Below are 57671 nucleotides of genomic sequence, written 5' to 3' on the forward strand. Positions count from 1 at the left end.
TACCCACCTGGTTTCACCAGACGCTCCCCCTCACCCCGGCCCTCTCCCTCAAGGGAGAGGGGGAAAACCGTCCCCGAAACTCACCGCGCACCCGGACAGTTCCCTCTCCCCGGGGGAGAGGGTCAGGGAGAGGGCGTTCACAACGCCGGTGCTGTTAAAAACACCCCCTCAGCGTTCCAAACCCCCTCAGCCCTGCCCGACTGTTTTTAATTGGTCATCAATTTGCGATACCCTTTGGCAAAAAGCATAAGCAGGTATCGGGTCATGAAAAACGTCAAACGCCTTATCATCACGCTCATTGTGGTGGTCATTGTCCTTATCTCCGGCGGCTTTTACTGGCTGCATTCCGGCAATCCAAACGCGTTACGGCAAATCGTGCTTGAGCAGTGCGTCCCCGGTCAGCGTCAGCATAATGCGCCCGCGCCCTGTAAAGATGTCGATCTGCGCGGCGGCTACGTTCTGCTAAAAGACAAAAACGGTCCGCTGCAATATTTGCTGATGCCCACGATGCGCATCAACGGCATGGAAAGCCCGCTGCTGCTGCAACCCAGCCTGCCGAATTACTTCTGGCAGGCATGGCAAAAGCGCGACGTGCTTAGCGCGCAGCGCGGCTCCCCGGTGCCGGATGACGCGGTTTCGCTGACCATCAACTCGCGTAGCGGGCGCACGCAGAACCATCTGCATATTCACATCTCCTGCCTGCGCCGCGATGTGCGCGCCCAGCTTAACAACAATCTGACTCAAATCAGCGCCCGCTGGCTGCCGTTGCCGGGCGGACTGCGCGGGCATACGTGGCTGGCGCGACGGGTGACGGCGAACGAGCTGGCGCAGCGCAGCCCGTTTATCATGCTGGCGGAAGAGGTGCCGGACGCGCGCGAACATATGGGCCGCTATGCGCTGGCGCTGGTACGCCAGAGTGATAACGCCTTTGTGCTGCTGGCGACGCAGCGGGATCTGCTGGCGTTTAACCTGGCGTCGGCGGAAGAAATTCAGGATCACCAGTGTGAGATCCTGAAATAACCCCGGTGAATGGATTTACCAGGCGGCTGGCTCCGCCGGATGGCTGTCATTTTGCAGGTGCGGGGACTTCACAAACACCCCTTTCCACGGCACGTCGCTGTTATTGATGAGATAATGCGCTTCGCCAGGCTCGCACTGTAAAACATCACCCGCCCGAAGCGTGTGCGGCGTGCCTTCAAGATACAGGCACACTTCGCCGCTGAGGGTATAGAACACCTCGCAGGCCTGGTGATGCCGATGGTTGGGAAATGATTGTCCGGGCTGCAATACCACCACGCCCATATCACAGCCGGGCCCACGGATCAGATACTTGGGGCCATTGTCGCCGAAACGATATTCATGGCGGTCTTCGCTGGTTTTTTGCATGATGATCCTCCTGTTAAAGACCGGGCGCTTTCCACAGCGACGTCGTCAGACCGTCATCCACCAGCCCGCGCTGATCCAGATACACCGCCTGCCATTTTTGCCGCGCCAGTTGATAAACCTCATGGTTAGCGGGATCGGGCTTATGTTCGCGATCCCAGCGCACCAGGCTTTCGCCCGTTATCGCCAGCGATGGCCAGATATCTGCCCCCACGCCTGCGGCAATTGCGCAGCCTAAGGCCGTCGCCTCTTTAACCACCGGCACCCGCACCGTTAAACCGGTCACGTCGGCGAGGATCTGACTCCATAATTTGCCCTTCGCGCCGCCGCCAGCAAACACCAGCGAATCGGCCTGTACGCCGGAAAAGTCGGCGATCTGCTGCAAATTACACGCCGAGACGATAGCGGCATTTTCTTCCAGCGCGCGAAACAGCGTCGCTTTATTACACTTCTGCGGATCGATGGAGAGGTTGATAAAAGACGGCGCAGCGTGATACCAGCGTTTAAAGCGCATCACATCGGAGAAGATCGGCATCACTCCGTACGCGCCGGGCGGCACGCGGGCCGCCATCTCTTCAAGCAGGGTGTAGGCATCAATACCAAGCCGTTCTGCGATGAGCTTTTCTTCCGCACAAAAGGCGTCGCGAAACCAGCGCATGGTCAAGCCGGTAAAAAAACTGATCGATTCGGTCTGGACCATTCCCGGAATGACGTGCGGATTGATACGCACATTCATATTCGGATCGGTGACCGGCTGTGGAAGGTTAACCACCTGCTGCCAGAACGTCCCTCCCAGCACCGCCGTTTGCGCAGGCTGGACCACGCCCAGCCCCAGACAACCTAGCTGGACATCGCCACCGCCGACAATCACCGGCGTCCCGGCCAGCAGGCCGCTCTGTTCCGCCGCCGCGCGGGTGATTTTCCCCAGCGGCGTGCCGGTTTCTTTTACCGGCGACAAAATATCTGAGCGCAGGCCCGCCATTTGCAGCAGGCTGCGCTTCCAGTCGCGGGTCACTAAATCCAGTAACCCGGTCGTTCCGGCATTGGAAGGATCAACTGCCAGCTCGCCGCTGAGCATATAGGCCATCCAGTCGCTGATCATCGTGACCGTGGAGGCGCGGCGGTAAATATCCGGGCGGTGATGCGCCAGCCAGAGCAGCCGTGGTATGGCGCTAAGCGCCAGCGTTTGCCCGGAGCAGCGGTAGACATTTTCTTCGAAGGTATTGTCGTACAGCTCCTTTAGCTCGCTGACTTCATGTGCCGCGCGCGCATCGACATTGGCGCAGGCCCAGATCGGCTCGCCGTCACCATCATAAATCACGATGCCTTCACGCATAGAGCAGGCGGAAACGGCGACGATCGCGGCGGGAGAAATCGCCGCCTTGTGCAGGGCCTGGCGGATGCACTGACAGGCCAGCTGCCAGTTCCCCGTCAGATTAAACTCCATTGAACCCGGCACATCCGGTACGGCCAGATGCTGCCATTCAGCCTGGCCAACAGAGATTTGATTGCCTTGCAGATCGAAAATCACGGCTCTGACGCTGCCGGTACCGGCGTCAAGGGCCATCAGGTAGTGTCCTGATTCAACAGGGGTACAGAGTCGAGCCATTTTGTTGCCCTCGGCTATTTTTATGTTGTGATGTAAAAGCCCTTCACCTGATGCTCCATTTTGTAGGGGTAAGTGTTCTTTGGTTTATTATTTTTCAATGACTTGTAGCATTTTCGCGGCGGTGGCCTGATCGGTCACTAACGCATTAATGTATTTGCCGTTCATGGCGGCAATAATGGCTTCGGCTTTTTCTTCACCGCCAGCCACGCCGATCACGGTCGGAATTGTGGAGAGTGAATTTAAGCTTAAGCCAATTAATTCATGGTGAATTTTAATTTCCGGGATGATTTCCCCGTCGGCCTGAAAGAAGTAGCCGAGAATATCGCCCACTGCGCCTTTGCGGCCGATCATGAGCTGTTCCCCGGTGGTGATATAGCCTGAGCGTAAAATCGTTGCCTCTTCTTTCTGGCTTATCGCGCCGATGCCAACCACTGCGACGTCAGCGGCCTGGGCGGTCAGCATTACGTCTTTAACGCTGTTTTCATTACGCAATGTGCGGGCGATTTCCGCCGACGATGCGCGCAGCGGCGCGGGCATAATGCTCACGCTACAGGCGGCATCAAGCTGACCAATGCCGGTCATATACGGTCCCACTCCGCCGGAAAGGGTCACCAGCCGGATGCGCTGCGCGGAAATAAAACCGCTGAGTCGCTTAAGCGTGGTCATGGTCGCTTCGCCGAAGCCCACCGCCAGCAACTGCTGCGGCTGTAAGGACTCCATCAGCATATGCGCCGCCCCAATTCCCAGACGAGCCCCGGTGTTGGCGTCAGGCAGGGCGGGCAATACGCGTACATGACGTAGCGAAAAGCGGCTGCGCAGCGCATCTTCATACTCCAGACATCCTTCGAAGCGGGAGTTGATCTGGACGCGAATAATGCCCGACTGGTGCCCCTTCTCCAGCAAGCGTGAAACCTTCAGCCGCGTCAGCCCGAGACGCTCGCTGATTTCACTTTGCGTTAATCCATCGTGATAATAAAACCAGGCGATACGTGCCACCTGCTCCTCTTCACACATCCCATATTCCGACATCAGCGTCGTGTCATTCGTTGTCATAAATTTGCTTCGCTTTGAACATTTATAATTCATTAACACAATTGTTCAGCTATCGGCAACCAATAGCTGTGATCCGGGCCACAAAAGCCATCGATAAATGAACTTTTTATCATTATAGATTCATTTATTCACAAACTGTGATCGTGGTGAGGTTTTTAAGCGCATTTACCGTCTACTGTTTTGAACAATTCGATTTTCTAAAAACATTTGTTCATTCCAGTCACTCCTCGTGAACGAGCGGAGGCGAAATGCAAACCAGTCCCCTTTCTGCACCCCCCTTGCTTTGTGTGCAGAATATTCGCAAGCACTATTCCGGTGTCGATGTCCTTAAGGGCATCGACTTTACTCTCCGTGCGGGAGAAGTACACGCGCTGCTTGGCGGTAACGGTGCCGGAAAATCGACCCTGATGAAAATCATTGCCGGTATTGTGCCTCCTGACGGTGGAACCATTGATATCGCCGGTGAGCGCTGCGCTCATCTCTCTCCGCTCAAAGCGCACCAGCTGGGCATTTACCTGGTGCCGCAGGAGCCGCTGCTGTTTCCCAGCCTGTCAGTGCAGGAAAATATTCTGTTTGGCCTGCGCGGGCGTCATGCGTCGGTGGATAAAATGCGCCAGCTACTGGCTGCGCTGGGCTGCCAGCTCGATCTTACCAGCGCCGCAGGCACGCTTGATGTGGCTGACCGACAGCTGGTTGAAATTATGCGCGGGCTGATGCGCGATTCGCAGATATTGATCCTGGATGAACCGACGGCATCGCTGACGCCGGTCGAAACTGAGCGGCTGTTTCTGCGCCTGCGCGACCTGCTGAAAAAGGGCGTCGGAATTGTATTTATTTCGCATAAGCTGCCCGAAATTCGCCAGCTTGCGGACTGCGTGAGCGTGATGCGCGACGGCAAAATCGCGCTCGCCGGGAAAACGGCGGATCTGACCACCGACGCGATTATCCAGGCGATTACCCCCGTTTCGAACGGCGTTAACCTCTCTGCCAGCCAGAAACTGTGGCTGGAGCTGCCCGGCAGCCGTCCGCAGAACGCGCCGGGGGCAACGGTGCTGACCCTCGACGACCTGACCGGCGAAGGGTTTATGCATATCAGTCTGGAAGTGCGCGCCGGGGAAATTCTTGGCCTGGCGGGGCTGGTCGGCGCAGGACGCACGGAACTTGCCGAAACGCTGTACGGCATTCGCCCCGTTCGCGCCGGGCGGATAACCTTAAACGGTCGCGAAATCAGCGAGTTGTCTACGCGTGAGCGCCTGCAACATGGCCTGGTATACCTGCCAGAAGATCGCCAGTCATCCGGGCTGTATCTGGATGCGTCGCTGGCCTGGAACGTCTGTTCCCTGACCCACAACCAGCGCGGTCTGTGGGTGAACACCCGGCGCGATAACGCCACCCTTGAGCGCTACCACCGGGCGCTGAACATCAAACTTAATGATGCCGAACAGGCGGCCCGCACCCTGTCCGGCGGCAATCAGCAAAAAGTGCTGATCGCCAAATGCCTTGAAGCCTCTCCCCAGTTGCTGATCGTGGATGAACCCACCCGTGGCGTCGATGTTTCTGCCCGCAGCGACATTTATCAGCTTTTACGCAGCATCGCCGAGCAAAACGTCGCGGTGCTGTTTATTTCCTCTGACCTGGAAGAGATCGAACAGATGGCCGACCGCGTGTACGTGATGCATCAGGGAGAACTGGGCGGCCCGGCGCTGTGCGGTGACGATATTAACGTCGATACCATCATGCACGTTGCGTTTGGTGAGGAGGTCAGATGTTGAAATTCATTCAAAATAACCGCGAAGCCACCGCATTACTGGCCGTAGCCTGCCTGTTTATTTTCCCCGGCGCGCTGGATAGCCAGTACCTGAGTGCGCAAACGCTGACCATGATTTTCGGCAGCGCGCAAATCCTGATGCTGCTGGCGATTGGTGCCACGCTGGTCATGCTGACGCGTAACATTGACGTGTCGGTGGGATCGATAACCGGCATGTGCGCGGTGCTGCTTGGTCTGATGCTGAATGACGGTTACAGCCTGCCGGTGGCCTGCCTTGCGACGCTGCTTCTCGGCATGGTCGCCGGATTTTTTAACGGCGTGCTGGTGGCGTGGCTAAAAATTCCCGCCATCGTCGCCACTCTCGGCACGCTGGGGCTTTATCGCGGCATCATGCTGCTGTGGACCGGCGGCAAGTGGATCGAAGGCCTGCCCGCCAGCCTGAAACAACTCTCTGCCCCGGTTTTCCTCGGCATTTCGGCCATCGGTTGGTTCACCCTTGGGCTGGTTCTGGTGATGGCATGGCTGCTGGCGAAAACCGCCTTTGGCCGCAATTTCTATGCCACCGGCGATAACCTTCAGGGCGCGCGGCAGCTTGGCGTGCGTACTGAAATGGTCCGCATTATGGCGTTCTCGCTGAACGGCTGCATGGCGGCGCTGGCGGGCATTGTTTTCGCCTCGCAGATTGGTTTCATCCCTAACCAGACCGGAACCGGGCTGGAAATGAAAGCCATTGCCGCGTGCGTGCTGGGCGGGATCAGCTTACTCGGCGGCTCCGGCTCGGTCATCGGTGCCGTCCTCGGTGCCTATTTTCTCACGCAAATCGACAGCGTACTGGTGCTGCTGCGCATTCCGGCCTGGTGGAACGATTTCATCGCGGGCCTGGTGCTGCTGGGAGTGCTGGTTTTCGACGGCCGCCTGCGCCGCGCGCTGCAAAAAAACCTGCGTCGTCAGAAATACGCCCGGTTTATGCCGAACGCCGCGCCGCAGCAAAAACAGGCCCGTAAGCCTGCCCAACATAATAAGAAAAGGGAGGTGGCATAATGAACGCGTGGCAACGTTATAGCTGGGAGATGGCGCTGGCAGCGCTGTTAATTCTGGAGATCGTCGCTTTCGGCATCATTAATCCCAGCCTGCTGGATCTCAACGTGCTGCTCTTCAGCACCAGCGATTTTATCTGCATTGGTATTGTCGCGCTGCCGCTCACCCTGGTGATTGTCAGCGGCGGTATGGATATTTCGTTTGGCGCGACTATCGGGCTGTGCGCTATTGCGCTGGGCGTTTTATTCCAGGCGGGCGTGCCGTTTCCGCTGGCGATTATTCTCACGCTGCTGCTGGGCACGCTGTGCGGATTAATCAACGCCGGGCTGATCATCTATACCGGTATTAATCCGCTGGTGATCACCCTCGGCACGATGTACCTGTTCGGCGGCAGCGCGCTGCTGCTGTCGGGAATGTCCGGGGCAACCGGCTATGAAGGGATTGGCGGTTTCCCCGCCGCCTTCACCGATTTCGCCAATCTTGCGCCGCTCGGCATTCCGGTGCCTCTCATCTTCTTTCTGGTCTGCTGCCTGTTCTTCTGGCTGCTGATGCACCGCACGCACCTGGGACGCAATATTTTCCTGGTCGGGCAGAGCGCACGGGTGGCGCAGTACAGCGCGATCCCCTTAAACCGCACGCTGTACATCATTTACGCCCTGACCGGATGCGCTTCTGCCGTCGCGGCTATCCTGCTGGTGTCCTATTTTGGCTCGGCGCGATCGGATCTGGGCGCGTCTTTCCTGATGCCCGCGATTACGGCGGTTGTTCTTGGCGGAGCCAATATCTACGGCGGGTCCGGGTCAATCCTTGGCTCGGCAGTTGCCGTGTTGCTGGTGGGATTTTTGCAGCAGGGTTTGCAGATGGCTGGCGTACCGAATCAGATCTCCAGCGCGCTGTCCGGCGCTTTATTAATCGTTGTTGTCGTAGGACGTTCCGTCACTCTGCATCGTCATCAAATCATTGAGTGGATCTCACGCCGCCGCGCTGCACGGCAGGCATGAGATCTCAGGCTAATTCCCGGAGAAAAAAAATGACAAAACCAACTATCAGAACCCTTACCTTACTTATCACGCTTGGCCTTGCCTCCGCAGCGGCCGCCGTTCAGGCGGCGGATCGGATTGCTTTTATCCCTAAACTGGTCGGCGTCGGCTTTTTCACCAGCGGCGGTAATGGGGCGAAGGAGGCGGGTAAAGAGCTGGGCATTGACGTGACTTACGATGGCCCGACCGAGCCAAGCGTATCCGGCCAGGTACAACTGGTGAATAACTTCGTAAACCAGGGCTACAAGGCGATTATTGTTTCCGCCGTGTCGCCAGACGGGCTGTGTCCGGCGTTAAAACGCGCCATGCAGCGCGGCGTCAAAGTGCTGACGTGGGACTCAGATACCAAACCGGAATGCCGCTCTTATTACATCGATCAGGGAACGCCAAAACAGCTGGGCAGCCTGCTGGTGGATATGGCGTCCCGCCAGGTCAACAAAGATAAAGCGAAAGTCGCGTTCTTCTATTCCAGCCCTACCGTCACCGACCAGAACCAGTGGGTGCAGGAGGCAAAAGCGAAAATCGCCAAAGACCATCCGGGCTGGGAGATCGTCACCACCCAGTTTGGCTATAACGACGCCACTAAATCCCTGCAAACGGCAGAAGGGATTATCAAAGCCTACAGCGATCTGGACGCCATTATCGCCCCCGACGCCAATGCGTTACCCGCCGCCGCGCAGGCCGCTGAAAACCTGAAACGCAACAATATCGCCATCGTGGGCTTCAGCACACCGAACGTCATGCGGCCTTATGTCCAGCGCGGGACGGTAAAAGAATTCGGCCTGTGGGACGTGGTGCAGCAAGGGAAAATCGCCGTTCACGTCGCCGCTGCGCTGCTGAAAAACACGCCGATGAATATCGGCGACAAGCTGGATATTCCGGGCGTCGGCCAGGTGGAAGTTTCTCCTAACAGCGTCCAGGGCTACAGCTATGAAGCGAAAGGCAACGGTATCGTGCTCCTGCCTGAGCGCGTGGTGTTTAACAAAGACAATATCGATAAATACGATTTTTGATATCGCGACGGAGTAAATAATGGCTGACTTAGATGACATCAAAGACGGTAAAGATTTTCATGCCGATAAACCGCAAACCAATACCCTGTTTACCTTAAAAGGCTGTGGCGCGCTGGACTGGGGAATGCAATCGCGGCTGTCGCGCATTTTTAATCCCCGCAGCGGTAGAACCGTCATGCTGGCGTTCGACCACGGTTATTTTCAGGGGCCGACCACCGGGCTGGAGCGCATCGACATTAATATTGCGCCGCTCTTTGAACATACCGACGTCTTAATGTGTACCCGTGGAATATTACGCAGCGTGGTGCCGCCCGCGACCAATAAACCCGTGGTGTTACGCGCGTCAGGGGCGAATTCGATTTTAACCGAACTCAGTAATGAAGCCGTGGCCGTAGCGATGGATGATGCGGTCAGGCTGAACAGCTGTGCCGTTGCCGCCCAGGTGTATGTGGGTTCTGAATATGAACACCAGTCGATTAAAAACATTATTCAGTTAATCGATGCGGGCCTGCGCGTCGGAATGCCGACGATGGCCGTCACCGGTGTCGGCAAGGATATGGCCCGCGACCAGCGTTATTTCTCCCTGGCCACGCGCATTGCGGCGGAAATTGGCGCGCAAATTATCAAAACCTATTACGTCGATAAAGGCTTTGAGCGTATCGCGGCGGGCTGCCCGGTGCCGATTGTCATCGCCGGTGGTAAAAAACTGCCTGAGCGCGAGGCGCTGGAAATGTGCTATCAGGCCATCGATCAGGGTGCCAGCGGCGTGGATATGGGACGCAATATTTTCCAGTCGGAAGATCCGGTCGCCATGATCAAAGCCGTTCATGCCGTTGTCCATAACAACGAAACGGCGGAGCGGGCGTATGAACTGTTTTTGAGTGAGAAGGGCTGACGGCCCGGCGACAGCTAAACAGGAGGTGAATGATGCATGTCACGCTGGTTGAAATTAACGTTCATGATGACAAAGTCGAACAATTTATCGACGTTTTTCGCCAAAATCATCTTGGCTCGGTGCAGGAGGCGGGCAACCTGCGCTTTGATGTGTTGCAGGACCCGGACGCCCCGACGCGGTTTTATATTTATGAAGCCTATGAAGATGAACAGGCCGTCGCCTTCCATAAAACGACGCCGCACTATAAAGCCTGCGTGGAACAACTGGAGCCTTTAATGAGCAGCCCGCGTAAGAAAACCGTCTTTAAAGGGCTGATGCCTTAAGGAGCGGCGATGAATAACGCGTTTGCCGGGCTGAGCCGCGAGGCGTGCGTGGCGCGGCTGAAGTCTTATCCGCTTAGCGTCGGCATTCTTGCCGGGCAGTGGCTCTCGCTTGAGCGCCATTTGCAGCAACTGGCGGCGCTGGATGTGCCGCTGCTGCATCTGGATCTGATGGACGGGCAGTTTTGCCCGCAGTTCACCGTAGGCCCGTGGGCGGTGGGGCAACTGCCGCAGACGTTTCTCAAAGACGTTCACCTGATGGTGGCAGATCAATGGGCGACGGCGCAGGCCTGCGTGAAGGCGGGCGCGCACTGCATCACTCTTCAGGCGGAAGGCGATATTCACCTGCACCACACGCTAAGCTGGCTGGGCGAGCAAAAGGTGGCGGTGACCGGCGGCGACATGCCGGTCATTCGCGGCCTCAGCCTGTGCCCGGCGACGCCGCTGGAGGTGATTGTGCCCGTTATTAATGAGGTGGAAGTGATCCAACTGCTGGCGGTGAATCCGGGATACGGCAGTAAAGTCAGCCCGCAGGCATTACAGGCGCGGCTGGCGCAGCTCCTCGTGCTGCTGGGCGACAGGCGGGAGGGAAAAATAATTGCCGTTGATGGATCGCTGGCGCGTGAGCAGGTGCCGCCGCTGATTACGCGGGGGATCGACCGGGTGATTTCCGGCAGCGCCCTGTTCCGCGACGACAGCCTTGACGAAAACGTGCGTGGCTGGCTGGCGATGTTTACGGCGCTGCGCTGACAGACCTGCTAATTCTGGCGTTTACACCCGCCGCCTGTCTCCGTATGCTCGTTGAAAAAAACAACAGGAGACAGGCATGTCGCTCTGGCTTACTCACCCTCTGTTCCTTCCTTCGCTGGTGGTTGGCGTCACGATTTTGCTCTGGGCGACCTCGCTACTGCCGGAATTCCTCACCGCGCTGCTCTTTTTTGCTGTGGCAATGATGGCGAAAATTGCCCCGCCGGAGGTGATCTTCGGCGGCTTTGCCTCGTCGGCGTTCTGGCTGGTGTTCAGCGGATTTGTGCTTGGCGTGGCGATCCGTAAAACCGGGCTGGCGGACAGGGCGGCGCGGGCGCTGTCGGCGAAGCTCACCGACTCCTGGCTGCTGATGGTCGCAAGCGTGGTGCTGCTCAGCTATGCGCTGGCGTTTGTGATGCCGTCCAACATGGGACGTATCGCGCTGCTGATGCCGATTGTGGCGGCGATGGCGGCGCGCGCCGGAATTCAGGACGGCACCCGCGCCTGGTACGGGCTGGCGCTGGCGGTTGGCTTCGGGACTTTTCAGCTCTCGGCCACCATCCTGCCCGCCAACGTGCCGAATCTGGTGATGAGCGGGGCGGCGGAGGGCGCATACGGCATCCATCTTAATTATGTCCCGTATCTGCTGCTGCACACGCCGGTGCTGGGCATTCTCAAGGGGCTGATCCTGATTGGCCTGATTTGCTGGCTGTTTCCCGGTACGCCGCAGCCGCCGCGCGAAACCACGCCGTCCACGTCGATGAGCCGCAAAGAAAAACGCCTCGCCTGGCTGCTGGCGGTGGTGCTGATCATGTGGGTAACGGAAAGCTGGCACGGCGTCGGGCCTGCGTGGACCGGGCTGGCAGCGGCGTGCGTAACGCTCCTGCCGCGCATCGGTTTTATCAGCGGGGAAGAGTTCGCTTCCGGGGTAAATATGCGCACCTGCCTGTACGTCGGCGGCATCCTCGGCCTGGCGCTGACCGTCACCGAAACCGGGATTGGCGGCGCGGTGGGAGATGCGCTGCTACACGTTATGCCGCTCGACCCCGATCGGCCTTTCACCAGCTTTCTGGCCCTGACCGGCATTACCACCGCGCTGAACTTTATTATGACCGCGAACGGCGTTCCGGCGCTGTACACCACTCTGGCGCAGAGCTTTTCCGACGCCACGGGCTTCCCGCTGCTTAGCGTGATTATGATTCAGGTGGCAGGCTATTCGACGCCGCTTTTGCCGTATCAGGCGTCGCCCATTGTGGTGGCGATGGCGCTGGGAAAAGTTCCGGCACGTTCAGGAATGCTGCTGTGTCTGGCGCTGGCGCTGGTCACTTATCTGCTGCTGGTGCCGCTGGATTATGCGTGGTTCAGGGTGCTGGGAAGATTGTAAGGCGGGGGAATATCCCCTCTCGCCAGGAGAGGGGACGACAGACATTACGCCTGTTTAGCGGCTTCTGCTGCTTTCACGATGACCGCAAAGGCATCAGCTTTCAGTGAAGCACCGCCCACCAGCGCGCCGTCGATATCCGGCTGGGTGAACAGCTCTGCCGCGTTAGACGCGTTAACAGAACCGCCGTACTGAATGATCACCTGCTCAGCGACGTTGGCGTCGGCTTTAGCAATGTGGTCACGGATGAATTTGTGAACGGCCTGTGCCTGCGCCGGAGTGGCGGATTTGCCAGTACCGATTGCCCATACAGGTTCGTAGGCGATAACCGCGCCTTCGAATGCCGCTGCGCCCTGGGTTTTCAGAACGGCGTCAATCTGACGTGCGCAAACTTCTTCGGTTTTGCCCGCTTCGTTTTCTGCTTCGGTTTCACCGATACACAGAACCGGGATCAGACCCTGTTCTTTCAGCACGGCGAATTTTTTAGCGATCAGCTCGTCGGATTCTTTATGGTAAGTACGACGTTCTGAGTGACCGATGATGATGTATTTTGCGCCGATATCTTTCAGCATTTCGGCAGAGGTTTCGCCAGTGAATGCGCCAGACAGGTTAAGATCAACGTTCTGCGCGCCCAGGTGAATGTGGCCACCCGCTGCGGCCTGTTTCGCCAGATCGAGGTACATTTCCGGCGGCGCAATGGCCACGCCGCAACCGGTCACGCCAGCCAGCTCTTTACGCAGGTTCGCTACCAGTTCGTTTACCATGTGGCGGCTGCCGTTCAGTTTCCAGTTACCCATCACAAGAGGATGTCGCATTTTAATTCTCCACGCTGTAAGCGAGTTAGGGAATATTGCCGCCCCTCAGGGCAGCATGGTCTGTGAGTCAGTATAGAGATTGATGACCCTAAAGGCTTTGCTTTTTATCATTTATTGTCGCCTTCGTTGTCATCAGATAGCGCCAGCTTAATCGGTTCAACAGCGAAGGTCAGCCCCTTTTCGCCGTTGTCCGCCACCACATAGCGGATCGCGCCTTCGGTTTCAGCGTGATAGCGCTGACCTTTCCCGGCGGCGAGCAATTTTTGCAGCTTCTGCTGGCTTTGCGCTTTGGTCAGCGTGGGGATCAGCACGCGCAGCACCGCGCTCATGTAGCCGTGCGCTTTCGCTTTTGCCGCTTTTTGCCCCGGCCCCTGAATCGGCAGCCAGGTGATCTGCATGGATTTGATTTTCAGCGTGCCGCGTTCAAGCGCGGTCGAAGCGTACAGATTCTCGTTAATTTTGCTGGCGGCGCGGGTCAGATTGGCGCGATCCGGCATACCGGAAATAGAGCGAAACTCATTCAGCGGCAGGTCAGGGTTATCGGCATTAAACCTCTCCCGGAACTGGCTGATGGTCTGATCGAACGTCGGGGAACCCGCCAGTAAATAAGGCGCGGTGACGCCGGACGTCTCTTCCGCCAGCACCGGAGCGCCAGCGGTAGCCACCGTCAGCAACAATAACATCAGCCTTCCCCAACTCTTCATTACGTTCGTCCTTTGCTAAATCTGCTCACGATTAAAGCGATAACCGCCGAACTTGTCAAAAACTGCCGACTTCAGGGTAAACTACGCGCAATAACATCATCAGGAAAAATGCATGACCCTACAGCAGTGGTTATTTTCAATTAAAGGGCGGATTGGCCGCCGTGATTTCTGGATCTGGGTCGCCATCTGGCTGGTGGCGATGTTTTGTCTGTTTACGCTCGCGGGCAGTAATCTCATCGACATGCAGATTGCCGCGTTTGCGCTGGTCTGTCTGCAATGGCCGACGGCGACCGTGGTGATCAAGCGCTTACACGATCGCGGTAAATCCGGTCTTTGGGCGCTGCTGCTGATTCTGGCGTGGATGCTGCTGGCGGGAAACTGGGCGATCCTGCCGGGGGTCTGGCAGTGGACGGTAGGGCGTTTTATTCCGACGCTCATTATGGTGATGCTGTTGCTCGATCTGGGCGCGTTTATCGGCACCCAGGGCGAGAATAAATACGGCAAAGAGACGCAGGACGTGAAATTTCGCTGATCACCAGTAGTGTTCAGCGGTCATATGGCCCGGACGACGGCGCAGGTGTTTGGTCATCTGCCGGGTATCTTTCAGCAACTGCTGGGTATCGCGCACCATCTGCGGATTACCGCACAGCATTACATGACTGGTTTCAGTGTTCATCGCAAGCCCGGTAGCCTCTTCCAGCGCGCCGCTCTCAATCAGCGCTGGCACGCGCCCGGTCAGTGAACCGGCGACTGTTTCGCGGCTGACCACCGTCTGAATACGCAGTTTCCCTTCGTAGCGTCTTTGCAGTTCCAGCATCAGCGGCAGATAGCTTAAATCCGCCGCGTAGCGCACGGCATGAACCAGCACCAGATCCTCAAACCGTTCCAAATCTTTCCCTTCCTGAAGAATAGAAAGATACGGGCCAAGCGCCGTGCCCGTTGCCAGCATCCACAGCGTTTTGCAGTCGGGGACTTCTTCCAGAACAAAGAATCCTGCCGCCTCGCTAACGACCTGCACTTCGTCGCCCGGCTTAAGCGCCGCCAGACGCGGGCTGAGTTTCCCTTCCGGCACGGTGACAAGGTAAAACTCCAGATCCGGGCTGTGCGGGGCGTTTACATAGGAATAAGCACGCTGAACGCGTTCGCCGTCAATTTCCATACCGAGCTTGGTAAACTGCCCGGCGGTAAAGGGTTGAACGGGGGCGTGAACGGTGAGGCTAAATAGCGCATCGGTCCAGTATTCTACTTTCGTGACTTTTCCTGTTACCCACTCCGCCATGATCGCCTCCTCTGAAATTCGTTAGCTTATCTTCGTTGCTTGCCGTTAACATTTCCAGCCCCTGCGGGCCGGAAAGCTCTTCAGGACAAATGATTTTAGAGAATATGCTGCTGAATGTCGGGATCTTTGCGGTCCAGATAGTGAATGGACTGAATGCGGCGGATGGTGCGCGATTTCCCGCGAACCAGCAGCGTTTCGGTGGTCGCGATATTGCCCTTGCGGCTGATCCCCTCCAGCAAATCGCCTTTGGTGATGCCGGTGGCGGAGAAAATCACGTTGTCGTTACGCGCCATATCATCCAGGCGCAGCACTTTTCCGGCTTCGATGCCCATTGCCTGGCAGCGGGACAGCTCGCTTTCACCAATGCGGCGGTTTTCTTCGCTGTCGCCTTTAACATGGTGACGCGCCAGCAGGCGTCCGTGCATATCGCCATCCAGCGCGCGGATCACCGCCGCTGAAACCACGCCTTCCGGCGCGCCACCGATGCCGTACAGAACGTCAACTTCGCTGTCCGGCATACAGGTCAGAATTGAGGCCGCCACGTCACCGTCGGGGATAGCAAATACCCGCACGCCGATCTGCTGCATTTCGGCGATAACCTCATCATGACGCGGCTTGGCGAGGATCGTCACCGTCAGCTCGCTGAGCGGTTTACCGAGCGCCGCCGCGATATTACGCAGGTTATCCGCCAGCGGCAGAGTAAGGTCGATAGCGCCTTTCGCGCCCGGCCCGACGATCAGCTTTTCCATGTACATATCCGGCGCGTTCAGGAAACTGCCTTTGTCACCGACTGCCAGCACCGCCAGCGCGTTGGCCTGGCCCATGGCGGTCATGCGGGTTCCTTCAATAGGATCGACCGCAATATCCACCGCGTCGCCCTGACCGGTGCCGACACGTTCCCCGATATAGAGCATCGGCGCTTCGTCGATTTCGCCTTCACCAATCACAATCGTACCGTCGATATTGACCTGGTTAAGCATAATACGCATGGCGTTGACCGCCGCGCCGTCGGCGGTGTTTTTATCGCCCCGGCCTAACCACTTATAGCCCGCCAGCGCCGCCGCTTCGGTCACGCGCGAAAATTCGATAGCCAGTTCTCGTCTCATAACAAACTCGTTCAGGAGGAAAAATTGCGCGAAGTTTAGCACAACCTTGTAGCGGGAAGGGTTATCTACGCGTTTGAATAGCGTTCCGTTTCCGGCATCCAGCGCTCAATCAGCGCGGCGGCCTGCTGCGGATAACGTTCGTGAATATGACGGGCAATGCGCTGAACTTCGGGGATCATCGCCTGATCGCGCAGTAAATCCGCGACCCGGAACTCTGCGTTGCCGGTCTGACGCGTGCCGAGCAGCTCGCCCGGCCCGCGAATTTCGAGGTCTTTTTGGGCAATGATAAAACCATCGGTGCTGTCGCGCAGCACCTGCAAACGCTTCTGCGCGGTTTTTGACAGCGGGGATTTATAGAGCAGCACGCAGTGGGAAGCCACCGCCCCGCGCCCGACGCGACCGCGAAGCTGGTGAAGCTGGGCCAGACCCAGACGCTCCGGGTTTTCGATAATCATCAGGCTGGCGTTCGGCACGTCCACCCCGACTTCAATCACCGTGGTGGCGATCAGCAGATGCAGGTCGCCCTGCTTGAAGGATTGCATCACCGCCTGCTTTTCAGCGGGTTTCATGCGCCCGTGTACCAGCCCGACGTTCAGTTCCGGCAGGGCGAGCTTTAATTCTTCCCACGTGGCTTCAGCGGCCTGCGCTTCCAGCAGATCAGATTCTTCAATCAGGGTACAGACCCAGTAAGCCTGGCGGCCTTCGCCGGTACAGGCGTTACGCACCCGATCAATAATCTCGCTGCGCCGGGTATCGGGGATAGCGACGGTCGTTACCGGCGTGCGGCCCGGCGGCAGTTCATCAATCACCGAGGTGTCGAGATCGGCATAGGCGGTCATTGCCAGCGTGCGCGGGATCGGCGTGGCGGTCATGATCAACTGATGCGGATGAAAGCCCTGCTGCTGGCCTTTCTCCCACAGCGCCAGCCGCTGATGCACGCCGAAGCGATGCTGTTCGTCGATAATCACCAGCGCGAGGCCGTTAAACTGCACATGCTCCTGGAAAATAGCGTGGGTGCCGACGATCATCTGGACCTGACCGCTGGCAATCGCCTCCTGCTGCGCAAGGCGGGCTTTACCTTTCTGCTTACCCGCCAGCCAGCCGACCTCAATACCAAGCGGCGCAAACCAGCTGCGGAAGTTGTTGGCATGCTGCTCGGCAAGGAGTTCGGTCGGGGCCATCAACGCCACCTGTTTGCCGTGGGCGATGGCGCGCAGCGCCGCAAGGGCGGCGACCAGCGTTTTACCGGAACCAACATCACCCTGCACCAGCCGCATCATCGGGAAGTCGAGCGCCATATCGTGCTCAATTTCCGCCACGACCCGCGTCTGTGCGCCGGTCGGTTTGAAGGGCAGGGAGGTGAGAAAACGGTTTTTTAAATCATCCTGTTTACCCAGCGACTGCGCGTGGTAGCGCTGCGCGCCCGCCCGCAGCGCCAGCATACTGAGATTGTGCGCCAGTAACTCTTCAAGAATAAGACGCCGCTGTGCCGGGTGCTGTCCGGCTTCCAGATCCGCCAGCTGCAAAGATGGCGGTGGACGGTGAAGAGTGCGCAGCGCTTCCGGCAGGGTCATCATTCCCTGCGCCAGCTCAGGCGGCAGCAGTTCGGTAATGGCGCAGGTATCCAGCAGATCCAGCGCCTGATCGGTCAGCTTACGCAGCGTCGCTTGCTTCACCCCTTCGGTAGTTGGATACACCGGCGTCAGCGTTTCCTGAAGCTCCGGCGTGCTGAGATCGCCCTGTACGCGGTATTCAGGGTGGATCATTTCCGCGCCGTACTTGCCGCGCTTTGCCTCACCGTAGGCCAGCACGCGCCGCCCGGTGGCGAGGCTGTTTTTCATCGCCGCGTTAAAGTTGAAAAAGCGCATGGTGAGAATGCCGGAACCGTCGCTAATCTGACAGGTCATCATCCGGCGACCGCCGAAGGTGATATTGCTGTTCAGCACTTCGCCTTCTACGGTGGCATAAATACCGGGGAGCAGATCGCCAATAGGATAAAGCTGGGTGCGGTCTTCATAACGCAGGGGAAGGTGCAGAAGCAGATCCTGCACGGTATGCAGGCCAATCTTCGCCAGTTTGCTGCTTTGCGCCGCGCCAACCCCGGTCAGGGCGTTAAGCGGGATGGCGTCGAGCAACCGGCCCTGCATGGTTTAGCCTGCGGCCTGCATGGTGGCCCACCATGCGGCGTCTGCATCAAGTTCGCCCTGCTCGTTGACGCGCGGATAGGGCAGGCCTTTACGTTTCGCCACCCGGGCCAGCACCGGATAACCGCCCTCAAACAGCAGGCGCTGCTGCTCTTCTTCCGGCAGGGTGCTGTTCTCACGCAGATACATACCGGCGTTCTGCCGCTGGCGCTGTGCTTCATAAAGAATGAGCGCCGAGGCGACGGAAACGTTGAGCGACTGCACCATGCCGACCATCGGGATGATGATATCGCGGTCGGCGAGATCCAGCGCTTCCTGGGTAATCCCGGTCTTTTCCTGACCCATCAGAATGCAGGTCGGAAGGGTGTAATCAATTTCCCGAAAATCGACGGCTTTGGCGGAAAGATGCGTCGCCAGCACCTGCATACCGCAGCCTTTCAGATGCGCAACGGCGTCGCCAATGGTGCGGTGCGTTTTGACCTCGACCCAGCTATTGCTGCCTGCGGCGGCGGAAGCCATTGTGCGCATCCGGTTGCCCGGCCACACGGCGTGAACTTCATGCACGCCGATGGCGTCGGCGGTACGGATAATCGCCGAGACGTTATGAGGCTTATGGACCTGCTCCATGCATACCGTCAGATCGGGCTGACGTCTGGCGAGCATTTCACGAATACGCGCATAACGTTGTGGATTCATAAACTAGTTTCGATTTCGGGTGACTTTAATGACGTCCGGCATCACGCGGATTTTGCGCATAATATTCGCCAGCTGCACGCGGTCGCGTGCGGTCAGGCGGATAAATGCGCTGTAGACGCGACCGTCTTTCTCTTCGGTGTTCAGACTGTGAATATTCGACGAAGCGGTATTAATTGCCGCCGTCAGGTTCGCCAGCGCGCCCTGATGGTTGAACATATCCACTTTGATTTCAGTGATGAACTCCTGGGCGATTTCTTTATCCCACTCGACCGCCATAAACTTCTCTGGCTCTTTCTGGTAGCCACGGATGTTACGGCAGGACTCATGATGGATAACCAGACCTTTACCCGGACTGACGTGGGCAATGATCGGATCGCCGGGGATAGGACGGCAGCACTTGGCAAAGGTGATCAGCACGCCGTCAGCGCCTTTAATGGGCAGATGACCGCTAATTTGCTGTGGTACGGCGGCGGCATCGCCCTGCTGAAGATTTTTGGCGACCACCACGCTCATCGCGTTGCCGAGGCCAATTTCTGCCAGCAAATCATCTAACGTGGCGAGCTTCATCCGCTCAAGCTCACGCTGGATGCTTTCCGCCGGAATTTCCGTCAGCTTGCGGCTGCCACCCAACGCGTGGTTGAGCAGACGGCGACCCAGGCTAACGGAATCGTCACGCTTGAGGTTTTTCAGTAACTGGCGAATTTTGGCGCGCGCTTTCGAGCTGACGACAAAATTCAGCCACGCCGCGTTCGGACGTGCGCCCGGCGCGGTAATAATTTCCACCGTTTGCCCGCTGGTCAGTGGCTGCGACAGCGGATACGGCTGGCGATCGACGCGTGCGCCGACGCAGGCATGACCGATATCGGTATGCACCGCGTAAGCGAAATCGACCGGTGTCGCCCCGGCAGGCAGTTCGACAATGCGCCCTTCCGGGGTGAAAACGTAAATCTCATCGGGGAAGAGATCGGATTTAACGCTCTCGATAAATTCAAACGAGCTACCCGCGCTTTGCTGAAGTTCCAGCAGGCTTTGCATCCAGCGCTGGGCGCGGATTTGCGCGGTGGTGCTGGTTTCGCCGTGCTCTTTATAAGCCCAGTGTGCCGCCACCCCCATTTCCGCCATCTGATCCATATCTTCAGTGCGAATTTGCACCTCAACCGGCACGCCGTGCGGGCCGATCATCGAGGTATGCAGCGACTGATAGCCGTTCGCTTTCGGAATGGCGATGTAATCTTTCATCCGGCCTGGACGCGGCTTGTAAAGGCTATGCATCTGCCCCAGTACGCGATAACAGGTGTCGGCGTCATGAACGATTACCCGGAAGGCGTAGATGTCCATGATCGAGTGAAAACGCTGCTCTTTCAGCACCATTTTGCAGTAGATCGAGTAAAGATGCTTCTCGCGTCCGCTTACCCGGCATGGAATACCTGCTTCCTGTAAGCGCCCTTCGATTTCAGAGAGGATTTTCTGGATCATCTCTTTACGGTTGCCGCGCGCGGCTTTCACCACCTCTTTAATGACCCGATAGCGGTTTGGGTGCAGCGCTTCAAAGCCCAGCTCTTCCAGCTCGGTTTTGATGTGGTGGATACCTAAACGGTGCGCCAGGGGGCTGTAAATTTCGAGGGTTTCACGGGCGATGCGGCGACGTTTATCCGGGCGTAAAGCGCCCAGCGTGCGCATATTATGGGTACGGTCAGCAAGTTTGATGAGAATGACGCGGATATCCTGCACCATCGCCATAATCATCTTGCGAAAGTTTTCGGCCTGCGCCTCTTTCTTATCGCGAAAATTCAGTTTGTCGAGTTTAGACACCCCCTCCACCAGCTCGGCAACGCTTTTGCCAAACAGCTGTTCCATATCCTGGTAGGTGGCGGGAGTATCTTCAATCACGTCGTGCAGCAATGCGGCCATCAGCGTTTCATAGTCGAGTTTCATCTCGGCCAGAATGCAGGCCACCGCCACCGGGTGAGTGATATAGGGTTCGCCGCTTGAGCGTGTCTGTCCCTCGTGAGCGTCACGTGCAACGAGATACGCCTGCTGAAGACGTTTAATCTGGTCTTCCGGCAGATAGTTTTGAATCAGCTGATTCAGGCTTTCAAACAGATACAAGGGCGACCCGCAGTATTAATTAACGACGACCTTCAGCAATAGCGGTGACTGCCTGTAACTCTGCGGCTTCCTGCTCTTGCTGCTCCTGGCGCTCGCGCACGTCGAGGATCTGGTTGTTGATCAGACCTTCTTCAATTTCGCGCAGCGCGATAACGGTAGTTTTATCGTTTTCTTCCGGTACCAGCGGATCTTTACCGCCTACCTGCATCTGACGAGCGCGACGCGCGGCGACCAGTACCAGGTCAAAACGGTTACCAATTTTCTCTACAGCGTCCTGAACAGTTACGCGTGCCATACTTAAAATGCTCCACAGGTGAAGAAATGACTGGGCATAATACTGAAAGTGGATTCAGTCTGCCAACAGTTTGGTGATTAAAGCGTCATGTCGCTGTTTCTGGCGGCTCATACGCAGGCGTTCAGCACGAATGATGGTTTTAAGATCGCCAATGGCGGTGTCGAAATCATCATTCACGATCAGATAATCATATTCGGCGTAATGGCTCATTTCTGCAACTGCCTGGGCCATGCGTTTAGCAATAACCTCTTCGCTATCCTGGCCGCGACCGCGCAGGCGGCGATCCAATTCCAGCTTCGATGGCGGCAGCACAAAAATACTGCGCGCCTGCGGCATTTTTTCACGGATTTGCTGTGCGCCCTGCCAGTCAATATCCAGAAAAACATCTACGCCGGTTGCCAGCACCTGCTCAATGGCTTCCTTTGAGGTGCCGTAATAATTGCCAAAAACTTCCGCGTGCTCAAGAAACGCATTACTGCCAATCATGCTTCTGAACTCGTCATGATCGACAAAGAAGTAATGCTCACCGTGTACTTCACCAGGGCGCGGTGCGCGCGTGGTGTGAGAAACGGAAACCTGAGTATCGTACAACGGCTGGGTTTTAAGCAAAGCCTGAATCAGGCTGGATTTCCCCGCGCCGCTGGGGGCAGAAACAATATAAAGCGTGCCTTGAGCCATGAGAATCTTACTGTATGTGTTGATCGAAAGTGAGCTTACATACGAGCCTATTATACACGTCGCCGCTACGTGACGTAGTCTTCGTCACACTTTTTGCGCCAGATTCTTGCATTTTGCGTAATGCTTTCCCGTTTTCGTCTCTGTTTGCTGCAACAAAATGGAAAGTCTGGAAGCGTCCTCGTAAAATCCGTTTTTGCTGCTCGCCGCTGTGCGATGCGGCGGGATATACCTTCGGCATCGGGCAACGGAGGCGAAATTATGTGGCAACGGATCGGCGTTTTATGCGGAGTAATGATGTGGGCGGTGCAAAGCTGGGCGCTGTGCCCGGTCTGGTCTCCGGCCCGCGCGGAGCAGGAAATCACCCGGCTGCATCAGCAGCTTCAGCGCTGGAATGAGGCTTACTGGCAGCAGGGACGCAGTGAAGTCAGCGACGGCGTATACGACCAGCTTAGCGCCCGGCTGGCGCAGTGGCAGCGCTGTTTTAACGCCCCTGAACAGGGCGATCTGCATACGCCTGCCATCAGCGGGACGGTCAATCATCCTGTTGCCCATACCGGCGTGCGCAAGCTGGCAGACAAAAGCACGCTGGCGCGGTGGATGCGCGACAGGGCAGATCTCTGGATGCAGCCAAAAGTTGACGGCGTGGCCATCACTCTTATTTATCGTCACGGCAGGCTGGCGCAGGCCATCAGCCGGGGCGATGGTCTGAAAGGCGAAGACTGGACGGAGAAAGTGCGCCAGATCCCCGCCGTACCACAAACCGTCTCCGGTGTGCTGGCGGATGCTGTGCTACAGGGCGAACTGTTCTGGCGGCGTCAGGGGCATATTCAACAGCAGATGGGCGGCATGAATGCCCGCGCGAAAGTGGCCGGAGCGATGATGCGGCGCGACAGCTCGCCCCTGCTGCGCGAATTCGACGTCTTTATCTGGGCATGGCCCGACGGTCCGGCAACGATGCCGCAGCGGATGCGCGCGCTTAATGACGCTGGTTTTCAGTGGAGCGCCCGCTACACGCTGCCGGTCAGCACCGTCAAAGACGCAGACACACAGCGCACCCGCTGGTACACCTCCGCGCTACCTTTCGTGACCGACGGCATCATCGTGCGTGCGGCAGTTGAACCTGCCGCACGGCGCTGGCTGCCGGGGCAGGCGGACTGGGCGGTGGCATGGAAGTATCAGCCAGCGGCGCAGGTCACGGAGGTTAAGGCGGTAAATTTTACCGTCGGTCGCAGCGGGAAAATAGCCGTCATCGCGCAGCTTGAGCCGGTACAGCTTGATGATAAACAGGTGCGACGGGTGAATATTGGCTCCGTTAACCGCTGGCACACGCTGGATATTGCCCCAGGCGATCAGGTTGAGGTCAGCCTCGCCGGGCAGGGCATTCCGCGCCTCGACAGCGTGGTCTGGCGCAATACCCGGCGCGTTAAGCCTGTGCCACCGCCGCCGCGTTTTAATTCCCTGACCTGCTTTTATGCCACCCCGGGCTGCGAGGAGCAGTTTATCTCCCGCCTGGTCTGGCTTGGCTCGGCGCAGGCGCTGGATATCAAAGGCATGGGCGAGGAAGGCTGGCGCGCGTTGCATCGCACCCACCATTTCAGCCACCTCTTTTCCTGGCTCACCCTGACGCAGGCAACGCTACAGAGTACGCCCGGCTTTACGGGGGCACGCGGGCAGCAGCTCTGGCACCGGTTTGATCTTGCCCGCACCCGTCCGTTTAAACGCTGGGTGAAAGCGCTGGGCGCGCCGTTACCACAGACCGCCTTTAATAGTTTAACCGCAGTTAACTGGCCGCAGCTCGTTGCCCGCGATGAAACCGGCTGGCAAGCTTTACCAGGCGTGGGAGCCGAACGGGCGCACAAGCTGGTGGCGTGGTTTCACCATGTGGAGGTAGCGCGGCTGGCGCAGTGGCTGGCCGAGCTAAAGATCGACGGGTTTTCCGGGCACTAAGCCGTAAAATACGTTCCGCACCTGTCGCCAAAACACCATCATCAGAGCAGCAGGGCTGTACGCTTTCAAACGCTTTCTGGAACATACATGAACATTTCCGGGTAATCGCGGCGATAGCGGCAAACTGTCACCCTGGTGTAAAAAATCATTAACCCGCACCCAGGATATTCCGCCTCTCCAGGCTGGTAACGCACGGTTAATAACTGACACAAAAATGCACTTTATTCTTCATATATTAAGCAAAACCTGGATAAACAATATTCAGTTCGCTCATGTTACATGATATATCCTGATTGCGTGCTCAAATATGTTCAAGTTTCATTCCTGCGGAGGTATCGATTAATAATGATTTACTTTGTAAAGAAATATCTTTTCAGCCATAACGGAATGCTATAACAATGTATAGATCTACAGACTTTGGCTTATCAGTCTTTAATGTTTCATTCAAAATACATGTAAAAAACCACTAATTATGGTAGTTGGATTCTTCTTTAAATATATTATGTGACCCATGTCTCATTAAAAAATTTATCCTTTTATTTCAGTAAGTTGATTATATTTAAGTGGCGCTTAAATATTTCATATAATGATTAATATGGTTTTTTGGAAAGTTTTTTAGGATTTGTCCCATAAGCAGATATAGCCGCAAGAAATTATTCTCCCGGCGCAATATAAAATTGAATTAACATAGTCATTATGTAAAATTGTGTATCTGTTAACATAATTGACGAATATCATGCGGTCCGTGTGATTCGGCTCGTGCGGTAGCTATGCCTGAAATCAGGCTGCATTTAAAGAACGTTCTTTTCGTACCTTAATACGTCGAAGTCTGAAGTCAAATAGCCCTTTTCTTTGAAAAAGTTAACCTACATTAATCTCGCTACGGAAAAGCATATGAAAATGCGATCGATACTGGCCCTTATTTTTGTTGTTGCAGTTGCTGGCTGTAAAAGCCCTGAAGCGCCGACCGTCAACGATGACACCATTGTCAGCAGCGACGTTAACGGCGTCACGCTGGTACACCGCCACGCCGTGTCTGCGCCAGCGCAATTCAAGCCGGTTAACGAAGAATACCGCGCGCTATATCCGGCCTCGGTGATGAGTCGTCCTGATTTTGGCGGCAAGGTTATTCGCACGCTGAACGCCGGACAGCCGTACATGGCGCTGGGACAGGTTGAAAATGACTGGCTGGCACTGGCCGATGCCGGAAAAGAAGAGCTGATTGGCTACGTGCCTGCGCGTGCGGCCGTGAAGAGCGAGCTGTATGAGCAAACGGTGCGCAAACAAACTCCGCGCCCGAAAGTGCGCAAAAAAGCTACCTGCGTCAATGTTGATGGTAATAGCAAAGCCTGCAAAAACACTAAAAACGGGACGTGGATCCTCGACTGATCCCGCTTTCACGAGCGATGACCTATGAACATGACATTATTTTTACGCCAGGCCCGCCTGGCGTTTTATCTGTTTTTATTCACACTCGTTGCCGGGTGTGGATCGTCTTCACATAGCGATCCCTCTTTTTACCATCTCCAGTTTCAGGCTCATCCGCAAATTAACGATGCAGCGCCGCTTAAAGTCAGAGTGCTGCTGCTTAAGTCTGACGCCGATTTCATGTCTGCCGATTTTTACTCTTTGCAAAATAATGCGCAAAGCGTGCTGGGCGCGAATCTGTTAGACAGCGATGAGTTTTTCCTTATGCCCTCCCGGTTGTCTAAAACGCTAAGTGGTCGCAGCGCCGCAGAAGCACGCTATATCGGCGTAATGGCCGAATATCAGGTGCTGGACGGTAAAAAATGGCGCGTCTCTCTTCCCCTGCCGGTATCCGGTGAAGGAGGGATTTCTTCTCTCTGGAAATGGTCCGCAGATGAGTTAGAAGCCAGGGTCTTTCTTGACGTAAATGGGATCCGGGTCGTTAACCCGTAATCTTCCCCCACAGGGCATCGGTATGAACAAAACAGAAAAAGTCGTCTGGACTGAGGGGATGTTTCTGCGTCCGCACCATTTTCAGCGTGCGGAAAGCCATCTGCAAAACCTTATCCGTGAATGGGGAACGCTGCAGCGCTCGTACCTTTGGGGGTTTATCGACCTTGAAGTGGATGAAGCCATGCTGCGTCAGGGATGCGTAGCGCTAAGCTATGCCAGCGGCCTGCTGCCGGACGGTACGTGGTTTCATTTCCGGGAGGGGCGTCAGGGACCGCCGCCGCTGGCTATCCCGGATAATATTTCTGGCGAAAAAGTCGTGCTGGCGCTGCCCGCGCGCCGTGGCGGGCGCGAAGAAGTCATTTTCAGTGAGGAAAAAGAGTCGCTGGCGCGGTTTAGTACCTTCGAAGAGGATGTCGAAGACGACAACGCCCTGTCCGTTGGCGAGGCCACCTTACAGTTCGGTCGCCTGCGCATGAAGCTAATGCTGGAAAAAGACCTGACGGCGGAATGGACCGCCATTGGCGTGGTTTATATCGTCGAAAAGCGTAACGATAACTACGTCCGGCTGGACACCCACTACATCCCGCCAATGCTCAACGGCAACAATAACCCGCAAATCTTCGGCATGATCAACGACCTGCACGGGCTGCTGGTCCAACGCAGCCAGCAAATCGGCAGCCGACTGCGCAAGCCGGGGCGGTTTAACACCTCGGAAATGATTGAATTTATGCTTCTTTCCCTGGTGAATCGCCATCTGGGTGAAGTGGCTCATCTGAAAACGCTGCCGCTGGTGCATCCTGAAACGCTCTGGCATTGCTGGTTGCCGTTCGCCACCGAACTGATGACGTGGACCGCACAGCGCTCATCGGAAAGCGTCCTGCCGGTGTATGACCACGACGATCTTGCTGCCAGCTTCAGCAAACTGTTTCTGCTTCTGCGCCAGGGGCTATCGCTGGTGATGGAGGAGAACGCCATTCAGTTGCCGCTTAACGAGCGGTCGCATGGCCTGAACATCGCCACCCTGCCAGAAACGGGGATGACACGTAAGTTTGGTTTCGTGCTGGCGGTGAAGGCGAACATGCCGGGCGACGTCCTGCAAACGCATTTCCCGGCGCAGATGAAAGTCGCGCCGGTGACAAAAATTCGCGACCTGGTGCAATTGCAGTTACCGGGCATGGGATTACGCGCCATGCCCGTCGCGCCACCACAAATTCCCTGGCACGCCGGTTATAACTACTTCGAACTGGAGCGCGGCGGTGAACTGTGGAGCGAAATGGAAAAGTCCGGGGCCTTTGCGCTGCATCTGGCAGGGGAGTTTCCGGGTCTGGATATGGAATTTTGGGCCATCCGTAGCCCGACAGAATAAAAAAGCGAGCGCACACTATGCAGGAACAACAGGGCTCGGGCAGCAGTGATGCCTCTGACGGCGCGGGCGGCAATAACCCTCTGGTGGCGGCGGCCAATCCGTTGCTGAATGCTATACCGCAGATCCGTCACTCCGTCTCTCATGATGACCAGGCCGGCTTACGTCAGCGTCTGATCGACGAAATTCGTCGCTTTGAGGTGCGCTGCCAGCGGGCGGGATTACCGTATGAAGTGATCGTAGGCGCACGTTATTGCCTGTGTACGGCGCTGGATGAAGCCGCCGCGCTCACGCCGTGGGGCAGTAGCGGCGTCTGGTCGGGAAGCGGCCTGCTGGTCACGTTTCACAATGAAACCTGGGGCGGCGAGAAATTTTTCCAGCTGCTGGCGCGTTTGTCCCAGAACCCGCGCGAACACATTTTCCTGCTGGAGATGATCAACTACTGCCTGCTGCTGGGTTTTGAAGGGCGCTATCGGGTGCTGGATAACGGGCGCACCCAGCTTGAAACCATTAAACAGCGTTTGTGGCAGATGATCCGGGGCGTGCGCGGCAGCGTCGCCGCGCCGCTCTCGGTGCATCCTGAAGATCGTCCGGTGCTACGCAAACTGTGGCGTCCCGTCGTGCCGCTGTGGGCCTGCGTCGCGCTGACCGGGTTTATCGCCTGTCTTTTTTACATTGTTCTTAACTGGCGGCTGGGTGACAGCACGAACCCGGTGCTGGCAAAAATTTACCAGACGCAGCTGCCGGAAGTCTCCGTGCAGCAGCCTGCGGAACGTCTGCCTGCGGTGCTTAACCTGCGCGGCTTCCTGAAGCCTGAAATCGAGGCCGGGCTGGTGGCGGTAAACGATGAAGCGGACAGAAGCGTGGTGATCCTCAAAGGCGACGGCCTGTTTGCCTCCGGCTCGACGGTGGTACGCGACCGCTACGATGCGGTTATTGAGCGAATTGCGCAGGCGATGAACAACGTCAGCGGCAAAATCCTGGTGGTCGGCTACAGCGACAACGTGCCTATTCGCAGCGCGCGCTTCGCCTCGAACTACGAGCTGTCGCTTGACCGCGCCCGCTCGGTGCAAAAACAGCTACAAAAACGTCTTTCGCAGCCAGAACGCGCTAAAGCGGAAGGGCGGGGTGAGATGAACCCGCTTGCGCCAAATACGACACCTGAAAACCGCGCCCGAAACCGCCGTGTGGAAATTACTCTGCTGGTGTCGCCTGAGAATACCCAGGCCGAGCTGAACGGATTGCCACAAGGAAATTAAGGATGCTGATACGACTACTTTCCATTCTGACCAGCCGCCTGCTGTGGGGTTTTCTGGGCGTTACGGCGCTGGCGGCAGTGATCTGGATGATTGGCCCGCTGCTGTCCATCGTGGACACGCGCCCGCTGGAATCCGAGCAGAACCGGATCATCACCATCGCGGTGGTTTACCTGATCTGGATGCAAAGCCACATCCTGCCGCGCTTGTATAACGCCTGGCTCAACCGCAAGCTGATGGACAATATCAGCGAAGGCAGCGCGAAAGAGAGCAGCGATCCGCAGCAGCGCCTTAACAGCGAAGACCAGATCCTCGCCGGGCGTTTTGACGAAGCGGCGCAAATTCTGAAAAAAGCGCATTTCAGCAACCCAGGGCAGGGCAGTTCGCGCTGGACGCAGCGCTTCAGTACCCAGTATCTCTACCAGCTACCCTGGTACGTCATCATTGGCGCGCCGGGATCGGGGAAAACCACCGCGCTCGCCAATTCCGGTCTGCAATTTCCGCTCGCCGACCGCTTTGGTAAAACGGCGCTGCGCGGGATCGGCGGTACCCGGAACTGTGACTGGTGGTTTACCAATGAGGCGGTCCTGCTGGATACCGCAGGGCGCTACACCACCCAGGAGAGCGAACAGGCGCAGGACGCGGGCGAGTGGCTGAAGTTTATCGACCTGCTGCGCAAATATCGCCGCCGCCAGCCGATCAACGGCGTCATTATCACCATCAGCATTTCCGATTTGCTGACCCAGTCGGCGGAGGCTTCGCGCCAGCAGGCGGTTAATTTACGCCAGCGTCTGTCTGAACTCCACGAACAGCTTGGCATTCGCTTTCCGGTTTACGTGCTGGTAACGAAAGCCGATCTGCTGAAAGGCTTCCGGGCGTGGTTTTCCGGATTTGATAAAGCCCAGCGCGATCAAATCTGGGGATTCACCCTGCCGTGGGAGCAGACAAAGCAGGCTGATTTTGATCTGATGGGCAGCTTCGCGCAGGAGTTCGCGCTGCTGCAACAGCGTCTGGATGCCGGACTCCCGGAGACAATGCTCCAGGAACACGATGCGAAAACCCGCGCCGAGGCCTGGCTTTTCCCACAGGAATTTGCCGCGCTGCGTCCTTTGCTGGCGGAGTACCTGAGCACCGTTTTTGCCCGTTCTAATTTTGAAACCGAATTCTCGCCGCGCGGAATTTACTTCGCCAGCGGCACCCAGGAAGGACTGCCGTTTGACCGGGTGATGGGTGAGCTTAATCGCGTCCTCTCATTACCGGAAACGGAAGGCAGTACCGGCTGGGATTCGGTAAGCAAAGACGCACCGATCCCCGGCGCGAAAGGGCAAAGCTTCTTCATTAAAAATTTGCTGCAAAACGTCATTTTTCAGGAAGCGGGCATCGCCGGGCAAAACCGCTGGTGGGAACTGCGCAACCGGGCGGTGATCTGGTCAGGCTATGCGGCGTTGCTGGCGCTGCTGGTTATTCTGGGTGGGCTGTGGCTGGTAAGCTACGGCAAAAATAAAGCCTATCTTGAGGACGTGCAGGCCAGAGTGCCGCAGGTGGAGCAGCAAAGTAAGGCGCTGCAAAACCGCCAGCAGCGCGATCTGTTCGCATTTTTGCCGCTGCTTAACGGACTGGTCGATCTGCCCAAAAGCGCGGAATTTGATATTAACCATCCGCCGCTTACCCGTCGGATGGGGCTGTATCGGGGATATGACGTCAGCGACGCATCACAAACGCTCTACCAGAAAGCGTTGCAGGATATGCTGTTGCCGGAAGTTGCCATGCGCATTACTCACTGGCTGCGCAGTGATAACGGCAGCGACGTCGAGTACAGTTATGAAGCGCTCAAAGCCTACCAGATGCTCTGGCAGCCGAAGCACTATGACGGCAAGTTCCTCCACTCCTGGGTGATGCTCAATCTGGAGCGCAATCTGCCACAGGATGTCACCCAGGCGCAGCTACGCCAGCTTGAATGGCATCTGACCCAGCTTCTGGAGCCGCAGATCCAGTCCTCGCCGTGGGCAAAAGACGACGCGCTGATCGCCCGCGAGCAGGCACTGATTAACCAGCAGCCGCTGTCAAACCGCGTATATGGTCGGCTGAAGCGTCTGCTGGAACATGATGAAAGCCTGAAGCCGGTTTCGCTTGCCAGCCTGGGCGGGCCGCAGAGCGAACTGGTGTTTTCCCGTAAAAGCGGCAAATCGATCAACGACGGCGTACCGGGGCTTTTCACCCCGCACGGCTACTGGGAAAGTTTCAATAAGCGTATCGACGACGTAACGGTCGCGCTGCATGACGACGATATCTGGGTATTAGGTGCCGCGCGGGAAACGGAAGATAAACAGCACACCGATAACGCGGTACGCCAGTTATATATGCGTGATTTTATCGGTTACTGGGACAGCTTCCTCGCCGATATCCAGCTTAACAACAGCGCCGATCTCTCACAGCGCATTAACACCGCGCGGCTGCTTTCCGGCAACAACTCGCCGCTGCGTCGGCTGGTGATTAACTTAAGCAAAATGCTGAATCTGACCCCCGGCGGCGCGGAGCCAACGGAGGCGGTGAAAGCCGAAGAGGGCAACCGGGCGACCCGTACCCTCGAAGCGCTGTTCAGTAATGGCGAGCGCGGCCCGGCGCAGGGCGCGGTCGTGAACCAGACGCCGGAACAGCTGGTCACTGAACACTATATGCCGCTGATCGAACTGGCGCAGCCGCTGGAGAAAGGCGGTAAAACCATCGTCTTTGATGATTTTCTCCGCCAGGTCGACGAGCTGTATCGCTATCTGACTGCCGTGCAGGATGCCGCCAACAGCGGGATGCCCGCACCGGGCGGCGAGGCGATCAGCCGCCTTCAGGCCAGCGCGGGCCGTCTGCCGGGAGGCTTACAGACCATGTTCAGCAATATGGCGGTTGGCGCGAGCAGCGACACCCAGCGCCGGGAGCTGGATAACGTCCGTAAACGTATCAATGTGGAAGTCGGGGGCTTTTGCCGCCAGGCGATTGCCGGACGCTACCCGTTCGTGCGCAGCGCCCGCAGCGAAGTGACGCCTGACGATCTGGCGCGCATGTTCGCCCCCGGTACGGGCCTGATGGACACCTTTTTCCGCGATAATCTGACCAGCAAAGTGGATACCACCCAGGCAAGCTGGCGCTTTACGCCGGGCATTGACGGCAAAACGCTGCCGGGCAGTGAAGGGGTGTTGCGTCCGTTCCAGCAGGCGCAGTCGATCCGCGATGCGTTCTTTGCCAACGGCGCGACCACGCCGTCCTTCAAAGTGACGGTGCGCACGGTGCGGATGGACAACGCGATCCTCAATCTGACGCTGGATGTTGATGGTCAGCTACTGCGCTACAGCCACGGGCCGCAGGCGGTGCAGGTGATGAACTGGCCGGGACCGGGCGGCACCAACCAGGTTCGGATGCAGCTTGGACTGGCGAATGGCAGCACCTCGACGCTGGTCACTAACGGCTCCTGGGCGCTGAATCGCTTTTTTGATACCGCCCGCAACAGTCCGGGAAGCGGGAGCCTGAGCCGTCAGGCGACGTTTAACGTCGATGGCCATCAAGTCACGCTGGAGTTTGCGCCTAACAGCATTCGCAATCCGTTCCAGCTTCCCCGCTTCTCATGCCCATAAACCGCAAGGATAGCCGTATGACGAATACTCCTGCGATAAATGCTTATAGCTGGTACGGAAAACTGCCCAGCGCCGGTGATTTTTTACAGCGTCGCTTTCCTGACGTAATACAGCGCCAGTGGTCGCACTGGTTTCAGGTCGGGCTGCTGGCCTGGCAACAGGAAGAGCTACGCAGCGGCGAGCGGCAGTTTAGCAAAGCGCCAGTGTGGAACTTTCTGGTGCCGCCGATGCTCGGCAGCCAGATGGTACAGATGGGCTGTCTGATCCCGGCGCGCGACAGCGTCGGGCGTCAGTATCCGCTGTGCGCCCAGATTGCCTTTAACCCGTCAGAGTGGTCTGCGCACCTGCTGGCACAGGCGGACAACTGGTATCAGCCTCTGGGGCGGGCATTGCTGTACGCCGTGCGTAACAGCTTTTCGGCCGACCAGCTTGACCAGACGCTGCTTGCCATTCCGACCCCGCAGCCGGTGGAGTCGGTCCGGCACCCGGAAATTCTGGATGTGATTGGCTATTCGGGCGAGGACTTCAGCGGTCTGAGCTGGCCGCAGGCGGCGGAGTGTTTCGATCCGCAGCGTCAGACCAGCTTCTGGTGGACCAATCGTTGCGACGGCTACCCCCTCTACACGCACGTTCACAGCGGCAACTTTACCGGGCAGCTTTTTACGCTGCTGTTTGCGCCCGCAGGCGGATCGCGCCCCGGACGGCACGGGCTTTATCCCCCTATGTTTGAATAAACAGGTACGCCATGAATATTAACGACTTTCTGACGCCGGTAAGCCCGGAACATCCCTGTGGCGAAAACCTCGAATACGACGCTGATTATCAGGCGATGGAGCAGGCGACCCAGGGCAAAGCCGAACAGCAGTTTGGCGACACCATCATCCCGGCAGAGCCAGCGGACTGGATGACGGTGGAAAAGCTGGCGGTCAGTTTGCTGGCGCGGACAAAAGATATTCGGGTGATATTGTTTTTGACCCACGCCTGGACCAAACGTCGGGGGCTGGCGGGCTACGCCGACGGCATTCTGCTGCTTCAGCAGGCGCTGTCGCTCTACTGGGACTCACTTCATCCGCCGCTGGAAGAGAACGGCGAAACCGATCCCTTTTATCGCATCAATGCGCTGGCAGCGCTGGGCGATAAATCGGCATTAACGGCCGCGCTGCGCAATGCATCGCTACTGCGCAGCAACGGGGATGATTTATCACTGCGCGACGCCCAAGCGTTGCTGGACGGCACGAAAAACGAGTGCCCGGACTATCCCGGCGGCCGCCCCCGACTGATTGATGAACTGGCGCGCGGCAACCAGCCTGGCATTGAGGCGATAGTGCAGATCGACGAGCGCCTGCAAACCATCCGCGAACTGCTCACCGGGCATCTGGGTGAAAGCGGCGCACCGGAAATGCATCAGTTGCAGAAAACGGTCAGAACGATTGCCAGCGCGTGCCAGGCGACCGATGTTTTAAGCCTGCTGCCCTCCGGTGAGGAGAGCGGCGGCGTGCAGGAAAGCGCACCAGGCCCGGCCGCTGCCGTCGCCAGACCTGCGGCGGACTGGCGCAGTGCGCAGGTCGCTTCACGGGCCGATGCGCAACTCATGCTTGAGAAGGCAAAACAGTATTTCTCACAGTATGAACCCAGCCACCCGGCACCGCTGATGATTGAACGGGTGCAGCGGCTGATTGAACTTGATTTCATGGACATTATTCGCGATCTCGCGCCGGACGGCGTTAATCAACTGGAAAATATCTTTGGACGCCGCGAATAGCACGTCCAGGCATTATAGCCGCCGCGTGCAGCGCTGCGGTTCAACCTTCACCGCGCATACCCGATGGAGAACAGCATGGCAACGAGAAACAGTGGGCAGAAATTTATCGCACGCAACCGCGCGCCCCGCGTACAAATCGAGTACGACGTAGAAGTTTACGGTGCGGAACGCAAAATCGAACTGCCGTTCGTGATGGGCGTCATGGCCGATCTGGTGGGAAAGCCGGTCGATAACCTGCCGCCGATTGAAGAGCGTAAATTCCTCGATATCGATATTGATAACTTTGATGAGCGTATGAAGGCGCTGAAGCCGCGCGTGGCGTTTCAGGTGGATAACACGCTGACCGGCGAAGGCAAGCTGAACGTCGATTTGACCTTCGAAAGCATGGACGATTTTTTACCGGATGCCGTAGCCCGTCATGTCGAACCGCTGAACAAACTCCTGGAAGCGCGCACCCAGCTTTCCAATCTGCTGACCTATATGGACGGTAAAAACGGCGCGGAAGAGCTAATCGCCAAAATCCTCCAGGATCCCACCCTGCTCAAATCGCTGAGCCAGATGCCTGATAATCAAACCCGCGAAAAAGGGAATGAGGAGTAATTGATGAGCAATCCTTCTCAACAACACGAGCAGCAATCCGGGCAGGCGTTCAGCCAGGATGAATTCAGTTCGCTGCTAAACAAAGAGTTTCGCCCGAAAACCGATCAGGCCCGCTCGGCAGTCGAGAGCGCGGTCAAGACCCTGGCGCAACAGGCGCTGGAAAATACGGTGACCTTTTCCAGTGATACCTACCGGACGATCCAGAATTTAATCGCGGGCATTGATGAACAGCTTTCTAAGCAGGTGAACCAGATTATTCACCATGCTGAATTCCAGACGCTGGAAAGCGCATGGCGCGGCCTGAATTACATGGTCAACAATACCGAAACGGACGAGATGCTGAAAATCCGCTTTATGAGCATCTCCCGCAACGAGCTGGGCCGCACCCTGAAGCGCTATAAAGGCGTGGGCTGGGATCAAAGCCCTGTCTTCAAAAAGATCTACGAGCAGGAATACGGGCAGTTCGGCGGTGAGCCGTTTGGCTGTATCGTCGGCGACTACTATTTCGATCACAGCCCGCAGGATGTGGAGCTGCTTGGCGAAATGGCGCGCATCGGCGCTGCCGCGCACTGCCCGTTCATCACCGGGACGGCACCTGGCGTGATGCAAATGGAGAGCTGGCAGGAACTGTCCAACCCGCGCGATCTGACCAAAATATTCCAGAACACTGAATATGCCGCCTGGCGTTCGCTGCGCGAGTCGGAAGATGCGCGTTATCTCGGCATGGTGATGCCGCGCTTCCTGTCGCGTTTACCTTACGGCATCCGCACTAATCCGGTAGACGCTTTTGATTTCGAAGAAGAAACCGACGGCGCGAACCACAATAATTACACCTGGGCCAACGCCGCCTACACGATGGCGACCAACATCAACCGCTCTTTTAAAGAGTTTGGCTGGTGTACGTCTATTCGCGGCGTGGAATCCGGCGGAGCGGTAGAAAATTTGCCGTGCCACACCTTCCCCAGCGATGATGGCGGCGTGGATATGAAATGCCCGACCGAAATTGCCATCAGTGACCGTCGTGAGGCGGAACTGGCGAAGAACGGCTTTATCCCGTTGATCCACCGCAAAAACTCGGATTTCGCGGCGTTTATTGGCGCGCAGTCGCTGCAAAAGCCCGCTGAATATCATGATGTTGACGCCACGGCGAACGCCCGCCTTGCCGCGCGTTTGCCTTACCTCTTCGCCTGCTGCCGCTTTGCGCACTATCTTAAATGCATCGTGCGCGACAAAATCGGCTCCTTCCGCGAGCGCGAAGACATGGAACGCTGGCTTAACGACTGGGTGATGAACTACGTGGACGGCGACCCGGCGAACTCTTCGCAGGAAACCAAAGCCCGCAAACCGCTGGCCGCCGCTGAAGTTCAGGTGCAGGAAATCGAAGATAACCCCGGCTATTACACGGCGAAATTCTTCCTGCGTCCGCACTACCAGCTGGAAGGGCTGACCGTTTCCCTGCGTCTGGTCTCTAAGCTGCCCTCGCTGAAAACGAAAGAGGCATAACCGCGCTGGCCGGAGCGTCGCATCCGGCCAGACAACCACATTTGGGTAAACTATGACCATAAAATTCACTGGATATGTGCTGGCATCCCTTTTAAGCGCCGTGGTGTTATCCGCTCCTGCGCTGGCACAAAAGACTGTCCCGACAGATCCGTTCACCGGCGAGCCGGGTTTGCTCCAGCGCAATGATATGAATCTGACCGGCGAAAAATATCTGAAGTCGTTGACGCCGGACAGCTACCCGCAGGATCAACGCAGCGCAGATATGTATATGCTGGGCGTGGCGGATGCCACCGAAGGGAAAGTATGGTGCAGCTATAAACGCGCGAAAATAGGCACCCTGCGTGAATGGAGCTATGAATATATCTCTAAATTACCCGCCGAGCGCCTCCAGGAAAAAGCCTCTAAGCTGCTTCTTGAAGCGCTGGAAAAACACTTTCCCTGCGAAAAGGAAAATAATAAATGAAGCCACTGTATAATCAGTTAAAGCAGAATCATTATTCTTCTAATTCGACCAAAGCGAATTATCTGTCACCCACCGCGTTATATACGCAACTGGGCTTCTCCGAAAAAGAGGTCCAGGAGCTGACCAAAGATACTTCTCCGTATTACAACACCTGCGCGGTGCGCATGAGCCTTGCCCTGCTAAAATGTGGCGTTCCTTTTCAGGGACGGATGCTGCTCAAGGGCGGCGCGTTTAAAGGCAAGAAAATCGAACCCGGCGCGAAGTTACTTGCCGACCAGCTAGTGAAAGCCAGCGCCTTCGGCTGGCCGGAAATTTTCCACAAGCCGCAGGAGGCCAGCCAGTCGCTGAAGAACCGGACCGGCGTGGTGTTTTTTAACGCTATTGAAGGCTACGGCGGCGGGCATATCGATCTGGTAGAAACCGAGGGGAATCATCTGGAATGTCATTCCGACTGTTACCCCACCTGCCGGGAAATATGGTTCTGGGAGCTGAAATAACTCCCGCTGGCCGTTTCGCGGCGCGTAATAAGAATACAGCCTTTCATGTAACAGCAATGAAAGACAAGAATTATCGAATAGGGCAGTTATCTATTTGATAAGAGGCAGAGGTAAAATATGGACGGTTTTATTCGGCCCCATGCTTTCCTGCTTGCCATATACACTTCATCCTTCAATCTGCCTGCACGTTAACTCCGGTGATATATTTCCGGGGAGCCATTTACTTATCGCCTGTAGGCAATTTGAATGATTTTGTGTATTAGCGCTTTTCCTAAAGCAATAATTTCCATTAACGAAGAGTAAATATTATGGCTATTGATATGTTCCTGAAGGTTGATGGTGTAACGGGTGAATCGAAAGATTCTAACCACACCGGCTGGACTGATATTACCTCTTTCTCCTGGGGCGCATCCCAGCCGGGAAATATGAGCGTTGGCGGTGGCGGCGGTGCCGGTAAAGTGAATTTTAACGATCTGCACGTTAACGCGCTGATCGACAAATCCACGACGGCCATCCTGAAGCACTGCTCCAGCGGTAAGCATCTGACCAAAATTGAATTGTCCGTCTGTAAAGCGGGCGGTCAGCAGGTGGAATACGCGCGTATTACCCTTGAAGACGTGCTGGTAACGTCCATTCAGTATACCGGTGCCGACAACGGCGACACCGTGGGCGTGACCTACGCATTCCAGGCGGCGAAAGTGAAACAGCAGTACTGGGAACAGACGTCTGCCGGTGGTAAAGGCGCTGAAAGCAGCTCCGGCTGGAACATCAAAGAAAACAAAGAAGCGTAATCGTTCGTCCTTTGTTATGACCGGAACCCCGTGTTCCGGTCACTCTTTTACGGCGTGAATTTTTGACCCACATCCCGTGCTGTTTGCCAGCAAACGCCGCCGCTTTTCATGAGAGCGTCGCCGTTTGAGCGCCAATCATACCAGCAGGAATACGCTATGCGATTCACGATTATTTCGACTAAAGCAGGCCATCAACCGCCTCAGAGCCACTGCGATTTTTATGCGCCGGGTGGCACTATTGGCCGCGGCACGGATAACAATCTGGTGCTGCCGGACAATGACCGGACTATTTCCCGTTTACAGGCGATTGTTCACGTTGATGCTGCCGGGGAGTGCCGTATCACCAACCGTGGCAACGTGACCCGCGTGGTGCTGAATGATATTCCGCTGGAGCGCGGCCGCCAGGTTGAGTTGCAGGACGGTGACGTGCTCGACATTGACGATTACCGCCTTGAAGTCACCGCGCTGAACGCGGGCCAGCAGCCGGTAAGCCGTCCGGCGAGCGCCGCACCGAAAAGCGTCACGCCGCCGCCAGCCGCACAGCCGACGAGCGATACCGGACCGACGGCGGTGCCGGTAGAAATCTGGGACAGTCTGATGCAGGAGTTTTCGATCTCCGACAGCATTTCCAGCAGCCGTTCCCGACCGCAGCCTGCTCCCGACGCCGATCCCTTCAGCGCGCCGAAAGAGCCGGAGCGTAATGCCGAAGATCCGCTGGCGCTGTTTAACGACGACGAGCCGTTATTCGAGCGTAAAAACGTGGAAACCGACAAGCTGTTCAACGATGACGCGCTGTTTAAAAATGACAGCATTTTCGATGACGCGACGCCTTCCACGCTGGTGCCGCCGGTGGATAAACCCGCCGTGCAGCCCGCGCCGCCAAAAGAAGATCCGCATGATGAACTCGATCCGCTGGCGCTGTTCAGCGGTTCGGCCAGCAGCCCTGCCGCGCGTCATGACGATCCGCTGGGGCTGTTGGGCGGTGCGCCGCTAACTCATCCTGACGATATCGATCCGCAGACCGCTTCACCGGGCGCGAATGAGCCGCCGAAAGACGCGCCGCAGGCTGACATTGCGCAGCACGACGCCCCGGCACAGGACGAACCGCTGCACGCCTCGCCGCTGTTTACCGAAGAGCCAGCCCCTGACGTCCCCCCGACGCCGGAGCCGGAGCCGCGCGAACCGACGGATTATTCGGGCATCGTCCTGCCGACTCCGCAGGCCGTCGCCCGTAACACCGCTCAGCCACCGAAAGGACGGCTGGGCATTGACCCGGTGCAGAGCGCCCATGCGCAGCAGCCTACCGCCGACGGCGTGGTCTTGCAGGGGGAACTGCTGGAGGCCCTGATCGAAGGTATGGGGCTGGGCGATATGCAGCCGGTGCCGCAGTTCGACCGCGAAAATATGCGTCAGCTGGGGCAGATGCTAAGCATGTTTTCTCAGGGCACCGTGGCGCTGCTCTCCTCACGCTCGATCCTCAAGCGGGGCGTGAAAGCCGACATGACGATGGTGCTGGAAGACGCTAACAACCCTTTCAAGCTATTGCCCTCCGGTAAAACCGTCCTGATGCAGATGTTTGGCACCCGGATGCCGGGGTTTATGCCGCCGAAAAAATCGGTGCGCGATGCGCTGATCGACCTCCAGGCGCACCAGTTGGGGATGATTGCCGGTATTCGCGCGATTATCGCCGCGATGTTGCAGTCTTTTAATCCTGAACAACTGGAAGAGCAGGCGAAGCACGATGGCGCGACCTCGCGGCTGTCTCTGCCGGGCAGCCGTAAAGCCGCGCTGTGGGATTACTTTGTGCGCAGCTATGGCGAAACGGCGGGGGAAATTGAAGACGATTTCCACACCCTGTTCGGTGAAGCGTTCCTCCATGCCTACGATATGGAAGTGAATCAGTACAAAGACTCACAGAGCGGATCGGAAGAATAATGAATATCACAACGGCTTCTCTCTCCCGCCAGGGAACCCGCGCCAGCAATCAGGATCAGACGGGAGAAACCATCGGAGAGCGCTCCGCCTGCTTTCTGGTTTGCGACGGCGTGGCGGGACTGCCGGGCGGACACGTTGCCGCAGAGCTTGCCCGCGATACGATCCTCTCCCGTTTCGACGGAGCCAGCCATCTGAATGCGCAATACATTCGCCATTACGTTCAGGAAGCCAACCGCGCCATTATCAGCGAACAGCAGGCGGTGCAGGATTATCACCGGATGGGAACGACGCTGGTCAGCCTGTTTATCGACCGCGACTATCGGCTGGCCTACTGGGCGCACGCGGGCGACAGTCGGCTGTATCTCTTCCGTCGCGGCTGGCTTTACCACGTCACCACCGATCACAGCCTGGTGCAGCAGATGAAAGACGCGGGGCACCAGACGGACGATATCAACAGCAACCTGCTTTATCTGGCGCTGGGGATGGCGAACGGCGGACCGGAAGCCAGCTACAGCGATATCGTCCCGCTGGAAGACGGCGACGTTTTTTTACTCTGCACCGATGGCTTCTGGCACGGCGTCAGCGAAGAGCAGATGAAGCAGTCGCTGCATATGGTCAACACGCCGCAGGAGTGGCTCACGCTGATGAATCAGCTCATTCAAAAAAACGGCGATGAGGCAAAAGGCGCGCAGGATAACTACAGCGCCGTCGCGGTATGGATGGGGAGTCCGCATGAGACCACCCTGCTGCATACCGTCTCTGAAGCAGCCCAGTTTTTTCCTCTTCTTGATTGATAAGGCACACAAGGAATCCTATGAAATATTGGCTATCGGGTCTGGCGCTGATGATGGCGGCGACGACCGTGCAGGCGGAGAACTACCGGATCGTTCAGTCGCCTTCGCAAAAGCTGGATGTGTGGATCGACGATATTCAGGGCACCACCGCGCAGAGCTGGTGCGCGCAGGATCTCGACCTGCGGATCGTGGCGAACGGCAATAAAGACGTCGCTATCCTCGATAACTTTATGCCCCGGCTGGGATCGCTACTGGAAAATCAGTGCGGCAAGCTGCGCCAGGTGAACTGGACCTTAACCGATCCGCAAAACAAAACGCTGGCGCATGGCTCGGCGGCGAAGGCCAAAGACTGGGCGGTCAGCGTCAGTGAAACGCCAGCGACCCCGGCGACACCAGCGGCCCCGCCGGTTAGCGCGGGCTGGACGCTGCCGGACGAGCACCCGGAAACGCTGTCGCCTGCGGCTGACCGCACGCCGTGGCAGGAATTCATGCTTCAGGATGGCTGCCGCCTGCGCACCTACTGGCAGGGCGGCGCGCAGGCACCGGCACTGTTTATTCCCGCCTCCGACGCCAGCCGCTGCGAAAAAGGCAACTGGCTGAGTGGTCACAGCGTGGTCACGCAGCAAAGTCAGGGGGCCGATAACGCGATAACGCTTTCCTTCGTACACGGTTTCCCGGTCGCCGGTCTGAGCGACAAGGGCGATTTTAACAAGCTGCTGATCACCACCGTGAATAACGAACGGATGATTATCCGCACTGAGAATGCCGATCAAAGCTGGCTGATCCTGCCGTATTCCTCGGCGACCAATAGCTGGAAAAATACCGGCACCATCGCGCTGGAAGTGACCCGCGAGCAGGCCAGCGATCAGACGCGGCTGCGTGAGCGGCTGGACGCGGTCAGCCGGGCGTGGACGCCGTGGTTTGCGCCTGACGTTCGTCCCAATATCGTGCTGATTGACGCGCTGCGCCCGCAGTTACGTAACCCCGCCGTTGGCGCATGGCGCGCGGCTCACTAAGGATTCGCGATGAATACGCTTTATCAACAACTGGTGGGTGAATCGCTGGAATCGGCTTTACAGCGCCTGGAAACGGCGATCAAAACCCGTCCCGCCGATGCCGATCTGCGCGCGGCGTTTGTCCAGTTTTTAGCGCTCGACGGCAACTGGGCGCGGGCGTTGACCCAGCTTAAATCCTGGCGGGCGCTGAAGCCGCAGGCTGCGCCGACGGTCACGCTGCTTGAGCAGGCCATTGAGGGTGAACAGCAGCGCGAAAAAGTGCTGGCAGGGCAGGCTCGCCCGGCGATGCCGGAGGCGCAGTGGCCGTGGCTTACCCCGCTGGCCTCGGCGCTGGCGCAGCCCGATAAAGAGGCCAGCGCGCTACGCCTCGCCGCTTTTGATGAGGCGCAGGCGGATCCGGGAGAGTATTGCCTGGAGGGTGACGATACCCACGCTTTCGACTGGCTGATGGACGGAGACGCCCGTTTCGGACCGGTATGCGAAGCCATCGTGAACGGACGTTATTTCTGGCTGCCGTTTACCGCCATTGCTTTGATCCGCTTTCAGCCGCCCGCCAGCGTGACTGACCTGATATGGCGGCATGCGCTGGTGCAGTTAACCGACGGCACTGAACAGGTGTGTCAGATCCCGGCCCGTTATCCGCTGGCCGCCGACGCCAGCGACCGCCTGAAACTGGCGAAAACCACGGAATGGCAGCCGCTGGATGACGATGAAACGCTGTGGCAGGGCGCAGGGCAAAAAGTCTGGCTCAATGACCAGACGGAAATTCCGCTGCTGACGTTAAGCCTCGTGACGTTTGCCGCAGGCGACGATGCGCATGAATAAACCCGCGAATGACGGCAGCCTGCTGCACAGCGGCTGGCGCGCCCGCAGTAAACAGGACCGGGTCACGACGCGGGATAAACTCCAGCCGTCGCTGCTCGACCGTCTGACCGATAACGAACCGGACAAACCGCGTGAGCCGGTCAACAGCAATTTAATGTCCCATACCCTGCTGCGCCAGCAGGTGCTGCGTGATTTGCAGTGGCTGTTTAACACCATCAATCAGGATGCGTCCCTCGATCTGAGCACGCTGCCGCAGGTCAGCCGGTCGGTGGTGAACTTCGGCGTCGCGCCGCTGGCGGGCAAGCGGATGTCGGATATCGAATGGCAGGATATTCAGCACAAGCTGACCGAAGCGATCATTCATTTTGAGCCGCGCATTCTGCCGCAGGGATTACAGGTGCGCTGCATTTCCGATACCGCCTCGCTGGATCTGCACAACGTATTGTCGATTGAAATTAAAGGTCGTCTGTGGTGCGTGCCTTATCCGCTGGAGTTTTTATTTCGCACCGATGTGGATCTGGAAAACGGGCATTTCGAACTGCGTGATGCGGGGTAAGCATGGAAAATAAACTGCTCGAATATTACAACCGGGAGCTGGCGTATTTGCGCGAAATGGGGGCCGAGTTCGCCGAGCGCTACCCGAAAGTCGCCGGACGGTTGGGTATGCGTGGCATTGAAGTCGCCGACCCCTACGTTGAAAGACTGATGGAAGGGTTTGCCTTCCTCACCTCGCGCGTGCAGTTAAAAATGGACGCCGAATTTCCGCGCTTTTCCCAGCGTCTGCTGGAGATGATCGCCCCTAACTACCTCGCGCCCACGCCGTCGATGGCGATTGCCGAACTGCAACCGGACAGCGGCAGAGGCGATCTGAGCAACGGCGTAGTCGTCCCGCGCGGCACGATGATGGACAGCCTGGCGCTGAAAAAAACCGGCGTCACCTGTAGTTATATGACCGCCCACGACGTCAACCTGCTGCCGGTGAAAATCGTGAGCGCGGAACTGGGCGGCGTTCCGGCGGATCTGCCTGTGGCGACCTCCGGCGTCAGCCCGCGCGAAGCCTCCAGCGCGCTGCGGATCAGGATCGCCTGCGATGGCCCGCAAAATCTCGGTCATCTGGATTTTGACCGCCTGGAGTTCTTTCTGAGTGGCCCGGACGTTGAGGCGCATAAGCTGCTGGAACTGGTTATGGAGCACCATGTCGGCGTTGTCTGCCAGACGGTCGATCCCCAGCCGAAGCATCAGTGGCTGGGCGAGCGCGCGCTGAAGCAGGAAGGCTTTGCGTCCAGCCAGGCTCTGCTGCCGGAAGACTTACGCAATTTTGACGGCTACCGGCTGCTGCATGAATATTTCGCGTTTCCGGCGCGTTTCCGCTTTGTGAGCCTGAGCGGAATGCGCCCGCTGATCGCCCGCTGCGATCGGGAAAAAACCTTCGATATCATCATCCTGCTGGATAAGAGCGATGAACTGCTGGAGCGGGTGGTTGACGCCCGTCATTTTGCGCTGCACTGCACGCCGGTGGTGAATCTGTTTCCCAAAGTTGCCGCCCGGCAAAAGCTCAGCGACAGCCAGCATGAATATCATCTGGTGGTCGATAACATCCGCCCGCTGGATTATGAAATTTACGCGGTGAATAAAATTTCCGGCAGCGCGGACGGTCAGCGCGATGACCGGGAATTTCGCCCCTTCTGGAGCACGTTCAGCCGCGATGCGGGCGACTACGGGGCCTATTTTTCCCTGCGTCGCGAACAGCGCGTGCTGTCTGAACATGCGTTGCGCTACGGCACCCGTACCGGCTACGTGGGATCGGAAGTTTTTGTTTCGCTGGTTGATGAGCAACATGCGCCGTGGGGTGAAGATCTGCGCTATATCACCGCCGACGTGCTGTGTACCAGCCGCGACCTGCCGCTGATGCTGCAACAGGATCAGGGACAATTTGTGCTGCCGGATTCACTACCGGTGAAAAATCTGACCCTGCGGAAAGGGCCGACGCAGCCGCGTCCGGCGCTGGCGGAGGGGCTGAGCACCTGGCGGCTGATAAGCCAGCTACAGATGAACTACCTCAGCCTGATGGACGGCGAAATGGGTGAAGGCGCTGAAGCGCTGCGCCAGCTATTAGGGCTGTATGCCAGCCTCGCCGAAACGCCGATCGCCCGCCAGATCGAGGGTATTCGCCACTGCGTGCTGAAACCGGTGCACCGCCGCGTCCCGGAACCGGGGCCGATTGTTTTTGCCCGTGGGATTGGCATTACGCTGACGGTCGATGAACAGGCGTTTTCCGGCTCCAGCCCCTGGCTTTTTGGCAGCGTGCTGGAGCGCGTTTTCTCCCGGCTGGTGTCGATAAACAGCTTCACGGAATTTACGCTGAAAAGTCAGCAGCGCGGGGAGATCGGCTACTGGGAACCGCGCATGGGTAAAAGGGCGCTGATATGAGCGACGCGCTGAACATCGAGCCGCCGTTAACGCCGCTGACTCCGCTGCCGGAAAACTTCTGGCGCGAAATGATGCAAACGCCGTGGCGCTACGATCTGTTTCAGCTTCTGCGCCGTCTTGATGCGCAGGGCGGCGAGCGCTACCCGTTGGGACGCTCGCCGCTGCCGAAATTTGAACCGCTGCGCATCGGTCAGAAACCGTCGATGAGCTTTGCATCGTCCACGGTGGCGTCGGTCAGCCGCCGGGAAAAAAGCGGCCTGCATGAGATTTCGATCCACAGTTTCGGTCTTTTCGGCCCCAACGGGCCGCTGCCGGTGCATATCACGGAATACGTTCGTGAGCGGATCCATCATCACCAGGATGACAGCCTGAGCGCGTTTGCCGATCTGTTTCACCATCGCCTGACGCTGCTGTTTTACCGGGCGTGGGCAGATGCGCAGCCTACCGTCTCCCTCGATCGCCACGACAATAAACGCTTTGCGACGTATCTGGCGTCGCTTATCGGCATGGGCCAGCCGGGGCAAATGGAAAAAGGTAGCCTCGACGAACATGCGAGATTTACCCACGCCGGGCATCTCACCCGGCACAGCCGGGACCCGGAAGGGCTGGAAAAAATTCTGCGCAATTATTTCAACGTGCCGGTCACGCTGGTGACCAATGTGCCGCAGTGGATGCCGCTGACGGTGCGCGAGCAGGCCCAGCTTGGTGCGGGCAGGCGGCGGCCCCGGCTTGGCGAATCGGCATTTCTGGGGATCGCCGTGCGTGACGTGCAGCATAAATTCCGCATCGAGCTGGGACCGCTGACGGCGGAAGATTATCAGCGCTTCCTGCCGGACGGACCCTGGCTGACGGCGCTGCGCGACTGGGTGCGTCAGTATCTGGGTATTGAATATGAATGGGACGTGCGCCTCATCTTACGGGCTGAAGCCGTGCAAGGCGCAACGTTATGCGGCGGCGGGCGGCTGGGATACAGCACCTGGCTTGGCCGTCAGCCTCAGCCGGGCGCGCGTGGCGACCTGCTTTTTCCGGTAGAAAAATAGCGTTCTCTTTTTTTCTGTCATCAAAAATCATTTTATCAACGGAACCGATCATGTCAGAAATCAGCCGCGCCGTACTCTTCGGCAAACTGGATACGCTGTTATTTACTTCGCTGGAGAGCGCAACGGCATTTTGTAAGCTGCGGGGAAATCCTTATGTGGAGCTGGTCCACTGGCTCCATCAACTGATGCAGCAGCAGGATGGCGATTTACAGCAGGCGATACGTCATTTTTCCCTTGATGAGCAGGCGCTGACGCGCGATATCGTCGCGGCGCTGGATGCGCTGCCGCGCGGGGCAACCTCCATATCCGATCTTTCCGAGCACATCGACAGCGCCGTCGAGCGCGCCTGGGTTTACGGCTCGCTGAAATACGGCGTCAGCCGCATTCGCGGTGGGCATCTGCTGGCGGGCATTCTGAAAACCTGGAATCTGGCGAACGTCCTGAAAAGTATTTCTCCGCAGTTCAGCCATATCAACGGCGATGCGTTGCTGGAGCAGTTCGACACCATTTTTGCCAACAGTAAAGAGAGCGGGCAGGTCATGACCGCCGCGTCGCCGACTGACGGCGGGCTGATGTCTGGCGGACAAAGCACGCTGGCGCAGTACGGACAGGATCTGACCGCGCGGGCGCGCGAGGGCAAAATCGATCCGGTGAGCGGGCGCGACGAGGAAATCCGCCAGATGGTCGATATTCTGATGCGGCGTCGGCAGAACAATCCGCTGCTGACCGGCGAAGCCGGGGTGGGGAAAACCGCCGTGGTCGAAGGGCTGGCGCTACGGATCGCCGCCGGTGAAGTGCCGGAGCCGCTGAAAAACATTCAGCTCTGGCTGCTGGACATCGGCATGTTGCAGGCCGGGGCCGGGATGAAAGGAGAATTCGAAGCGCGTCTTCAGGCGTTGATCAACGAAGTGCAGTCCAGCGCCACGCCGATTGTGCTGTTTATTGATGAGATCCATACGCTGATCGGCGCGGGTGGACAACAGGGAACGGGCGATGCCGCCAACCTGCTGAAACCTGCGCTGGCGCGGGGGCAACTGCGCACCGTCGGGGCGACGACCTGGGCCGAATACAAAAAATACATCGAGAAAGATCCGGCGCTGACCCGCCGTTTCCAGACGGTGCAGGTTCACGAGCCGGACGAAGAAAAAGCCATTCTGATGCTGCGCAGCACGGTTTCCCCGCTGGAGAAGCATCATCGCGTCCTGCTGCTGGATGAAGCAGTCAACGCGGCGGTGAAGCTGTCGCACCGTTATATTCCCGCCCGCCAGTTGCCGGACAAAGCCGTTGCCCTGCTGGACACCGCCTGCGCCCGCGTGGCGGTCAGCCAGAGCGCCACGCCGCCGCAGCTTGAAGATTGCCTGCACCGCATTGCCGCGCTGGAGGTGGAAATCGGCATCGCCGGGCGCGAAGCCAGAGTCGGAGCGGGGAACCGCGAGCGTGTCGCCACCCTGATTGCCGCCCGCGAGCAGAGTGGAGCGGAGCGTGACGCGCTGACCCTGCGCTGGCAGCAGGAGCGCGAACTGGTCGAAGCGATTATTGATATCCGTGCGCAGCTTCACGCGCAGGACGATGAAGCGGCCCAGGAGCCGTTGCGCGCTGCGCTGGCGGAAAAACAGCAGGCGCTGGTGCAGTTGCAGGGCGAAACGCCGCTGCTGTTCGCTGCCGTCGATGAAAACGTGGTCGCGTCGGTGGTCTCTGACTGGACCGGCATTCCGCTGGGGCGAATGGTTAAAAACGAAATCGACGCGGTTCTGCAACTGGCGGACACTCTCAACCAGCGGGTGATCGGTCAGCGTCACGGGCTGGAGCTTATCGCGAAACGCGTCCAGACATCGCGCGCGCGCCTTGACGATCCTAATAAGCCGATGGGCGTTTTCATGCTCTGCGGTCCTTCCGGGGTGGGCAAAACTGAAACCGCGCTGGCGCTGGCGGAATCGCTGTACGGCGGCGAGCAGAACGTCATCACCATTAACATGAGCGAGTTTCAGGAAGCGCATACCGTATCCACGCTCAAAGGCGCGCCTCCGGGATACGTCGGCTACGGCGAGGGCGGCGTGTTAACCGAGGCGGTGCGTCGGCGGCCTTACAGCGTGGTGCTGCTTGATGAAATCGAAAAAGCGCACCCCGACGTGCATGAGATTTTCTTCCAGGTTTTTGATAAAGGCTGGATGGAGGATGGCGAAGGGCGGCATATCGATTTTCGCAATACCATCATCATTCTGACCTCCAACGTCGGCACGGATCTGATTAGCGCTATGTGCGCCGACCCGGATTTAATCCCGGAGCCGGAAGCGCTGGGCAGCGCGCTGCGTCAGCCGTTATTACAGGTCTTCCCGCCTGCGCTACTGGGGCGTTTGCTGGTGGTGCCGTATTACCCGCTCAGCGATGACATGCTGGCGCAAATTGTGCGTCTGCAATTGAAGCGCATTCAGCGTCGTCTTGAAGAAAACCACGGCATTATTTCAGAGATAGATGACAGCGTGATCCAACACATTGTGCAACGGTGTACGGAAGTCGAGTCGGGCGGACGTATGGTTGACGCCATTCTTACTAACACATTGCTTCCGCAGATGAGCCAAATTTTGCTAACCGCCAGCCGCAGTGATGAGCAGTATCAACGCCTGCATATTACCTGCGAGCAGGGCGAGTTTCATTGTCAGTTTGCCGCGTAACGCGATCATAAAGAGAGCTTTTGACTATGACGGATAATGATAACAATCGGACTGTCCCTAACGCACTGCCGATCGGATACCGCTTTAACGAGTTTGAAATTAAAGAGGTGATCGGCGGCGGCGGCTTTGGCATCGTGTACCGGGCCTGGGATCACCAGCTTGAGCGCACCATCGCTATTAAAGAATTTATGCCCGCTTCTCTGGCGATCCGTAACGATGATATGAATCTGGTGCTGCGCAGCGAGCGCTTCAGCAAAGCCTTTTCCGCCGGGCTGAACAGTTTTATCCAGGAGGCGCGGTTACTGGCGCGCTTTAATCATCCTAATCTGGTGCACGTACTGCGCTTCTGGGTACAGAACGACACCGCCTACATGGGCACCCTGTTTTACAGCGGCACCGCGCTTTCCCGGCTGCGTGAACAGAACCCCACGCTGGTGAATGAAGCCTGGATCCGCCGGATGCTGCCAACGCTGCTTGGCGCGGTGAAAACGCTCCATGATGAAGGGTATCTGCACCGCGATATCTCGCTGGATAACATTCAGATGCAGGATAACGGCCTGCCGGTGCTGCTGGATTTCGGCTCGGCCCGCCGCACCATCGGCAATTTGTCCGATGAAACGGAAACCATGCTGCGTCCCGGCTTCGCCCCCATTGAACAGTACACCGATGACAATGAAAGCGAGCAGGGCCCCTGGACCGATATCTACGCGCTTGGCGCGGTGCTGTATACGCTGATTGTCGGCTCGCCGCCGCCGGTGAGCGTGGTGCGCAGTATTCAGGACAGCTATCAACCGCTGGCAGAGCGCCCGTTGCCGGGCTATTCATTACCGCTGTTACAGGCGATTGACCGGGCGCTGGCGCTGCGTATGGAAGATCGCCCGCAGTCGATTGATGAGTTTGCCGCGCTGATTGAGATGCCGGTTGCCGGTCCTGCCGATGGGCTGGGCGTGAAGAAGCCGGGTACGATGCTGGTGCCGGTGGAAGAGCCGGAGGCCGAAGCCTCGGTCCTCGACTGGCGGCGCTATAAAGTCCCCGGCATGATTGCCGTAGGCGTACTGGCAGGCGTTATCGTCGGGGCGCTGGTGTTTGGCGGCAGCGAGAAACAGGCCGCCCCGGACACCGCCAGCGCCACCCCGACCCCACCCGCGCAGACAGCGCCGACGGTGCCGCCCGTTCAGCCAGCGACAACGCCAGCCGAAAGCACCCCGGCAAAAGTCGACAACGCGCCGCCTGCTGCCGTTACCACTCCGCCTGCCGCCGCCGAAGCGGCACCGGTCGCGCTGGTTTACGTGCGTATCCAGAACGGCGAAGCGCTGGCGCTGAACGGCAAAGCGGTATCGCTGACCCCGGCGACCAACGGCTTCGGATCGCTGAAGCTGGCGCCGGGGCGCTACGAGTTCACGGTGCAGGGCAACGGTCAGACCCGTACCCGCGCACTGGAGATCGATAAACCCGGCACATGGTTTATCAATCCGCAATAATAATTCATTCAACGCTGCCCACACGGGCGCGCTGCTGTCAGATCAGGATGTAATCATGCTTAACCGAATTACTGTCCGGCTCCCGGTCGACGGTCTGCTGTTCTGGAAACTCTCCGGTCGTGAAGCGATGTCCGAATCGTTCACGCTGACCCTGACGCTGCTCGGCACCGATGCGCGCATTGACCGCAGCAAACTGCTTGGTCAGCCGGTGACGGTGACCATTCCCACGGAAAGCCTGGCTGCGCCGCGCTACCTTAACGGCAAAATCACCCGCGCGGCGGTCAGCGCCGCCGAACTGTCCGGCACCCGCTACGCGGTGTACCAGCTGACGGTGGAGCCGGACCTGTGGCCGATGAAGCGCGACCGTAACCTGCGTATTTTCCAGGGGCAGACGGTGCCGCAGATTGTCAAAACCCTGCTGGGCGAGTACCAGGTGAACCTGGAGGACCGGCTCACCGGCAGCTACCGGGTGTGGGATTACTGCGTTCAGTACCAGGAAAGCAGCCTGGACTTTATCAGCCGCCTGATGGAGCTGGAGGGCATCGCTTACCATTTTCAGCATGAGGCGGACCGCCACACCCTGGTGCTGACCGATGCCGCCACCCAGCACCAGCCGGTTGCCGGTTATGAAACCATTCCCTATCACCAGACGCCGTCGGGCGGCAGCACGGATGAAGAGGGCATCAGCCAGTGGGCGCTGGAGGACAGCGTGACCCCGGGGATTTACAGCCTCGATGACTACGACTTCCGCAAGCCCGGCGCATGGCTGTTCCAGGCCCGGCAGAACCCGGCCTCGCCGCAGCCGGGGAACATCGACGTTTACGACTGGCCGGGGCGTTTTGTCGAGCACGGGCACGGGGAGTTCTACGCCCGGATACGCCAGGAGCGCTGGCAGGTGGAGCACCAGCAGATCCAGGCCACCGCCACGGCGGTGGGTATCGCGCCCGGGCGCACCTTCGCCCTGAGCAACGCGCCGTTTTTCAGCGATAACGGCGAGTACCTGACCACCGCCGCAGGCTACTACTTCGAGGAAAACCGCTACGCCAGCGGGGACAGCGGCGAGACGGTGCACCGGATCGATTTCACGGTGATCCCGTCGGCGGTGACCTTCCGCCCCGCCCCGGTCACGGCGTGGCCGCGCACTTTCGGCCCGCAGACGGCAAAAGTGGTGGGACCGCAGGGCGAGAGCATCTGGACCGACAAATACGGGCGCATCAAGGTGAAATTTCACTGGGATCGACAGGCGAAAGGCGACGACACCAGCTCCTGCTGGGTGCGCGTCTCCAGCGCCTGGGCGGGCCAGGGCTTCGGCGGGGTGCAAATTCCGCGCGTGGGCGACGAAGTGGTGATCGACTTTATCAACGGCGACCCGGATCGCCCCATCGTCACCGGACGGGTCTATAACGAATCCAGTATGCCGCCGTGGGCGCTGCCTGCCGCCGCCACCCAGATGGGTTTTCTGAGCCGCTCGAAGGATGGATCGGTCGATAACGCCAACGCCCTGCGCTTTGAGGACAAAGCGGGCGAAGAGCAGGTATGGGTGCAGGCGGAACGTAACCTTGATACCAACGTTAAGAACGACGAAACCCACACTATCGAAAAAAATCACACCCAGTTCATCGGCGAAAACGAAACTCTGCGGGTGGTGAAGGACCAGAACGCGGGGGTCAAAGGCAATATTACCTGTCTGACGGGCAATACCCGCAGCGATAAAGTCGTCAATAATTTCACGCTTGCTGCCGGTAATACGCTGCGGCTGGAGTGTGGCGAAAGCGCTATTGAACTCACGCAGGATGGCAGCGTCAATATTATTGGTAATACTTTTAATTTCACCGCCAAAAAAAGCGCCCAGATTAATACCCTCACCGGGGAACTGCATCTGAACCCGGACGGGGGCGGCAATGCGATTGATGCACCGGGCACCGGGCATCAAAGCGATATTCAGCAGGAAGTGGATGAATTTTTCGTTTTTAACGCGGGTAAATAATCGAACGGAATAAACGCTATGCTTAACCGAATTACTGTCCGGCTCCCGGTCGACGGTCTGCTGTTCTGGAAACTCTCCGGTCGTGAAGCGATGTCCGAATCGTTCACGCTGACCCTGACGCTGCTCGGCACCGATGCGCGCATTGACCGCAGCAAACTGCTTGGTCAGCCGGTGACGGTGACCATTCCCACGGAAAGCCTGGCTGCGCCGCGCTACCTTAACGGCAAAATCACCCGCGCGGCGGTCAGCGCCGCCGAACTGTCCGGCACCCGCTACGCGGTGTACCAGCTGACGGTGGAGCCGGACCTGTGGCCGATGAAGCGCGACCGTAACCTGCGTATTTTCCAGGGGCAGACGGTGCCGCAGATTGTCAAAACCCTGCTGGGCGAGTACCAGGTGAACCTGGAGGACCGGCTCACCGGCAGCTACCGGGTGTGGGATTACTGCGTTCAGTACCAGGAAAGCAGCCTGGACTTTATCAGCCGCCTGATGGAGCTGGAGGGCATCGCTTACCATTTTCAGCATGAGGCGGACCGCCACACCCTGGTGCTGACCGATGCCGCCACCCAGCACCAGCCGGTTGCCGGTTATGAAACCATTCCCTATCACCAGACGCCGTCGGGCGGCAGCACGGATGAAGAGGGCATCAGCCAGTGGGCGCTGGAGGACAGCGTGACCCCGGGGATTTACAGCCTCGATGACTACGACTTCCGCAAGCCCGGCGCATGGCTGTTCCAGGCCCGGCAGAACCCGGCCTCGCCGCAGCCGGGGAACATCGACGTTTACGACTGGCCGGGGCGTTTTGTCGAGCACGGGCACGGGGAGTTCTACGCCCGGATACGCCAGGAGCGCTGGCAGGTGGAGCACCAGCAGATCCAGGCCACCGCCACGGCGGTGGGTATCGCGCCCGGGCGCACCTTCGCCCTGAGCAACGCGCCGTTTTTCAGCGATAACGGCGAGTACCTGACCACCGCCGCAGGCTACTACTTCGAGGAAAACCGCTACGCCAGCGGGGACAGCGGCGAGACGGTGCACCGGATCGATTTCACGGTGATCCCGTCGGCGGTGACCTTCCGCCCCGCCCCGGTCACGGCGTGGCCGCGCACTTTCGGCCCGCAGACGGCAAAAGTGGTGGGACCGCAGGGCGAGAGCATCTGGACCGACAAATACGGGCGCATCAAGGTGAAATTTCACTGGGATCGACAGGCGAAAGGCGACGACACCAGCTCCTGCTGGGTGCGCGTCTCCAGCGCCTGGGCGGGCCAGGGCTTCGGCGGGGTGCAAATTCCGCGCGTGGGCGACGAAGTGGTGATCGACTTTATCAACGGCGACCCGGATCGCCCCATCGTCACCGGACGGGTCTATAACGAATCCAGTATGCCGCCGTGGGCGCTGCCCGCCGCCGCGACGCAGATGGGCTTTATGACCCGCAGTAAAGATGGCCATCAGGATAACGCCAGCTACCTTTTCTTTGAGGATAAAGCGGGCAGCGAAGCCATTGAGATGCATTCTGAGAAAGACATGAAGATCTCCGTGGAAAACGACAAGACGGTGGACATTGACGGGCATCTGTCAACCACGGTGAAGAAAACCGAAACGCGTAAAGTTGGCGAGGACGGCACCTTTGCGTTTGCGGCAAAGCGCACCACCACCGTGGAGGATCTGGAAACCAAATCCTACAACAACGGCGAGAAAACCACGGTCGATAAGGGCCGCAATTTCACTATCGTCAGCGGCGGCGAGATTAACAACATCACCGGCAACCGCGACACCACCGTGGATGGCAATGAGACGTACCACATTACCGGAACGCTGACGGAAGACATCGACCTCGGCGTGAAGACCACCATCAAGGGCGCAGGCCGGGATGAAAAAGTTGAGGGCGGCGTGCTGGTCAATATAGACAGCGGCGACTGGACGCAAAATGTTAACGCGGGCGCGATCGGTATTTACAGCCCGAATCTCATTAAGCTGACCAGCGGAACGAAGGTGTTAATCGAATCGCCCGCGTTTGAAACGACCGACACCTCTACCCACAGTTTTGCCGAGCAGGCGATGAGCTACGCCAGTAAACGCATCACCTTTGATACGTTTGCCATCAGCGGGAAATTACTTTCCGCCAGCTGGACCCAGTCTTATTTTTCCTCCACCCCGCTTTCCTTCAGCCATAAAGCTTTCGAATGGAAAAACAGCGCGATGGAGATGAAATTACTGGGCGCATTTATTTCGTCGGGCCAGGTCCATATCAGTTCCAAACTGATGACTTTATTTTTATAGGAAACCAATTATGTGGGATGCAATCGGTCTGACGCTAAAAATCCTTATTGGCGTAATCGCGACCCTCGCTCTGGGGCGACTGTTTTTTTTCGAGTTTATTCCGATGATCAAAGAGGGCATCGTGGAAAACCGGGTGCGGGAAAAAGGAGTGGCGGTCAATGCGGATATTATTGCCGCTCACCAGACCAGCGCCTGGGGCGGGAATAAACCCATTTATTTATTAACCTTCCGGTTTGTTACCGAAGATAACGTGCAGGTTGAATCCAGCCTGTCGAAAGCGCTGACGTTCGAAGAAATCGAAAAATTTAAGCCCGGCAACGGCACCACCATTAAATACGATCCGAAAGATCCGAAGAAAATCGCCTTATATGATAAGCCGCTGATCTTCGGCGATCATATCCGCTGATAGCGATCGTCACAGGCGTTAACGCCTGTCGTTATTATTGCCTTTGAAGGATGCCCGGCATGAAAATCGTAAAGCCTCTGCGCCTGAGCGTACTGAATCGTCCGTACCGCTGGCAGGGGAAAAATCATCTTGGGGTATCGGTGCTGGCGCTGGCGGATATGGGGGAAAATCCCAGACTTCGCCCGGAGATGGAGCTGTGGCAACTGGCGGCCAACGAGTTGCAGACCAGCGGCGGGGTGGTCGATCTGGCGATCCCGAAAGCGCAGGCCGAATTCCTGGCGTCGGGCTATGCCTTTACCCATCATCAGCAGGATAAAACCGCCTGCGCGGTGCGCATTGACGTCGGCAATTTAAGCAAGACGCTGGTGAGTTTCGGCGATCGTTACTGGTCGGGCAATCGGATGACCCCGCCGCAGCCGTTTACGCAGATGCCTCTCGACTGGACCCGCGCTTACGGCGGTGAAGGGTTTGCCGAGAATCCGCACGGCGTCGGCTTTCGCCCCGATATGCGCGAGGGGCATGAGTTTCACCCCCTGCCGAATATCGAACCTTTTGAGGGGCGCATTACCTCGCCGAAGCAAAAGCCGGAGCCGGTCAGCTTCGGGCCGCTGGATCTGCTCTGGCCGCGCCGGTTTAGCCGGATGGGCAAAAAGTATGACGCCAGCTGGCTGCAACAGGATTTTCCCGGCTTCGCACGGGACATCGACTGGCGCGTATTTAACGCCGCCAGCCCCGATCAGTGGTGGGCGGAAAAGGACGCTCTGCCTGCCGGAGCCAACTGGCGCATCTGGAATATGCACCCGGAAAAACCGCTCCAGGAAGGCCGTCTGCCCTTGTGGCAGGCGCGCTGTTTTATCAACCGCCAGCGCGGCGAAGAGACGCTTTTTGAAGAGATCGCGCTGCGCCCGACCACCGTCTGGTTTTTCCCGCACCTGGAACAGATGATCCTCATCTGGCACGGTCATATCCGCATTAATGAAGACGATGCTGCCGACGTGCTGCAACTGCTGCCCGCGCTGGAAAAGCAGGGCGCGTCCCGCTCGGTCAGCCACTACCGCAAGGTGCTGACTCAGCGGATGGATAAAGAGAAAGGCGCGATTTTCGCCTTTCGCGAAAAAGATCTGCTGCCGGAAGAGGCCATCGGCCCGTGGATTGACAGCGAAGTCGCGCAAAACGCCAGCCCGATGAGCGACAACCTGAAGCATCGCGCTCAGCAACTGCAGGAGCAGCATCGGGCAATGCTGGAAAAAAACGGTGGTGATATTAACGACCTGCTTAACGAGATGGACGACCCGCAGATCCCGGCGCTGGAAGACCTGCCGGAATTTATCGAAAAAATGGATCGCCGGATGGCAGAGATGAAAGCGGCGGCGGAAGAGGAACAGCGCGAGCTGGAGAAAAAATATCCGCCGCGGCGCGATGATGACAATCAGCCGCGCGGGCCGGAAGCGATGTATTTAATGCAGGAGATGATGGCGCAGAACACCAGCGCTGTTAGCGAAAGCAAGCTGGCGCAAAGCCGCGAGGCGCTGCATCAGATGTACATGATGTCAGTACAACATCAGCCGCCAGCGCGGCGGCTGACCGGCGATCTGGCGCAGATTATCCGTCAGCGGGCCGAACGCTGCATGGCCCAGGGCGGCGATTTTCGCGGAATGGATCTGACCGGGGCCGATTTTTCCGGTATGGATTTGCGCGGCGCGGATTTCAGCAAAGCGCTGCTGGAGTGTGCGGATCTCAGCCACTGTCAGCTTGACGGTGCCTGTTTTCACCAGGCGATGCTGGCGCGTGCGGAAATGCATCACACTTCCGTGCGCCAGTGCGATTTTACCGGAGCCAGCCTGGCGCTGGCCCAGTGCTGCCACTGTGATTTCAGCGGCGCGCAGCTTAAGGAAACCGCGTTGCAGGAAGCGCTGTTTGATGACTGCGGCTTTGACGACGCGCGGCTTGATAACCTGCTGCTGCGAGAAGCCTGGCTTACCCGCTGCCGCTTCACGCGCGCCACGCTTGAAGGCTGCGTTTTTATGGAACTGACCCTGCCGGAGCTGGATTTCAGCCATGCCCGGCTGAAAAGAACCACGTTTTTGCAATCGACGCTGGAGGCCGCGCGCTTCAGCCACGCGGTGCTTGAAGACTGCTCTTTTATTGAAACCCGCGCAGAGCAGGCGCGATTTGATGAGGCGACGTGGATCAACTGTTCCGCCGTCACGCAAAGCGTCTTCAACGGGGCCGACTTTACCGGCGCGACGTTCAGGTACAGTAACCTGCGTCAGACGGCGTTGCACGGCGCACGCTTTACGCGCGCAAAGCTGGAAAACAGCGATATGAGCGAAGCGGATTGTCGTCAGGCGAATTTTGTCCGCGCCTGTCTGGCGGGCAGCCTGTTTATCCGCACCAACTTCAGCCATGCCGATTTTACCGATGCCAATCTGATGGCTGCCATCTTGCAGAAAAGCCAGCTGGCCGGTGCGGTTTTCCGGGGAGCCAACCTGTTTCGCGCCGATCTCTCCCAGTCCTTTACCAGTAGCGAAACCCGGCTGGACGGCGCGTATACCAAACGGATCAAAAGTCTGCCGAAGCGAGACGGAGAGATAATTTGACAGCACTTAGCGCAGCCGAACTGCAACGGCAGATAAAAGCGGGCGAGGTCATCAGCGAGATAGCGCTGGATGGCGTGGATTTTAAGGGGTACGACCTCGCCGGGGGCATTTTTCAGGCGGTTTCACTCAACGGCGTGGATTTGCGCGGGGTCAGGCTGGAGGAGACGGTTTTTACCGAATGCCCGATGAACGGGGCCGTTTTCGACGGCGCGGATCTTAACAAGACGGCGTTTAACCAGTGTGAACTGGCGAATGCTTCGTTCTGCGACAGCGGGTTAAAAGAGTGCGTCTTCAGCCAGTGCACTTTGACCGGCAGTCGTTTCTCGCGCAGCACGCTGAATACCACGCAGTTTATGAACAACGCCCTGGATGACAGCGCGTTTCATCAGGCCCAACTGCACAGCAGCACT

The 57671-nt window shown here is 57.9% G+C and carries 49 protein-coding genes (1 of these 49 running past the window's edge); 37 read left to right on the forward strand and 12 right to left on the reverse strand.

Annotated elements, in window-relative coordinates; all coding sequences use genetic code 11:
• The first annotated feature begins 264 nt into the window (after window positions 1-264).
• Entirely contained in the window at window positions 265-1020 is a 756-nt protein-coding gene (locus RT197_RS12925; protein ID WP_312951247.1) for a CDP-diacylglycerol diphosphatase, read from the forward strand.
• Between the two features lie 15 nt (window positions 1021-1035).
• Here RT197_RS12925 and RT197_RS12930 read toward each other — a convergent pair whose 3' ends face one another.
• From RT197_RS12930 to lsrR, 3 genes are all read right to left on the reverse strand, one after another.
• Window positions 1036-1386, reverse strand: coding sequence for a cupin domain-containing protein (locus RT197_RS12930; protein ID WP_312951249.1), 351 nt, complete (start codon window positions 1384-1386; stop codon window positions 1036-1038).
• Window positions 1387-1399: 13 nt separating this feature from the next.
• A complete protein-coding gene (lsrK, locus tag RT197_RS12935; protein WP_312951250.1) occupies window positions 1400-2992 on the reverse strand; it encodes an autoinducer-2 kinase in 1593 nt (530 codons plus the stop codon).
• Window positions 2993-3079: 87 nt separating this feature from the next.
• Window positions 3080-4045 carry a transcriptional regulator LsrR gene (gene lsrR, locus RT197_RS12940; protein ID WP_312951251.1) on the reverse strand — a complete coding sequence of 322 codons (966 nt, stop codon included), beginning with the start codon at window positions 4043-4045 and terminating at the stop codon, window positions 3080-3082.
• Window positions 4046-4293: 248 nt separating this feature from the next.
• On the opposite strand from lsrR, the gene lsrA reads away from it, so the two are divergent.
• The 8 genes from lsrA to RT197_RS12980 all read left to right on the forward strand — a co-directional run bounded on the left by lsrA (window position 4294) and on the right by RT197_RS12980 (window position 12250).
• Window positions 4294-5817 (forward strand): autoinducer 2 ABC transporter ATP-binding protein LsrA, encoded by a 1524-nt coding sequence (lsrA, locus tag RT197_RS12945; RefSeq protein ID WP_312951253.1) that lies wholly within the window; start codon window positions 4294-4296, stop codon window positions 5815-5817.
• The gene (gene lsrC, locus RT197_RS12950) at window positions 5811-6854 is read left to right on the forward strand and encodes an autoinducer 2 ABC transporter permease LsrC (RefSeq protein WP_312951254.1); all 1044 of its coding nucleotides are present in this window, start codon (window positions 5811-5813) and stop codon (window positions 6852-6854) included. The genes lsrA and lsrC overlap by 7 nt, the downstream gene beginning before the upstream one ends.
• Window positions 6854-7852 carry an autoinducer 2 ABC transporter permease LsrD gene (lsrD, locus tag RT197_RS12955; RefSeq protein WP_312951257.1) on the forward strand — a complete coding sequence of 333 codons (999 nt, stop codon included), beginning with the start codon at window positions 6854-6856 and terminating at the stop codon, window positions 7850-7852. Before lsrC ends, lsrD begins: the two co-directional genes overlap by 1 nt.
• A gap of 29 nt (window positions 7853-7881) precedes the next feature.
• Complete coding sequence (gene lsrB / locus RT197_RS12960; protein WP_312951259.1) at window positions 7882-8904, forward strand: autoinducer 2 ABC transporter substrate-binding protein LsrB; 1023 nt, start codon at window positions 7882-7884, stop codon at window positions 8902-8904.
• Between the two features lie 19 nt (window positions 8905-8923).
• A complete protein-coding gene (lsrF, locus tag RT197_RS12965) occupies window positions 8924-9799 on the forward strand; it encodes a 3-hydroxy-5-phosphonooxypentane-2,4-dione thiolase (protein WP_312951261.1) in 876 nt (291 codons plus the stop codon).
• Between the two features lie 32 nt (window positions 9800-9831).
• On the forward strand, window positions 9832-10122 hold the full coding sequence (gene lsrG / locus RT197_RS12970; RefSeq protein ID WP_312951623.1) for a (4S)-4-hydroxy-5-phosphonooxypentane-2,3-dione isomerase: 291 nt from the start codon (window positions 9832-9834) through the stop codon (window positions 10120-10122).
• A 9-nt stretch (window positions 10123-10131) separates the two neighbouring features.
• Complete coding sequence (locus RT197_RS12975) at window positions 10132-10869, forward strand: epimerase (RefSeq protein WP_312951264.1); 738 nt, start codon at window positions 10132-10134, stop codon at window positions 10867-10869.
• Between the two features lie 76 nt (window positions 10870-10945).
• Complete coding sequence (locus RT197_RS12980) at window positions 10946-12250, forward strand: SLC13 family permease (protein WP_312951266.1); 1305 nt, start codon at window positions 10946-10948, stop codon at window positions 12248-12250.
• A 44-nt stretch (window positions 12251-12294) separates the two neighbouring features.
• Here RT197_RS12980 and tpiA read toward each other — a convergent pair whose 3' ends face one another.
• Together tpiA and RT197_RS12990 are read right to left on the reverse strand one after the other, a co-directional pair.
• Entirely contained in the window at window positions 12295-13062 is a 768-nt protein-coding gene (gene tpiA, locus RT197_RS12985; RefSeq protein ID WP_312951268.1) for a triose-phosphate isomerase, read from the reverse strand.
• A gap of 107 nt (window positions 13063-13169) precedes the next feature.
• A complete protein-coding gene (locus RT197_RS12990) occupies window positions 13170-13766 on the reverse strand; it encodes a DUF1454 family protein (protein ID WP_312951270.1) in 597 nt (198 codons plus the stop codon).
• A gap of 112 nt (window positions 13767-13878) precedes the next feature.
• On the opposite strand from RT197_RS12990, the gene RT197_RS12995 reads away from it, so the two are divergent.
• On the forward strand, window positions 13879-14298 hold the full coding sequence (locus tag RT197_RS12995; RefSeq protein ID WP_312951272.1) for a DUF805 domain-containing protein: 420 nt from the start codon (window positions 13879-13881) through the stop codon (window positions 14296-14298).
• Here the strand turns inward: RT197_RS12995 and fpr are convergent, their stop codons facing one another.
• From fpr to gmk, 7 genes are all read right to left on the reverse strand, one after another.
• Window positions 14299-15045, reverse strand: a complete 747-nt coding sequence (gene fpr / locus RT197_RS13000) for a ferredoxin--NADP(+) reductase (RefSeq protein WP_312951275.1) — start codon at window positions 15043-15045, stop codon at window positions 14299-14301.
• A gap of 95 nt (window positions 15046-15140) precedes the next feature.
• The gene (gene glpX, locus RT197_RS13005) at window positions 15141-16151 is read right to left on the reverse strand and encodes a class II fructose-bisphosphatase (RefSeq protein ID WP_312951277.1); all 1011 of its coding nucleotides are present in this window, start codon (window positions 16149-16151) and stop codon (window positions 15141-15143) included.
• A gap of 65 nt (window positions 16152-16216) precedes the next feature.
• Entirely contained in the window at window positions 16217-18298 is a 2082-nt protein-coding gene (recG, locus tag RT197_RS13010; RefSeq protein ID WP_312951278.1) for an ATP-dependent DNA helicase RecG, read from the reverse strand.
• Window positions 18299-18301: 3 nt separating this feature from the next.
• Entirely contained in the window at window positions 18302-18991 is a 690-nt protein-coding gene (gene trmH / locus RT197_RS13015; RefSeq protein ID WP_312951281.1) for a tRNA (guanosine(18)-2'-O)-methyltransferase TrmH, read from the reverse strand.
• Window positions 18992-18994: 3 nt separating this feature from the next.
• Entirely contained in the window at window positions 18995-21100 is a 2106-nt protein-coding gene (gene spoT, locus RT197_RS13020; RefSeq protein WP_312951283.1) for a bifunctional GTP diphosphokinase/guanosine-3',5'-bis pyrophosphate 3'-pyrophosphohydrolase, read from the reverse strand.
• 19 nt (window positions 21101-21119) lie between these two features.
• A complete protein-coding gene (gene rpoZ, locus RT197_RS13025) occupies window positions 21120-21395 on the reverse strand; it encodes a DNA-directed RNA polymerase subunit omega (RefSeq protein WP_000135058.1) in 276 nt (91 codons plus the stop codon).
• 54 nt (window positions 21396-21449) lie between these two features.
• Window positions 21450-22073, reverse strand: a complete 624-nt coding sequence (gene gmk / locus RT197_RS13030; RefSeq protein WP_312951301.1) for a guanylate kinase — start codon at window positions 22071-22073, stop codon at window positions 21450-21452.
• Between the two features lie 258 nt (window positions 22074-22331).
• Here gmk and ligB point away from each other — a divergent pair, with 258 nt between their 5' ends.
• From ligB to RT197_RS13165, 27 genes are all read left to right on the forward strand, one after another.
• Window positions 22332-24020, forward strand: a complete 1689-nt coding sequence (ligB, locus tag RT197_RS13035) for an NAD-dependent DNA ligase LigB (protein ID WP_312951303.1) — start codon at window positions 22332-22334, stop codon at window positions 24018-24020.
• 894 nt (window positions 24021-24914) lie between these two features.
• On the forward strand, window positions 24915-25409 hold the full coding sequence (locus RT197_RS13040; RefSeq protein ID WP_312951305.1) for an SH3 domain-containing protein: 495 nt from the start codon (window positions 24915-24917) through the stop codon (window positions 25407-25409).
• Window positions 25410-25433: 24 nt separating this feature from the next.
• Window positions 25434-25940 (forward strand): type VI secretion system lipoprotein TssJ, encoded by a 507-nt coding sequence (tssJ, locus tag RT197_RS13045; protein ID WP_409529695.1) that lies wholly within the window; start codon window positions 25434-25436, stop codon window positions 25938-25940.
• A 22-nt stretch (window positions 25941-25962) separates the two neighbouring features.
• Window positions 25963-27306 (forward strand): type VI secretion system baseplate subunit TssK, encoded by a 1344-nt coding sequence (tssK, locus tag RT197_RS13050; RefSeq protein WP_312951307.1) that lies wholly within the window; start codon window positions 25963-25965, stop codon window positions 27304-27306.
• Window positions 27307-27323: 17 nt separating this feature from the next.
• Window positions 27324-28562, forward strand: a complete 1239-nt coding sequence (locus RT197_RS13055) for a DotU family type VI secretion system protein (protein WP_312951309.1) — start codon at window positions 27324-27326, stop codon at window positions 28560-28562.
• A gap of 2 nt (window positions 28563-28564) precedes the next feature.
• Window positions 28565-32182 (forward strand): type VI secretion system membrane subunit TssM, encoded by a 3618-nt coding sequence (gene tssM / locus RT197_RS13060; RefSeq protein ID WP_312951312.1) that lies wholly within the window; start codon window positions 28565-28567, stop codon window positions 32180-32182.
• A gap of 17 nt (window positions 32183-32199) precedes the next feature.
• Window positions 32200-32916: a type VI secretion system-associated protein TagF gene (gene tagF, locus RT197_RS13065; RefSeq protein ID WP_312951313.1), complete on the forward strand. Its 717-nt coding sequence runs from the start codon at window positions 32200-32202 to the stop codon at window positions 32914-32916.
• 11 nt (window positions 32917-32927) lie between these two features.
• Window positions 32928-33944, forward strand: coding sequence for a type VI secretion system protein TssA (tssA, locus tag RT197_RS13070; protein WP_312951315.1), 1017 nt, complete (start codon window positions 32928-32930; stop codon window positions 33942-33944).
• A gap of 75 nt (window positions 33945-34019) precedes the next feature.
• Window positions 34020-34544: a type VI secretion system contractile sheath small subunit gene (gene tssB / locus RT197_RS13075; RefSeq protein WP_312951317.1), complete on the forward strand. Its 525-nt coding sequence runs from the start codon at window positions 34020-34022 to the stop codon at window positions 34542-34544.
• Between the two features lie 3 nt (window positions 34545-34547).
• Window positions 34548-36047, forward strand: coding sequence for a type VI secretion system contractile sheath large subunit (gene tssC / locus RT197_RS13080; RefSeq protein WP_312951318.1), 1500 nt, complete (start codon window positions 34548-34550; stop codon window positions 36045-36047).
• Window positions 36048-36123: 76 nt separating this feature from the next.
• Complete coding sequence (locus tag RT197_RS13085) at window positions 36124-36510, forward strand: Rap1a/Tai family immunity protein (RefSeq protein WP_312951320.1); 387 nt, start codon at window positions 36124-36126, stop codon at window positions 36508-36510.
• Complete coding sequence (locus tag RT197_RS13090) at window positions 36507-37007, forward strand: T6SS effector amidase Tae4 family protein (RefSeq protein WP_312951323.1); 501 nt, start codon at window positions 36507-36509, stop codon at window positions 37005-37007. The genes RT197_RS13085 and RT197_RS13090 overlap by 4 nt, the downstream gene beginning before the upstream one ends.
• Window positions 37008-37315: 308 nt before the next feature.
• Window positions 37316-37798, forward strand: a complete 483-nt coding sequence (locus RT197_RS13095) for a type VI secretion system tube protein Hcp (protein ID WP_312951326.1) — start codon at window positions 37316-37318, stop codon at window positions 37796-37798.
• A 156-nt stretch (window positions 37799-37954) separates the two neighbouring features.
• Window positions 37955-39733 carry a type VI secretion system-associated FHA domain protein TagH gene (gene tagH / locus RT197_RS13100; protein ID WP_312951329.1) on the forward strand — a complete coding sequence of 593 codons (1779 nt, stop codon included), beginning with the start codon at window positions 37955-37957 and terminating at the stop codon, window positions 39731-39733.
• Window positions 39733-40527 carry a protein phosphatase 2C domain-containing protein gene (locus RT197_RS13105; protein WP_312951330.1) on the forward strand — a complete coding sequence of 265 codons (795 nt, stop codon included), beginning with the start codon at window positions 39733-39735 and terminating at the stop codon, window positions 40525-40527. Before tagH ends, RT197_RS13105 begins: the two co-directional genes overlap by 1 nt.
• Window positions 40528-40547: 20 nt before the next feature.
• Entirely contained in the window at window positions 40548-41543 is a 996-nt protein-coding gene (locus tag RT197_RS13110; protein WP_312951333.1) for a hypothetical protein, read from the forward strand.
• A 9-nt stretch (window positions 41544-41552) separates the two neighbouring features.
• Window positions 41553-42368 (forward strand): type VI secretion system accessory protein TagJ, encoded by an 816-nt coding sequence (locus RT197_RS13115; RefSeq protein ID WP_312951336.1) that lies wholly within the window; start codon window positions 41553-41555, stop codon window positions 42366-42368.
• Entirely contained in the window at window positions 42361-42924 is a 564-nt protein-coding gene (gene tssE / locus RT197_RS13120) for a type VI secretion system baseplate subunit TssE (RefSeq protein ID WP_312951338.1), read from the forward strand. Before RT197_RS13115 ends, tssE begins: the two co-directional genes overlap by 8 nt.
• A gap of 2 nt (window positions 42925-42926) precedes the next feature.
• On the forward strand, window positions 42927-44798 hold the full coding sequence (gene tssF / locus RT197_RS13125) for a type VI secretion system baseplate subunit TssF (RefSeq protein ID WP_312951341.1): 1872 nt from the start codon (window positions 42927-42929) through the stop codon (window positions 44796-44798).
• A complete protein-coding gene (gene tssG / locus RT197_RS13130) occupies window positions 44795-45838 on the forward strand; it encodes a type VI secretion system baseplate subunit TssG (RefSeq protein ID WP_312951344.1) in 1044 nt (347 codons plus the stop codon). The genes tssF and tssG overlap by 4 nt, the downstream gene beginning before the upstream one ends.
• Before the next feature lie 50 nt (window positions 45839-45888).
• Window positions 45889-48510: a type VI secretion system ATPase TssH gene (tssH, locus tag RT197_RS13135; protein WP_312951347.1), complete on the forward strand. Its 2622-nt coding sequence runs from the start codon at window positions 45889-45891 to the stop codon at window positions 48508-48510.
• Between the two features lie 26 nt (window positions 48511-48536).
• Complete coding sequence (locus RT197_RS13140) at window positions 48537-49991, forward strand: serine/threonine-protein kinase (RefSeq protein WP_312951350.1); 1455 nt, start codon at window positions 48537-48539, stop codon at window positions 49989-49991.
• A gap of 55 nt (window positions 49992-50046) precedes the next feature.
• Entirely contained in the window at window positions 50047-51978 is a 1932-nt protein-coding gene (locus RT197_RS13145) for a type VI secretion system tip protein TssI/VgrG (RefSeq protein ID WP_312951352.1), read from the forward strand.
• Between the two features lie 18 nt (window positions 51979-51996).
• Entirely contained in the window at window positions 51997-54255 is a 2259-nt protein-coding gene (locus RT197_RS13150) for a type VI secretion system tip protein TssI/VgrG (RefSeq protein WP_312951355.1), read from the forward strand.
• Between the two features lie 10 nt (window positions 54256-54265).
• Window positions 54266-54661 (forward strand): DUF3592 domain-containing protein, encoded by a 396-nt coding sequence (locus RT197_RS13155; protein WP_312951358.1) that lies wholly within the window; start codon window positions 54266-54268, stop codon window positions 54659-54661.
• 59 nt (window positions 54662-54720) lie between these two features.
• A complete protein-coding gene (locus tag RT197_RS13160) occupies window positions 54721-57261 on the forward strand; it encodes a DUF2169 domain-containing protein (RefSeq protein WP_312951361.1) in 2541 nt (846 codons plus the stop codon).
• Window positions 57258-57671: the start of a pentapeptide repeat-containing protein gene (locus RT197_RS13165; RefSeq protein ID WP_312951363.1), read on the forward strand. The gene runs 657 nt beyond the window's last position; 414 of the gene's 1071 nt are visible here — the first part of the coding sequence; its start codon is at window positions 57258-57260; the stop codon falls past the right edge of the window. Before RT197_RS13160 ends, RT197_RS13165 begins: the two co-directional genes overlap by 4 nt.

The organism is Superficieibacter sp., assembly GCF_032071645.1.
Taxonomy (GTDB): domain Bacteria; phylum Pseudomonadota; class Gammaproteobacteria; order Enterobacterales; family Enterobacteriaceae; genus Superficieibacter.

Excerpts from the sequence above, each read along its gene's own strand:
- tssM (WP_312951312.1), top strand. The coding sequence starts at position 28,565 with ATGCTGATACGACTACTTTCCATTCTGACCAGCCGCCTGCTGTGGGGT.
- tssF (WP_312951341.1), top strand. The coding sequence starts at position 42,927 with ATGGAAAATAAACTGCTCGAATATTACAACCGGGAGCTGGCGTATTTG.
- tssJ (WP_409529695.1), top strand. The coding sequence starts at position 25,434 with ATGAACATGACATTATTTTTACGCCAGGCCCGCCTGGCGTTTTATCTG.
- RT197_RS13160 (WP_312951361.1), top strand. The coding sequence starts at position 54,721 with ATGAAAATCGTAAAGCCTCTGCGCCTGAGCGTACTGAATCGTCCGTAC.
- tagF (WP_312951313.1), top strand. The coding sequence starts at position 32,200 with ATGACGAATACTCCTGCGATAAATGCTTATAGCTGGTACGGAAAACTG.
- tssG (WP_312951344.1), top strand. The coding sequence starts at position 44,795 with ATGAGCGACGCGCTGAACATCGAGCCGCCGTTAACGCCGCTGACTCCG.
- fpr (WP_312951275.1), bottom strand. The coding sequence starts at position 15,045 with ATGGCGGAGTGGGTAACAGGAAAAGTCACGAAAGTAGAATACTGGACC.
- RT197_RS13105 (WP_312951330.1), top strand. The coding sequence starts at position 39,733 with ATGAATATCACAACGGCTTCTCTCTCCCGCCAGGGAACCCGCGCCAGC.
- RT197_RS13055 (WP_312951309.1), top strand. The coding sequence starts at position 27,324 with ATGCAGGAACAACAGGGCTCGGGCAGCAGTGATGCCTCTGACGGCGCG.
- recG (WP_312951278.1), bottom strand. The coding sequence starts at position 18,298 with ATGCAGGGCCGGTTGCTCGACGCCATCCCGCTTAACGCCCTGACCGGG.
- RT197_RS13140 (WP_312951350.1), top strand. The coding sequence starts at position 48,537 with ATGACGGATAATGATAACAATCGGACTGTCCCTAACGCACTGCCGATC.
- tssH (WP_312951347.1), top strand. The coding sequence starts at position 45,889 with ATGTCAGAAATCAGCCGCGCCGTACTCTTCGGCAAACTGGATACGCTG.
- tssB (WP_312951317.1), top strand. The coding sequence starts at position 34,020 with ATGGCAACGAGAAACAGTGGGCAGAAATTTATCGCACGCAACCGCGCG.
- tagH (WP_312951329.1), top strand. The coding sequence starts at position 37,955 with ATGCGATTCACGATTATTTCGACTAAAGCAGGCCATCAACCGCCTCAG.
- RT197_RS12980 (WP_312951266.1), top strand. The coding sequence starts at position 10,946 with ATGTCGCTCTGGCTTACTCACCCTCTGTTCCTTCCTTCGCTGGTGGTT.
- tssE (WP_312951338.1), top strand. The coding sequence starts at position 42,361 with ATGAATAAACCCGCGAATGACGGCAGCCTGCTGCACAGCGGCTGGCGC.
- trmH (WP_312951281.1), bottom strand. The coding sequence starts at position 18,991 with ATGAATCCACAACGTTATGCGCGTATTCGTGAAATGCTCGCCAGACGT.
- RT197_RS12990 (WP_312951270.1), bottom strand. The coding sequence starts at position 13,766 with ATGAAGAGTTGGGGAAGGCTGATGTTATTGTTGCTGACGGTGGCTACC.
- RT197_RS13040 (WP_312951305.1), top strand. The coding sequence starts at position 24,915 with ATGAAAATGCGATCGATACTGGCCCTTATTTTTGTTGTTGCAGTTGCT.
- lsrK (WP_312951250.1), bottom strand. The coding sequence starts at position 2,992 with ATGGCTCGACTCTGTACCCCTGTTGAATCAGGACACTACCTGATGGCC.
- lsrA (WP_312951253.1), top strand. The coding sequence starts at position 4,294 with ATGCAAACCAGTCCCCTTTCTGCACCCCCCTTGCTTTGTGTGCAGAAT.
- RT197_RS12925 (WP_312951247.1), top strand. The coding sequence starts at position 265 with ATGAAAAACGTCAAACGCCTTATCATCACGCTCATTGTGGTGGTCATT.
- gmk (WP_312951301.1), bottom strand. The coding sequence starts at position 22,073 with ATGGCTCAAGGCACGCTTTATATTGTTTCTGCCCCCAGCGGCGCGGGG.
- tpiA (WP_312951268.1), bottom strand. The coding sequence starts at position 13,062 with ATGCGACATCCTCTTGTGATGGGTAACTGGAAACTGAACGGCAGCCGC.
- lsrB (WP_312951259.1), top strand. The coding sequence starts at position 7,882 with ATGACAAAACCAACTATCAGAACCCTTACCTTACTTATCACGCTTGGC.
- tssC (WP_312951318.1), top strand. The coding sequence starts at position 34,548 with ATGAGCAATCCTTCTCAACAACACGAGCAGCAATCCGGGCAGGCGTTC.
- RT197_RS13090 (WP_312951323.1), top strand. The coding sequence starts at position 36,507 with ATGAAGCCACTGTATAATCAGTTAAAGCAGAATCATTATTCTTCTAAT.
- RT197_RS13115 (WP_312951336.1), top strand. The coding sequence starts at position 41,553 with ATGAATACGCTTTATCAACAACTGGTGGGTGAATCGCTGGAATCGGCT.
- RT197_RS12975 (WP_312951264.1), top strand. The coding sequence starts at position 10,132 with ATGAATAACGCGTTTGCCGGGCTGAGCCGCGAGGCGTGCGTGGCGCGG.
- RT197_RS13145 (WP_312951352.1), top strand. The coding sequence starts at position 50,047 with ATGCTTAACCGAATTACTGTCCGGCTCCCGGTCGACGGTCTGCTGTTC.
- lsrG (WP_312951623.1), top strand. The coding sequence starts at position 9,832 with ATGCATGTCACGCTGGTTGAAATTAACGTTCATGATGACAAAGTCGAA.
- RT197_RS12930 (WP_312951249.1), bottom strand. The coding sequence starts at position 1,386 with ATGCAAAAAACCAGCGAAGACCGCCATGAATATCGTTTCGGCGACAAT.
- RT197_RS13150 (WP_312951355.1), top strand. The coding sequence starts at position 51,997 with ATGCTTAACCGAATTACTGTCCGGCTCCCGGTCGACGGTCTGCTGTTC.
- RT197_RS13155 (WP_312951358.1), top strand. The coding sequence starts at position 54,266 with ATGTGGGATGCAATCGGTCTGACGCTAAAAATCCTTATTGGCGTAATC.
- RT197_RS12995 (WP_312951272.1), top strand. The coding sequence starts at position 13,879 with ATGACCCTACAGCAGTGGTTATTTTCAATTAAAGGGCGGATTGGCCGC.
- lsrC (WP_312951254.1), top strand. The coding sequence starts at position 5,811 with ATGTTGAAATTCATTCAAAATAACCGCGAAGCCACCGCATTACTGGCC.
- glpX (WP_312951277.1), bottom strand. The coding sequence starts at position 16,151 with ATGAGACGAGAACTGGCTATCGAATTTTCGCGCGTGACCGAAGCGGCG.
- tssK (WP_312951307.1), top strand. The coding sequence starts at position 25,963 with ATGAACAAAACAGAAAAAGTCGTCTGGACTGAGGGGATGTTTCTGCGT.
- ligB (WP_312951303.1), top strand. The coding sequence starts at position 22,332 with ATGTGGCAACGGATCGGCGTTTTATGCGGAGTAATGATGTGGGCGGTG.
- lsrD (WP_312951257.1), top strand. The coding sequence starts at position 6,854 with ATGAACGCGTGGCAACGTTATAGCTGGGAGATGGCGCTGGCAGCGCTG.
- tssA (WP_312951315.1), top strand. The coding sequence starts at position 32,928 with ATGAATATTAACGACTTTCTGACGCCGGTAAGCCCGGAACATCCCTGT.
- lsrR (WP_312951251.1), bottom strand. The coding sequence starts at position 4,045 with ATGACAACGAATGACACGACGCTGATGTCGGAATATGGGATGTGTGAA.
- lsrF (WP_312951261.1), top strand. The coding sequence starts at position 8,924 with ATGGCTGACTTAGATGACATCAAAGACGGTAAAGATTTTCATGCCGAT.
- rpoZ (WP_000135058.1), bottom strand. The coding sequence starts at position 21,395 with ATGGCACGCGTAACTGTTCAGGACGCTGTAGAGAAAATTGGTAACCGT.
- RT197_RS13095 (WP_312951326.1), top strand. The coding sequence starts at position 37,316 with ATGGCTATTGATATGTTCCTGAAGGTTGATGGTGTAACGGGTGAATCG.
- RT197_RS13110 (WP_312951333.1), top strand. The coding sequence starts at position 40,548 with ATGAAATATTGGCTATCGGGTCTGGCGCTGATGATGGCGGCGACGACC.